Origin of the sequence: Moraxella osloensis (assembly GCF_001553955.1) — a bacterium.
Taxonomy (GTDB): Bacteria; Pseudomonadota; Gammaproteobacteria; order Pseudomonadales; family Moraxellaceae; genus Faucicola; species Faucicola osloensis.
In genome coordinates this window covers 1,093,730-1,151,400 of record NZ_CP014234.1, presented here as the reverse complement: position 1 = coordinate 1,151,400, position 57,671 = coordinate 1,093,730, and the positions used below count along the sequence as shown (strand labels likewise).

Genomic DNA, 57,671 nt, shown 5'->3' with positions numbered 1-57,671 from the left:
TAGGATTTTTTCACAAGGCACCATCACGCCTAAGTCGATGATGTCATAGCCATTACAGCCGAGCACCACGCCGACGATGTTTTTACCGATGTCATGCACATCGCCTTTCACCGTTGCCATGAGCACTTTGCCTTTGGTTTCGCCTGCAACTTTTTCTTTTTCAATATACGGATTAAGCCATGCTACCGCTTGCTTCATCACCCGAGCGGATTTTACCACTTGTGGTAGGAACATTTTGCCTGCCCCAAACAAGTCACCGACCACATTCATACCGTCCATCAAAGGTCCTTCGATGACGTCTAAGGGACGGGGGAATTTTAGCCGTGCTTCTTCAGTGTCTTCATTGATATAGGTGGTTATCCCTTTGACTAACGCATGTTCAATGCGTTTTTCTACAGGCAATTCACGCCATGACAAATCGACGGTGCTGTCTTTTTTCTTACCGCTTAAATAGTTTTCTGCCACTTGCATCAAGTGGTCGGTGGCGTCTTGACCTGACTCGCCTTGGTTACGGTTCAAAATCACGTCTTCAATGGCGTTTCTAACGTCTGGGTCGATATCGTCATACAGCTCTAGCATGGCGGGGTTGACAATCCCCATGGTCATGCCGTTTTTGATAGCATGGTACAAGAACACGGCGTGAATGGCTTCTCGAATGGGATTGCCACGAAATGAGAACGACACATTCGACACACCGCCTGAGACCATGGCGTTGGGCAAATTGTCGGTAATCCATCGGGTGGCATTAATAAAGTCTAAGCCGTAATTGTTATGCTCTTCAATGCCCGTGGCGACGGCAAAAATATTGGGGTCAAAGATGATGTCTTCACTCGGAAAACCGACTTCATCAACCAAAATATCGTAGGAGCGTTTGCAGATTTCGATTTTACGCTCAAAGCTGTCCGCCTGTCCGTCTTCATCAAACGCCATGACGATAATCGCCGCCCCATAACGCTGACATAGCTTGGCTTTTTGCACAAATTCTGTCTTGCCTTCTTTTAGCGATATCGAATTGACCACAGATTTGCCTTGCGTGCATTTAAGACCCGCTTCGATGATGTCCCATTTTGACGAATCAATCATCAGCGGTACACGGCTGATATCTGGCTCACTGGCAACCAAATTAACAAAGTGAATCATCGCCGCCTTGCTATCTAGCATGGCTTCATCCATGTTGATATCAACGATTTGGGCGCCGCCTTCGACTTGGTCACGAGCCACGTCTAATGCTTCGGTGTATTGTTCGTTTTTGATGAGACGCAAAAACTTCTTTGAGCCTGTGACATTGGTACGTTCACCGACATTGACAAACAGGCTGTCACGGGTGATGTTGAATGCTTCGAGTCCCGACAATCGGCAAGCTGGCTTGTAGTCTGGCAGCTGGCGCGGGGCAAAGGGTGACGTCATCTCGACAATTTTGGCGATATGTTTGGGGGTGGTACCACAGCAGCCGCCCACGATATTGACCAAGCCAGACTTGGCATAGTCGGCAACCATGGTGGCAGTTTGCTCAGGCGTTTCGTCATATTCGCCAAACTCGTTGGGCAAGCCTGCATTGGGGTGAGCGGAGACAAAAGTTTCGCACACATCCGACAAGGTTTTGATATGCGGCTTTAACGCATCTGCACCCAGTGCACAGTTAAACCCAATCGAAATCGGCTTGGCGTGGCGGATTGAATTATAAAACGCTTCGGCAGTTTGCCCCGACAGCGTACGTCCCGATGCATCGGTAATGGTGCCCGAAATCATAATCGGCAATTCAAACCCAATGGTCTCGAACACGCCTGTCACCGCAAAAATCGCTGCTTTGGCATTTAGGGTATCAAAAACGGTTTCTATCAAGATGATATCGGCACCGCCTTCAATCAAAGCATAAGTCGCCTCGGTGTAGTTATCAACCAGTTCATCAAAGGTGACGTTACGAAACGCTGGGTCATTGACATCGGGTGAAATCGAGCAAGTGCGAGAGGTGGGACCAATCACGCCTGCCACAAACCGAGGTTTGTCTGGGTTTGTCGCAGTGACTTCATCACACACTTGACGGGCAAGGGCGGCGGCAGATTTGTTAATCTCATAGGCGAGATTTTCCATGCCATAGTCCGCCATCGAAATTTGCGTGCCATTAAAACTGTTGGTTTCAATGATATCTGCGCCTGCCTCAAGATACGAGCGGTGAATATCACGGATAATATGCGGCTGGGTCAGTACCAATAAATCATTGTTGCCTTTGACATCACGTCCAAAATTGGCAAATCGCTCACCACGGTAGTCTGCCTCGATAAGTTTATAGTTTTGGATTTCTGTCCCCATCGCCCCGTCAAGAAACAAAATCCGCTGCTTTAACAGCTCAGCTAAACGGGCTTTATTGGTCGCTTGACGGTCTTGATACGGAAAATTGGCAGGGGGCGTTAATTTAAAATTGGTGGGGTCGTGGGGTTTGTGACTGGTAGGGGCGTTACTGGTGCTGATACTCATCGAAAGGTTTGTCCTGATTCAAATTGTCATAGGTATCTGTTAATAAGTCGATTATAACATTTTGTTGTCGCTCAATCGTTAGATTTGTGGAATAAACGGCTCAAGTGAAAGTTTACAAAAAATTTAACTTGAGCCAGACGGCCTATTGTGGAAGGATAAAGCAAACCCAAATTTAGTTATAGTCAATCCTAAATTATAGTAAGCACCGTTTGCCCTGAGCTTGTCTAAGGGTAACGGTCGTTATGGTTCGACAGGCCTACCACGAACGACCATGTTCGATATAATTCAGTTTTCACTATATTTATTAAACAGAATAAATAGATTAATAAAGCATAAATCAAGCGTGGGCTAGTCACCAGTCAAACACTCATTGATACTGGTAGATGCAGCAATCCATAATCAATAAGCGAACTAGGCCTAAAAATACAAAAACCAACGCTAGGGCAAATGTAAAACGGACAACGTATCATCGTTGTCCGCTTTGTGTTGGGCACTTTATCCTACAATGGCAGGTTTGAACGCGCTGTTGAGTTCAATGAGGGGATGCAACAGGTACAACAGGCAGTGGCAGAGGTTGCGGGCTGGGCTCAGTTATGCCAACTTTGGGTAGCTCGATATAAGGTAACACAGCGCCACGGCAAATTTCTTTACTGTCTTTAGTGCCAGCAAGCGGCTTTAAGCGCGCCAAATACTGAGTTTTTAACCCATTAAAGCTTTGTTTATCCACGCCTGATGTATTTAAGGCGGTTAACTCAGCCGTAGCGACCCAGCGATCAGCAGCACTATAATGTTCGCGAGAATGACGCCAACCAAACTCACAAAATTCTGCTTCTGCCCAAATCAGTTTGACTTCACTATCGGCTACCGTTTTGACCAGCGGGGTGAATGCAGGCGTTTGCTTAATGGTTAAAAGACTTGCCCAAAGATCGGGACGCTGTAAACCAGAGGTCGGCGGGATATCAGCTGTCAGTGGTAATTTATCCACTTGATTGGTTTTTAGCGCTTCAAGGATACTCAATGCTTCGTTCAGCGCATAATGACCGGCTTTAGTCAAGCTTGCTTCACTATCTTCATGTCCCACATAGCTTAGCCATGCATCGGCTTTATAAGCTTGAAAGCGAGTATTGATTGGCTGGTGCTCCGCTTGATAGGCTTGCAGCTGCTGACGCATACAAGAAATATCCGCAACAAAATTCTTGTGAGCCGTGCCTTTTGGTACAAATGCTTTCATATCGCTAGGGCAGTATTGTCCTGCGTGATATTTGACTGGCAAAACCTGACTTGCTAATGCCGCATTTGCGGTGTTAGCAGCCAAACCAGTCATCACTATCAGACTCAGTAATGACAAGCGTATTTTTGATAACTGAGTCGAAGCTGCTACGCTTGATTGAATAAAAATTACTTTCATTTGGTTGTGACCTCACCGTTTGGCATCATACGGCTATTGACGGTAGGGCGTTTTTTGTTAAATAAATCTTCGTCAAATTTGAAACGTAAGCGGATATACGCCCCTTGTTGGTTGTCGCTGCCACTGGCGATATCATCGTCATGATAGCCTTTGAAGTTGTAACCTGCAGAAACCCACAGATTTGCCATGGGTGTATAACCCACCTCTGCTCCGATTAAATAATTACGTGAGTCATTATCGCTCCACATGGTACCCGCTTGGATACCCGCATCCCAACGTTCGTTGATGTCATACATGGCGCGAGCGGATAATACTTGAGAGGTGCTATCACTGGTGACTCCATCCATAGTGAGTTCATTGTATTTACCCGCATAATGACCCGATAAAGTCAAGCGGCGTACAGGATGATAGTTGCTGTGTAAAGAAGCAATATAGGTTTCTTTTTTGTAAGGGCTATCTGCATCTAGACCGTTATTGTCATAGCGATATTCAATTTTTGCTAGATGGTCGCTGATGTTGTTATCGTAGTCACGATAAGCCACGCCCAATTGGAAACGATCTACAGTGCGGTCTTTATTTTGGGTGTTATCTTCTTGCAGCGAATAGATATTTTTGGCTAGCAAGGTGATGTCATCATTGATTTTGTTGGCATAACCAAAACTCGTCAGCAAGGTGTCGGTTTGTACGCCCCAACGTTTTTCAACACGCCCACTCACTTTATATTTGTCACTGGCTAAGTAGTCAATACCTACCGTTGCTGCTGTTGCTGTGTTGTCGCTCTCACCTTGCATAGATTCAAGGTGTTCAAATGATGTATTGACGTAGACGCCATCTTGCACTTTCCATTTATTGCGTAAGCCAATCGCCGCTTCAGATTCACGGGCAGAGATACCATCTTTAATACGGTATTCACTAAATACTTGACCGTCTTTCATGTAGTTAGCATCAACACCAATGATGGTTGATTGGTGCTCATCATTGCCATCTAAGCCATAATCACCGATTAAGGTTGATGCCAATTCGTGACGCGCATATAGGCGACCTTTATTCCATAGGCTGGTTTCACCACCCACACTCCACGCATTACGGCTAGCATCATCAATATCCTGCTCGTATTCGACAAACACTTTTGATTTATTCAATGTTGGTAAATTCGCAGTCAATTTACCACGAAGCGTCGTACCTTGATAATTGCTGTCATTATTGGTAACACTTGGACGCATGGATTGATTAAATGCATCTGTATTGACCACTTCTTGATAATTGGTGGAAGCCGCTTTGGCATCTTTTTCGTAGTAACGTACGCCCAATTCACCCGTTAAGATATCGGTAAGTTTACGCTCAATACTGACCGTCGCACCCTGACGTTGGCTGTCATTGGTGTGGTCTTTGGTTTGAATGGCTTCAGCTTTAAGCAAGGTTTTATCATTAATACGGCTATTGACCCTCAAGCCAGCCTCAGTACGCCCAGCAGTAATAGGTGAAGTTGCAGGCGTAAAGCCTTCATCGGCTTGGTTGTAATACAATTTGGCATCGCGTGCTTTGTCTTTATAAGTCAATTCAACGCGCGCCGCATCACCGGATGTCTCTGCATTTAAGCTTTGAACATTAATGGCTGATGCAAGCGAGTCATTGATTTTATCCGAATCATAATGGGCAACCTCAGCGATTAGTTTTAATTTATCGTTAAATTTGACAACGCTATTCACCCCTGAGAGTTTTTCGTTATTGGTGGGGTCGTCACTTTGGGCATAGCTTGCGCCAATATTCACTCGTTTGGTGAGCTGATAGTTACCAGCGGTACCGACAATGGTATAGTCTTCACCAACATCATCCGCTTCAACGGTCACGCGCAAATAAATGGGGTTGCCATCAATATCCGTGCTAGCAATCGGTGCGCGTAGATAAATAGCATGGCTAACACTATCAAAATCGTAGTCACTATAACGATTGAGCGCTTGACGAGAGATAATGGTACCTGGGTTATTGCGGTCACGAACAAGCACTTCCACAGTTTCGCTATTAAGTAATAAATCAGCGAAATCAACACCGGTAGGATAAGGACCTGAAATACCTAAACCACGCGTTTCTGTGACATGTTGGCGTGAGCTCGTTTGTGCCGCAAAGGCAGTGACTTTGGTTTTATCGGATTCGTAGTGCGCTTTTGCACCTGTTAGGGTACGGTCGTATTGACCGAGTGACAAGCCCTCTTCGTTGTCGATATGGGTTTTGATATCGCCATACATCACGAATGAGCGGCCTTTATCAAGGCGCACATAGAATTTTTCGCTAGACTGGGCATCAAAACCTTTGGCAGAGGCATCCCCATATACTGGGTAGTATTGATCGGGGTTAATATCACGAAATAGACGATCTTTTTTGTCTTTATCGGAATCATATGCCATGGTCAATAACATATTGCCGCGCACTTTACCTTTTAAGAAAAATGCGGCACGACCAGTTGTGGTGTTATCGCTATCATTGCCTGATAGACTGCGTAATTCTTGTTCAAAACCGTCATTGTTGCTAACAGATTCAATTTTTGAGCCAAGGTTGTTAAAGGAAATAGCGCCTTCAACAATACCTGCTGCGATCATTGGGCGTAATTGTGGGGTAAATTGTAGTGGGATAATTTTTTGTAAATTACCTGCTTTAACTACCAAATTACCTTTACCAGGATTGCTTGGTGCACGTATAGCGATCAGTGCTTCACCACCATTCACTAGCACTTGCACACCCGCTTGGTCTTTATCCATATCATTAGAAACAATCGTACCAATGTCACTATCTAAGGTGATAGTCGCAGAGCCTGCATATTGACCATGATCGGTATCAAGCAAACGTATTGCAATTTGATATTCACTAACGCCGTCAGCTTCAATGGCTTGTGAGTGTGTACGCGTGGTAATATCTGCGATTTGATTAGGCGCATATAGGTTAATAGATTTGCTAGAAACGACTTTGCCTGTACTATCTGTTGCACGGATAGTTAAAGTATTGTTGCCGTGTTCAAGAGGCACTGCATAATAGTCAAAACCTGAGATACCTTCTTTATCCCAAGCGACTTCTTTACCTATCAAGCTTGTATCAACCGGTTGGTTATTAACGAGTAGCTCAGTATTTGCGCCTTTGGGTGCTTTAATTTGAACGCGGATTTTTGTACTATCGACACGTTGGTTATGGGTCAAATTTAAAAAATCTGCATCGGCTGTCACGCCTTCAATACGCTTGTCATCGGCTGTCGATAGGGCTTTTTCAATATCAGGGGCTTTGACAGGAGCAATCGGATGAACTTCTAGCTGCCCGGTTTTTTTGACGGGCGCTGTATTGTCAGCAATCACGGATTCACAGTTGATTTGACCATCAGCGATATTGGGGTTTTTACAGCCAGAGGCTTCAATATTGCTAGTATTATCAATCGTATAAATAGGTTCTAGTTTAAGATCAGTCTTGATAGCCTGTTCAAGCGCATCATTTTTTAAGGCAATTTGTTTGGCGCGTTTTTGCAAATCGCTAATTAATGCAGCATGACCTTGGTTATCATTGCTGTCGATCCCATCGGTTATCGCAAAATCTGCACGATGCAATTCACCAAATTTTAAGTCAACAAAACGACTGCCTGGATCGCCTGCATTGCGATTGCTTTGCTCAACCAGTTCAACACCGCGCGGTAGGGTGGTACGGTCAAGTTTGATAACGTGGGTTTTGGCTTTCATGCCATACACGCTGTATTTACCTTCGCTATCTGTGACAACAAAGGTACCGTCTTCAAGGTATAAACGAACACCAGCGACACCCAGTTCATTTTGCGCTTTTTGCTGTATACCGTCACGGTTAAAGTCGGCATATACCTTACCAATAATAATACCATCGGTGTTTAATACGCCAGCTGTTACGTCAACATGCGCTTCACCTAAGGGCGATTGAACGACACTGCCAGTTAATGAGTCTTTACCTTCTGCAAATGCGATATTGGTGCCTGTACCTGAAGCAGCATTAGCCCCTAAAACAACACGATAGGTGACTTCTTTGGTTTCATTGGCTTTTAGGCTGTTTAAACCCAATGTCATGTACTTGCCAGATTGGACAAAATCTTGCGTGTATTTTTGACCACCCACTCTGACCGAGTTTTTGACATAGGTAAAACCTAAGGGTAAATCGTCTTTGACCACCACGTTTTCCGCATCGGTTTTACTTTCATTTTTGACTTTGATGGTGTAATCAACAAAATCCCCAATTTCAGCAGATTTGACATTCGCTTTTTTGGTAATGCTTAACGCGGTTTGAGTGTTATTAACATTGATTGATGTTAAGATTTTGTCTGAAATCACCCCAGTACTGCTACCATCGGCACTTTCACACTTATCGGCTTGGGCTGTTAACGTATCACCATCTAATGTCTGAATGACGGCATCGGCAATGGCATTGGCATTGAGCTCGGTAGGGGCTGAGATACGGTATTTACCCGTATTTACCCCTGTTTCAATGGCTTTTAGACGAATGGTATCGCCTGTTTTGCTAGAAGTAACATTGAGCCATACATTGTCAACCTGTGTTGGATCGGCATTACAGTAGGCAAGACCGACTTCAATATAGACAGGCTGTCCAGCAGAGGTTTGACTCAGGTTGTTTTGGTAAGTTGGGTCTTTATATGCAATGCTTGGCAAGATAGCCACTAAGCTATCCGTTGCGCTAGCTTGTACTGTGTTATCCTCTTGCACTACCGCGGTGATGGGTACATCGACTGTGTCGCCATCTTTAAGCTCGGTGCTGGTCAATGCTTTGACAATCAGATGAATTTGCTCGCCTGCCGCGATACTTATCGTAGGCTGTAGCTCGGTCTCATTGCTATCAATAATGCCATTGTTATTGGCATCAATATATACTTGGAAGTTTGAAAGCGTGTTGGGCGTGTTAAAGCTGACCGCAACATTGGCATCAAAAGTCCCTGTGTTTTCTAGGGTGTTTCGCCACTGCACTTCATTACCAGGTTTGATGGTGATAGTGAGTGGCTGGGTGAGAGTAATGTCGTATTTGGGCAAAGAAAAAGCTTGAACACGGGTCGTGTTTGATTTTATTGTATTAACAATGCCTTCATGGCTATCAACCACATAATTGGCATCTGCGGTATTATCGATTTGGATAATATTACGACCGTTTGCTGCCAGCGCAGGATTCATTTGGATAAGCAAGATACTGCTCGCAAGTAAGCCAAGCTTACCCAAGCTGTGATATCTAGTCGAATTATGACGATTATTTGTCATTAATAGTTTCTCACTTATCAAAATAAATTTATAAAAGTTGGGTGGGTTAGGGATTAATGAAATCCCTAAACCTTAAAATTTTAAATTTTCAAAAGAAATAACTATTATGGGTTAATTTTTACAATAAATTGTAAAGTACCCGTATTACCAGCAGCAATGGTTGGGAAATTAGCAACAACTGCGCCAGTATTAGGTGTACCTGATGGTGTACTTGTGATAGAGCCCGTAGCTTGGTTGGTACCTGTTAGAATGCTGCCAGATTGATAAGTACCCTTTTTAGATGACCACTTATCAGAATCATCATTAACAGTGACGTTAGTTAATGATTTGCTAGTAAAGGTATTAGTAGCAGCAATACGATATACAATACAGTCGCCAGGAATGGCATCAAGTGATTTCTCACTGCCACTGTAAGTTAATGAATTAACGTCACCTGTACAAAATTTTTGTATCGCTTGGGTTTTAAGAAGCGCTAGACCTTTGACATTTGTAGTATTCTGCACTGAAGGAACGATAGGCTTTGTTGTACCATCGACCCTAGCTGGTATTAATGTAATGGTATTAGTTTCACTTGTGCCAATCGTAGCGTCTGTTGTAACAACCGTATAGCTAATTGTACCTGATGCGCCCGCTGCTAAAGGAGTCGGAATGGTGTAATTACCACTAGCATCAGCTGTTAGTTCAGTTCTAGTACCATCTGGTGCGGTATAAACAACATTCGTTACATTGATATTGTTACCAGCTGCATCAGTGATGGCGACTTTCAAACCAGTTTCAGGATTGTTACCTGTGTTGGTAATGGTTTGGGTATAAGTCACGCCAGTAGATGTGCTGGTTGGTGGTAACTCAGTACTGGTACCACCTGTGAGTGTCAAACTACGATCACTAAATGTAATTGGCGTGCTAGTATCGGCGCCTGTACCTGTATCCATTGGATCGTCCGGTACTTTTGCATCAGTTGGGTTGCTAGTACCTGAGCTATCTTTAATATCAGCTGTTGGTGTATCACCAGGTGTTACAAGCGTATTGTCATAGTTGTCATAGACTTCAGCAGCATTGGTAACGCCCGCTTTATTGACCTTTGTAGGATCGATAGCTGCTTTAAAGGTGATTGTTATGGTTTCATTGACTTTCAAGTCAACGCCATTGATAGCAATCAGTTGACGACCGTCCGCTAATGTAGTCACAGTTGGTGCCGTACCATTACTCGTAGTGCTATTATCAGAAGTTACGGTAATAGCGCCTGATACCGTCAATCCAGTTGGTAGTTTATCTTGAATTAAGACGCCAATTGCATCTGCTGCATAAGTTGCAGTACCATCATTTTTCACAATGATAGTATAGTCAACGGCAGGTGAAGCAGCATTTAAGTCAATGTTAGTAGAGGCAGCCGTTTTGCTGATGGCAAATACTGGCAATTTAACAATAGCTTGGTTTTCATTGACAAGCGTTGCTGTTGCACCAGCTGTTGGAGTATTGGTGATATAGCTACTAGTTGCAGTTAAGGTACCAACCGCACTTTGACCGCCAATAACGGTCGTTGGGCTAGTGACATTATAAGTCAATGTAGCATATTGACCTGGTAATAACTTAATAGTGCCATTCGTACTAGCAACTGTACCAGTTTGGGCTTGACCTGAAGCTAATGTAGTTGCAACTGTACCGTCTGCATTATAGATAGCATAAGTAATAGTAGTAGGGTTGGTATAAGTGTAATCTTGGGGACCCGTTGTGATGTTAGGATCGTTATTAGTTGTAAGATTTAATGTATAAGTGTCGGTCACATTACCAGTATTGATTAATTTATTGGTAAAGGTAGTAGTGCCACCCGGAACAGCTGCTTGATTTTCGTTTTTGTCATCAGTGGGTGATGAACCTTGTGTAGCATACAAAGCAAAGCTACCAATTTCATTGATATTCACGATAACTGCATTAGAAGTAACAGTAGGCTGTGCTACACCGTCAACTGAATATTCAGCAGTCGCCGTATTCGAGATTTGAACGCCACCAGATGGGGAAGCCGGACCGGATGATGTACTTGCTGATACACCTGTTGCAATACCCAAGCCCAAGGCTAACGCCACGCCAGCTGTCAGTGCATTAGGGTTAAAATTAAATTTTTTCATGCATTACTCCGAAAAGCAAAAAATATTAGGGTTAAGATATAAACGTCTTATCTAGATAAAACGTTCTGTGTAACAGCTAAACATTTATAATTAAAATCACGCTTTACTGAACTTTGGTATTGATACTAACAGTGGCACTTTGCTGTGCAGGTAAAGTTTTGACTATCCAGCGTACGGCACGATACTGTGACGCGGGTACTTCAACCATTTTGCCATTGACCTTACGCATGATTGGCAAATTCTCAAACTTCTTACCATCTAGACTGGCTTGAATGGGCGCAGGTGAACTTGAGCTGACATATACCATGCTGGCAGGCACTGGAATGGTTAACGCAACATTCGTCATTGGTTTTTGAAGGTTATTACGGTAAGTTGCTTGATACTGAATGACATCACCACTTTTGGCACGGCTTACAGCTTTTAGAACCGGCTTACCATTTTCAGTAACAACCTGTTTTGCTTGTAAATTAACTGTCAATGCCTCTGCGGCATTAGCACCATTTGCCAAACTTATGCCTAATACAGTGGATAGGGCTAAAGTTTTGGCAATTTTTAAATTGTGTGATTTGTGTATCATGTAAATACCTCTTTTGTTATCTGACGTACATTATACCTTAATAAATTTCATTATTAGCATGTTGATACCGAAAGAAAGTCGAAAAAGCGATAAAATGCAAATTTCAAGTGATAAACCTTTTATCGACTAAAATTTCATAATGCGCTAATATTTAGAACTTTAGTTGAGGCATTCTATCAATTTACAATCTAATATAAATTAAGCTTTTATTTAACTTTTGTTTTTTTGATTAATAAAAGAAACATTTAACCAAATATTTGATTTTAAATGAATTATTAACTGTTTAGAAAAATTGAAAATTAGTTTCAATCATATAAATATTTTCATAGGCAGTATTAAAAATTAATTTTTAGTAATTTTCGACCGTTCATCGTGTAAATCTACCACTCATAAGCAACTGGCTTCTTAAAAATTGTAAATAAATGTAGCAATAAAAAAGACCACATTAATGGTCTTTTTAATTTTATAAAATTTAATTATTTTGAATTAGCGTCATACTTGGTGTTGAAATACAGTGAACGACTAGCGCCTTTGGCTAGTGACTGAACATCACTAACTACTGTACCATTTGCGCCAATTGCCACACTATTGGCAGTGTCAACTTTGAAGTTAGTTAACGTAGTATCTAAAGGATTGTCTAATAGTGAGTTAACTGTAGAGCCATTGACGCCTTTTTTCGGTAGCGCGTCAGTGATTTTAATATCAGTTAATCCATTGGTTAAATTGGTACGATTGTAAGCTGTGATTTTATAAGCAACACATTTGCGAGCATCGATACCTGACTGAGTGACAGCGTTATAAGTCAAGCCTAACATAGCGGTATTGGTGATATTACAATCATTGGTAGCTTGCTCTTTAACCAATACTAAGCCTGCGTTATTTTGGCTGACTTCACCAAAGTTGAGATTGGGATAGTTATAGGTCGTGGCAACATAGTTTATATTGAGCTGGTTGTTGGTGGTATCCACAGGGTATGTTGTTAAGTTACCACCTGGTTCTTGTTCAATCAGACAGACATTGGTTGCACCTGCCATTTCAGTTTGGGTCGCGGTAATGCTATAAGTACCATTTGTATTCACATCAACCGTTTTAATAGCTATAGGAGTTGTGGTATTACAGTTCTTTGCTAGTTGTACTTTTAGCCCTGTTTGATAAATTCCTGTTTCACCTGCGGTTGGATCATACACACCATTAAAGTATTGAGTATTGGTACCAGTGAGTTGACGTTCTGTTAAAGTTAAGCCACCGTTATCGTTAAATATGATGCCAGAGAAAATATAAGCATTGGGCGTATTGGTAATGGTACAGGTAATATCGTCTCCATAGGTCAAAGTCGGTAGATTAAAGCTAGTGGTTGAACCACTCGGCATGGTGGTCGCCGAAGATGAGTTAGCATTGGTACAGGCATAACTGGTGTTATAATTGGCTAAATTTCCTTTACCGTCCGTATTAGCGATGGTTTCAGCGATTGTGTAGGTCGCGGTAGTGGAAAGCCCTGGGGCGGTTACACTGTTGCTGCTTAAGCTGCTACCCGTGCCTGTGGTGGTAAAGCTACTAACAGGCGTTGTACCTGTGGTAGTGGCAATGGTAAATTGGTCATTTGTTTCGACACGGTTGCCTGTTAGAACTTTTCTAGTTGTCAGCTTGGGCGGGGTAACGCAGAAATAAAAGTCTGAGTAACCCACTGCATGAGGTGAATTAAGTTGTGTATATCGATTACTATGTGTGATACTGAAGATACTGTTTGCAGACTTAGCCCCCCAAGTCGCATCGATATTACAACCATTAAGGTCACAGTTTCGACTTCTGATAGCCGTGACAATATTATTACTCGCATTAATTGTATGGTAATAAGTATTATAAGTTAACTGTCCGCTAGTGCTAGAAACATCGACTTGCTCCTGATAAGCGACTTGACCGCTATTATTGGCAGCAGAATCCAAATCTTGAACGACAAAGCTTAATTTAGTAACGGCACGATTCACTGAAATAGTCATTGTATGATTATCTTTAATAGCGGGTGAATTATGCACTAAATTTAGGGCATTTTGCGTTGTATTATTAATATTGCCATAAAAGGGAGGATTTCCGCCATAATTCGAATTTAGGTCAACTAATAATGGAAAACTGACGGTCATGGTCGTACCTGTACCATCAGTGAAGTTAAAAGTTCTACTGGTACTGCCAGCCGTCCATGACAATGCTAAACGGGTAGACCCAGAGGGAGCATTTGCCCCGACATAATACATTTTATCACCGCTAGGACAAATCGGAGCAGCATAAGAAGTGGTGGTATTTAATATTGAAAATATTACACCTATCAGCATCAGCCAATAGACTTTGGGCTTAGCATATTGCATAGAGTTATCCTAATGTGACAATTATTTAATTATCTTAAAAATAAGTAAGCATTGGTACAATTTTAACGACAATTAAATTGAAATAAAACCAAAAACAACAAACTTATGTCAAAACGTTGTTTTTTTCCGATAAGCCTATTTTTTTAACATCCTCTATCATCATATCTTCATAATTTTGTCATATTATCAGCATTTTTAATGCTCATTAGAGAGTCTCAATATGCCAAATAATCAGCCCACTGCTAATAGTAGCCTTGTCATCAGCAATCATATCACCGATATGCTTGATGACTTACCCCAATCACAGTTTTTAAATGATGAAACCCTCAAAAATAATGATAGACTGCGCCAACAAATGCATGAAGACTTAATTGACAGCTATGATGAAGAGATTGAGTCCGAAATGGACGACTATATTCAAGATTTACGGTATGACGGTCAGCCGTTAACCGACAGCCAAAAAATCGCTCGCCATATTTATTTTAATGAATTGATTCGTCTGCAAAAAGAATTGATCAAATTGCAAGATTGGGTAGTAGCAACCGGTGAGCGTATCGTTGTCATCTTTGAAGGTCGCGACTCAGCGGGTAAAGGCGGTGCTATCAAACGTATCACCCAACGGCTCAATCCGCGTGTCTGCCGTGTAGCCGCCCTGCCTGCACCCAATGACCGCGAAAAGACCCAATGGTATTTTCAGCGCTATGTCGCGCACCTGCCAGCGGCGGGCGAGATTGTGCTATTTGACCGCAGTTGGTACAACCGTGCTGGGGTTGAGCGCGTGATGGGATTTTGTACTGACGCGCAGTATGAAGAGTTTTTTGAGTCGGTGCCAGAGTTTGAGCGAATGCTGGTGCGCTCGGGGATTCGCTTAATCAAATATTGGTTTTCTATTTCAGATGACGAGCAAGAGTCACGCTTTATGAGCCGTATTTATGACCCGCTCAAACAGTGGAAACTCTCACCGATGGATTTAGAATCGCGTCGCCGCTGGGAGGATTATACCAAAGCCAAGGAAGTGATGTTTGAACGCACCCATATCCCTGAAGCTCGTTGGTGGATTGTCGAAGGCGATGATAAGAAAAAAGCACGTCTCAACTGCATCAATCATCTCTTATCGCAAATTCCCTACCAAGAAATACAACGGGATGAAGTGGTATTGCCAGAACGAGAGCATCGCGACAATTACCAACGTGAGCCGATTCCGGAAGATATGTACGTACCAAATGTTTATTAATTCGCGTTTACTAATTGAGCAAAAAAAGGATACGTTTTAACCGTGTCCTTTTTAATATAAAAGATAAGGTGTTTTTAACGTTTAAACATACGCACTTGAAAACCACTAATTTTGCCATTTTTCATTATATTTTCCATAGCAATAGTGGCGTCATCTTCGATGAGTAAAATGCGGCAACATGCAGCGGTACGAGAACCCACAGACTATTGGCGCCATATTTTTCTAACGCTTTTTGAAAATCCGCTTGCGGGATTTGTTCGTTTTTTGGGTAGGCTTGGCAGTTGGCTTCGGCAAATGCGCTGCTGTCTGATAACATAGCGAGTGCCAATAATCCTGGGGTAATTAATGATTTTTTCATAATGCTATCCTAAGAGTTTGATAAAGTTGTTAAGGCACGGGATAGGGTGGATACTGAGGTATATCCGAGTGGCTAAGTGTATTAAAACAACCTAACCTTAACGAAAACTTAGCTGAAGAGGGCGCAATAAAAATTGAAGGGAAAAATTAAAACCACTTGCAAAAGCAAAATTTTTTGGTAAAATGGCACTCCTACTTACACAAGTAGATTGTTAGACCCTTTTAGGCATATAGCTCAGTTGGTTAGAGCACCACCTTGACATGGTGGGGGTCGTCTGTTCGAGTCAGATTATGCCTACCATATTCCAAAAGCCCCAGTCGATTGATTGGGGCTTTTTTATTGCAGTGATATCAAGGGCTTATGTGGTTTTTCGAGGATTGAAATTTTGACCACTTTTATGATTTTGGGCACAGAAAAATCGCTTAGAAATCTTGTGTGCCCATTTTGTGCCCAAATTGTGCCTTGGTTAATTTTTGGGCAAGTAGATTTTGACCCCCACCCGAATTTAAAAGAGATGAAACTGGATTTATTTCTTTCAACTTTAATCACTCATTTTAAAAAACCTTCATGCCCTAAAAAAAATCCTTTCAAAGTTATTCCCTCCAAATTAAAAACATGGCTATTAGAAACTTTAAGACATTGACACACTAGTTTAGTTAACCGTCTTGAGATTGGAAAAATAGATACAAAAGTTGTTATACGGACTATATAAAGTTTTGAGTTTTCACGGTACGACTCTAAATCCACATACTAATAAAATAATACATAAGCAAAAATTCAATATATTAAATTGCTTACCTTAACTTTAGATTAGGACTATCTCGTATAAAAATGAGAAATATTGACGAAAAAAATGCAAAGTAGATATATACTAGAAAAATTTAGTAGGGTGCATGAACAATATCAATCAAGCTCATGTTTCTAAACCATCTATGCGATGGCGAACTTTGCGGTAGTTCTGGCGTTTGAATGTCGACATTTCTAAACCATCTATGCGATGGCGAACTCGGGGTCGGTGATGCTGTAAAAGACGTTGGCTTTCTAAACCATCTATGCGATGGCGAACATGCGGTAAAAGACGTTGGCGGCAAGGTTGTCTTTCTAAACCATCTATGCGATGGCGAACTCGCATATTGTTGAAACAACTTTTCATATTCATTTCTAAACCATCTATGCGATGGCGAACAACAAGACGACCCAGAACACCCACCACCAGAATTTCTAAACCATCTATGCGATGGCGAACTTGCAAGTATCGGTTTTACCCTTGTTACTGCTTTTCTAAACCATCTATGCGATGGCGAACTTTTAGTTACTGCCGCTAACGGTCATGGAAAATTTCTAAACCATCTATGCGATGGCGAACTATAAATGCCTGCTCTTTTAGCCGCTGTTGCTTTTCTAAACCATCTATGCGATGGCGAACTTCATGATGGGTGTCCTGTTTTTGTTGGCATTTTTCTAAACCATCTATGCGATGGCGAACGGGCTAAAAGAAGTCAAAACCACGGACTTTATTTTTCTAAACCATCTATGCGATGGCGAACGATAGTTTTTGCAAACATCGCATGGGCATGGTTTTCTAAACCATCTATGCGATGGCGAACTTCCATTTGATGCTTGGCGATGATATCTAATTTTTCTAAACCATCTATGCGATGGCGAACGGATGGGTCAAACCCTTCATAGTCTTCTCTGCCTTTCTAAACCATCTATGCGATGGCGAACTCATTGGATTTAAATAGGTGCATTTTCATGATTTTCTAAACCATCTATGCGATGGCGAACATATTTATTGGTTTGATAAACAAGATGATCTTTTTCTAAACCATCTATGCGATGGCGAACATGTTAAGGAAACTGACCGCTTCCGTGCTGGTTTTCTAAACCATCTATGCGATGGCGAACTTCAACAGCCTTTTTCACCATCAGATAATAATTTTCTAAACCATCTATGCGATGGCGAACACACATATTTTTTAGCATTACGGATCGTTTGTTTTCTAAACCATCTATGCGATGGCGAACCATCGTGTAAATCCGCTTGAGGTGGCGGGGCAGTTTCTAAACCATCTATGCGATGGCGAACGATTACCCAGATATCGCTGAGCGCTATTTGGTTTTCTAAACCATCTATGCGATGGCGAACGAAACAAGATTGAGCGCATTTCATCCAAGGTTTTTCTAAACCATCTATGCGATGGCGAACTCGCATATTGTTGAAACAACTTTTCATATTCATTTCTAAACCATCTATGCGATGGCGAACAACAAGACGACCCAGAACACCCACCACCAGAATTTCTAAACCATCTATGCGATGGCGAACTTGCAAGTATCGGTTTTACCCTTGTTACTGCTTTTCTAAACCATCTATGCGATGGCGAACTTTTAGTTACTGCCGCTAACGGTCATGGAAAATTTCTAAACCATCTATGCGATGGCGAACTATAAATGCCTGCTCTTTTAGCCGCTGTTGCTTTTCTAAACCATCTATGCGATGGCGAACTTCATGATGGGTGTCCTGTTTTTGTTGGCATTTTTCTAAACCATCTATGCGATGGCGAACGGGCTAAAAGAAGTCAAAACCACGGACTTTATTTTTCTAAACCATCTATGCGATGGCGAACGATAGTTTTTGCAAACATCGCATGGGCATGGTTTTCTAAACCATCTATGCGATGGCGAACTTCCATTTGATGCTTGGCGATGATATCTAATTTTTCTAAACCATCTATGCGATGGCGAACGGATGGGTCAAACCCTTCATAGTCTTCTCTGCCTTTCTAAACCATCTATGCGATGGCGAACTCATTGGATTTAAATAGGTGCATTTTCATGATTTTCTAAACCATCTATGCGATGGCGAACATATTTATTGGTTTGATAAACAAGATGATCTTTTTCTAAACCATCTATGCGATGGCGAACATGGTTTGCCGTGTGTACCGTTGCGCCAACTTTTTCTAAACCATCTATGCGATGGCGAACCTGGCATTGATATAGCCATGTCAATGATTTTATTTCTAAACCATCTATGCGATGGCGAACATGCGATTTTAACGCGCTACAAGGCGGCTAAATTTCTAAACCATCTATGCGATGGCGAACCCATCGTATTTGCGTATTTTTGCCCCATTTTATTTCTAAACCATCTATGCGATGGCGAACGACGCAAGCGTGTGTTTGCTATCGTCGATTTTTTTCTAAACCATCTATGCGATGGCGAACCACTACAGACTGGCAAAATTCAGCGATTGATATTTCTAAACCATCTATGCGATGGCGAACTGAAATTCAATCGTTCAAATACTGCGCCTGTTTTTCTAAACCATCTATGCGATGGCGAACAACTTAGCGAAAATCCGAATGTCAATCTTTGCTTTCTAAACCATCTATGCGATGGCGAACTATTTGGTAAGTCGTGCCAATCGTCTGGCGCATTTCTAAACCATCTATGCGATGGCGAACATAAAATACTTTTGGCTTACCATCTTTGAATGTTTCTAAACCATCTATGCGATGGCGAACTTTCTCGGTGATATGGCAGGGATAGCGCATTTTTTCTAAACCATCTATGCGATGGCGAACGTCAAAATGGCACTGTATTAATCATGATTAGTTTTCTAAACCATCTATGCGATGGCGAACCAGGCGACCAAAAAGAACTAGCAAAAATGCTATTTCTAAACCATCTATGCGATGGCGAACCTGCGGCTCTAACTGTTGTGTTAACTGGTTTGTTTCTAAACCATCTATGCGATGGCGAACGCGTTCGACCAGAGCGAGCGTCTTTTCATCAATTTCTAAACCATCTATGCGATGGCGAACTTCTCATTGTAGCGAACAAAAACGGAGCGACTTTTCTAAACCATCTATGCGATGGCGAACTCGCAAAAGGTATCGTGGGCGGTGCAATCGCTTTTCTAAACCATCTATGCGATGGCGAACCGTTTGACCCTACTGATATAATTGATGCTATTTTTCTAAACCATCTATGCGATGGCGAACCAGCTTGCACATTAGCGAGATAATCTAAAACATTTCTAAACCATCTATGCGATGGCGAACAATACTCGAAAAATCTTACCTACTGCTTATGATTTCTAAACCATCTATGCGATGGCGAACACGTAGATAAAAAATCACAAAGCGGGGACATCTTTCTAAACCATCTATGCGATGGCGAACTGATAAATTGGCGTTATTAAAGCCACGTTTAATTTCTAAACCATCTATGCGATGGCGAACCGCCCCATCGTTAGGGACAGCAGGAACAGGGGTTTCTAAACCATCTATGCGATGGCGAACAATAACAAGTGGTTTCAAACTTTTTGGATTTGTTTCTAAACCATCTATGCGATGGCGAACCCACAGGAAGCAAGGACGCTTAGTTGTATGATTTTCTAAACCATCTATGCGATGGCGAACTAGTTAATCCACATTAGCCACTGTTGGTACAATTTCTAAACCATCTATGCGATGGCGAACCCGTTTAGAGCGTTCTCAAGAAATTCAAGACTTTTCTAAACCATCTATGCGATGGCGAACATTTAATTGACATGGGGTAAAGTTGGCTAGATTTTCTAAACCATCTATGCGATGGCGAACATGGTGGTGGCAAAGTTTTCGGCACCGTTGATTTTCTAAACCATCTATGCGATGGCGAACTTTTCCACCAGATTCTGATGGCGGTTTTGAGTTTTCTAAACCATCTATGCGATGGCGAACTAAAACGAAAAAGCATTTTCAGCCCTGGTATATTTCTAAACCATCTATGCGATGGCGAACTGTCTTGAACAAGATTCTGCAAATGCGCTTTATTTCTAAACCATCTATGCGATGGCGAACATAGTGTTGATAAAGTTGGCGATGCAGTTGTTTTTCTAAACCATCTATGCGATGGCGAACCATTTTTAACTGGTTTCATAGGTTCTTCTTCTTTTCTAAACCATCTATGCGATGGCGAACTCGGGGTTGGTGAAGCTGTAAAAGACGTTGGCTTTCTAAACCATCTATGCGATGGCGAACACCGCAGAAGAATTACGCCCAGATATCAACTGTTTCTAAACCATCTATGCGATGGCGAACGGGTGCGCGGTCTTGACGAGTTGTAACGCAATTTTCTAAACCATCTATGCGATGGCGAACTGTTAGCTTACTTCAAACTAGTCAAGTTGTTTTTTCTAAACCATCTATGCGATGGCGAACAGCCAGTAATAGCAAGCATATCAGCACTTGTTTTTCTAAACCATCTATGCGATGGCGAACTAAGGGTCAATGGGCTGTTCGTGAGATTTTGCTTTCTAAACCATCTATGCGATGGCGAACATAAAGTAACTGGCGTTGGTGCTGATGTTCGGTTTCTAAACCATCTATGCGATGGCGAACCTGGGCTTCAAAGGTTTGTGATTTTATAGATTTTTCTAAACCATCTATGCGATGGCGAACGGGTTAAAAGTCTTGAAAAGCATCGTCATGCTTTTCTAAACCATCTATGCGATGGCGAACAGAAGTTTACTGAGTTTATGGATTTGTCAGGCTTTCTAAACCATCTATGCGATGGCGAACCAACTCCTCGAAATCTGCGTCATTACCATCACTTTCTAAACCATCTATGCGATGGCGAACAATAACTGGCATTGCTTTAACTTCCCTTGATTTTTCTAAACCATCTATGCGATGGCGAACAAGCCGCCCGATTGCGTCTATTATGCTTGTGGTTTCTAAACCATCTATGCGATGGCGAACAGTGCAAGACGTTATCCGCTTTAATACGTGGGTTTCTAAACCATCTATGCGATGGCGAACAATTTATACCTATATGGTGATTTTACCTAATATTTCTAAACCATCTATGCGATGGCGAACCATGGAAACTTGCCAAGGTTTTCATGGTTATTTTTCTAAACCATCTATGCGATGGCGAACTGACGGCGCAGGCAAGCTAAAAGATGAGACAGTTTCTAAACCATCTATGCGATGGCGAACGCGTTTAACTTAACCGAGTCTGCCGCGGTACATTTCTAAACCATCTATGCGATGGCGAACTGGTTGCTGACCATGTGGCTATTGTTCGAGAATTTCTAAACCATCTATGCGATGGCGAACGCAAGCTCTTTAATGACCTGTAAATTTTGCACTTTCTAAACCATCTATGCGATGGCGAACTTTCAACTCCTCGAAATCTGCGTCATTACCATTTTCTAAACCATCTATGCGATGGCGAACAACGCCCGACATCGTGCGCTTTGGCGTTGTCGTTTCTAAACCATCTATGCGATGGCGAACTATTACTTTAATGATCTATCAGGCAATGGACTTTTCTAAACCATCTATGCGATGGCGAACTGTGGCGTTAGTAGTGGCATTAAACCTGTCTTTTTCTAAACCATCTATGCGATGGCGAACTTATGTTCATGGCGTACACGCTCATCGTGACTTTTCTAAACCATCTATGCGATGGCGAACTCGAAGTGGGCGCACAACATGACCAAAAAAAGTTTCTAAACCATCTATGCGATGGCGAACTGGGCGTACAAGATGCCGTAAAAGACGTTGGCTTTCTAAACCATCTATGCGATGGCGAACTGCCGCCGCTACCCATCACGCTTGACCAATTCTTTCTAAACCATCTATGCGATGGCGAACTTGGGCTAATAACGCCACGGTAAGTCCTGCAATTTCTAAACCATCTATGCGATGGCGAACCAGTTAACCCAAGATTTCATTAAATCTTCTTCTTTCTAAACCATCTATGCGATGGCGAACTAAAGCATTTCTCTAGCGTATTAATCAGTAAATTTCTAAACCATCTATGCGATGGCGAACTCAATATGCACGCGCCAGTGATGGGCGGGCAATTTCTAAACCATCTATGCGATGGCGAACCTGTAGTGCCTGCGTCTGCGGTATCTGCTATGTTTCTAAACCATCTATGCGATGGCGAACATACTGAACGGCTCGTGTCTGCTATCAATTATTTTCTAAACCATCTATGCGATGGCGAACGTAATTACGAAAGCGCAGTTATTGATGCTGACTTTCTAAACCATCTATGCGATGGCGAACAGAAGTTCAAAACATCGCTGCCATCTGTTAGCTTTCTAAACCATCTATGCGATGGCGAACTCGCACTTACCTTTCCTTATGTGATTTTGAATTTTCTAAACCATCTATGCGATGGCGAACCATGTTTTGCAGTGGGTTTTCTGCTGAGTCTATTTCTAAACCATCTATGCGATGGCGAACATTACCACGCTTGAGCAAGTTAGACCGCTCGGTTTCTAAACCATCTATGCGATGGCGAACGTAACTGTGTCAAGCCCGCCCCACTGCCGATATTTCTAAACCATCTATGCGATGGCGAACGTTCTGCTGCTGCTGGTTTCGGCTGTACTTGCTTTCTAAACCATCTATGCGATGGCGAACCTGACAGCCTTACATCGCTAGTTAGCGGTATGTTTCTAAACCATCTATGCGATGGCGAACTCATCACCAAATATGGCTGATGCGGTCATGATTTTCTAAACCATCTATGCGATGGCGAACTGTTAATGGCTATACCTACAATGTCACGTTAGTTTCTAAACCATCTATGCGATGGCGAACTTGATATGCACATTAGTATTTTGGCTAATAGCTTTCTAAACCATCTATGCGATGGCGAACAATGAGTTACGCAAAGACAAAAAGGCTATCAATTTCTAAACCATCTATGCGATGGCGAACCAATACTTCTATTTACAGGCGGTGTTTTGGTTTTTCTAAACCATCTATGCGATGGCGAACGTTAAACCCCCAATTTCGCCCTAAATCATTTGTTTCTAAACCATCTATGCGATGGCGAACAGATGAGATATTACTATCAATTCTTGCGCTGTTTTCTAAACCATCTATGCGATGGCGAACGTTAAACCCCCAATTTCGCCCTAAATCATTTGTTTCTAAACCATCTATGCGATGGCGAACTCGGCTTTGGTGCGCTTGACCTGTGGCTCTGTTTTCTAAACCATCTATGCGATGGCGAACATCTTCTTCATATCTTGCGCCTTGCAATATACTTTCTAAACCATCTATGCGATGGCGAACTGACCGCTATCTTTAGCTAGGTAATTGGGTGATTTTCTAAACCATCTATGCGATGGCGAACGAAATCCGCAACAAAGCAGCCGTGCGCTACATTTTCTAAACCATCTATGCGATGGCGAACGGGTATTGCTATGACGGCTCATGATTGGATTTTTTCTAAACCATCTATGCGATGGCGAACATCACCTGATTTTGCATTATTTAGTATTTGTTTTTCTAAACCATCTATGCGATGGCGAACTAACGGTTTACGCTGTTAGGCATTTTTTTTACTTTCTAAACCATCTATGCGATGGCGAACTTTTTAAATTTTTCTTTATGTAATTTTTTTTATTTCTAAACCATCTATGCGATGGCGAACTCAATCAAGCTATACAGCAAGCTATAGACAATTTTCTAAACCATCTATGCGATGGCGAACAATGAGTTACGCAAAGACAAAAAGGCTATCAATTTCTAAACCATCTATGCGATGGCGAACCAATACTTCTATTTACAGGCGGTGTTTTGGTTTTTCTAAACCATCTATGCGATGGCGAACGTTAAACCCCCAATTTCGCCCTAAATCATTTGTTTCTAAACCATCTATGCGATGGCGAACAGATGAGATATTACTATCAATTCTTGCGCTGTTTTCTAAACCATCTATGCGATGGCGAACGTTAAACCCCCAATTTCGCCCTAAATCATTTGTTTCTAAACCATCTATGCGATGGCGAACTCGGCTTTGGTGCGCTTGACCTGTGGCTCTGTTTTCTAAACCATCTATGCGATGGCGAACATCTTCTTCATATCTTGCGCCTTGCAATATACTTTCTAAACCATCTATGCGATGGCGAACTGACCGCTATCTTTAGCTAGGTAATTGGGTGATTTTCTAAACCATCTATGCGATGGCGAACGAAATCCGCAACAAAGCAGCCGTGCGCTACATTTTCTAAACCATCTATGCGATGGCGAACGGGTATTGCTATGACGGCTCATGATTGGATTTTTTCTAAACCATCTATGCGATGGCGAACATCACCTGATTTTGCATTATTTAGTATTTGTTTTTCTAAACCATCTATGCGATGGCGAACTAACGGTTTACGCTGTTAGGCATTTTTTTTACTTTCTAAACCATCTATGCGATGGCGAACTTTTTAAATTTTTCTTTATGTAATTTTTTTTATTTCTAAACCATCTATGCGATGGCGAACTCAATCAAGCTATACAGCAAGCTATAGACAATTTTCTAAACCATCTATGCGATGGCGAACCCAAACTAATCAAGTCGTTTTAGATAATGTAGTTTCTAAACCATCTATGCGATGGCGAACCCACAGATTCGAGGGATAGCCATTTTTGGTTATTTCTAAACCATCTATGCGATGGCGAACAATATGGCAATGATAGGCGTTAATCTGTTAATTTTCTAAACCATCTATGCGATGGCGAACGCCATGACAAGGCATGAACAAAACCTATTACTTTTCTAAACCATCTATGCGATGGCGAACACTCAGGTATGGATAGATGTCAGTAGCAAAGCTTTCTAAACCATCTATGCGATGGCGAACTTGATAATTCCCCATTATCCCATGATAAAAATTTTCTAAACCATCTATGCGATGGCGAACATTTTAGTTACTGCCGCTAACGGACATGGCAATTTCTAAACCATCTATGCGATGGCGAACCATTGCTGGTTATATTGTATCTGGTCTTGTTTTTTCTAAACCATCTATGCGATGGCGAACTTGGCGTTGGAGATAAAGTCGATGCTGTGGGTTTTCTAAACCATCTATGCGATGGCGAACGCAAAAAAACCTATCAAGAGTTTAATCTTGAGCTTTCTAAACCATCTATGCGATGGCGAACAAGCGGAAATAATAAATGCTTGTATTTTCAAATTTCTAAACCATCTATGCGATGGCGAACGCTTACCGAAAAAAATCTTGTCGCTGGGGATATTTCTAAACCATCTATGCGATGGCGAACTTCATCATACATAAAGATAGAGCCAACAGGCGTTTCTAAACCATCTATGCGATGGCGAACTCACTACAACTCGTTTTAACGTGATATCAAGCTTTCTAAACCATCTATGCGATGGCGAACGAGCCGCAACAAGGCTTCGTCCGAATTCAAGCTTTCTAAACCATCTATGCGATGGCGAACTTAATCTGGACGTGAAGCAATGCCGCGCTCTGTTTCTAAACCATCTATGCGATGGCGAACAAATCAAATAAAATTAATTTGGATAGAAATAATTTCTAAACCATCTATGCGATGGCGAACTGATTGATGATGTATCTATTTGTGGGTTTGTTTTTCTAAACCATCTATGCGATGGCGAACGCTTGCAATTTGATAGAAGCGTCATCTTTGACTTTCTAAACCATCTATGCGATGGCGAACAGTCAAGCAGTAATACGTTGGTTACAGAGCAATTTCTAAACCATCTATGCGATGGCGAACAGTGTCATGAACGGTAAAGGTTAACCAATCGATTTCTAAACCATCTATGCGATGGCGAACTCCTCCTGCGTCGTCGTCGTCGTTGTCGCTGTTTTCTAAACCATCTATGCGATGGCGAACTTCTATTTCAGTTATGATAAAGGGGTGATAAATTTCTAAACCATCTATGCGATGGCGAACATTATTAGTCATTTTCTTCACCTGTATAAATTTTTCTAAACCATCTATGCGATGGCGAACATATTGTTTGCACTCACCCAATGACATATCAATTTCTAAACCATCTATGCGATGGCGAACTGACAATAAAACTGTAGCCACTGGCGACCAAGTTTTCTAAACCATCTATGCGATGGCGAACTTGGCGTTGGTGATAAAGTCGATAACGTGGGCTTTCTAAACCATCTATGCGATGGCGAACAAGCGGAAATAATAAATGCTTGTATTTTCAAATTTCTAAACCATCTATGCGATGGCGAACGCTTACCGAAAAAAATCTTGTCGCTGGGGATATTTCTAAACCATCTATGCGATGGCGAACCGTCTTGGGGTAATCGTGGGGCTATTTCTTACTTTCTAAACCATCTATGCGATGGCGAACCACCAAACGACCACCCAGCAGCTTGAGCAGTTTTTCTAAACCATCTATGCGATGGCGAACTTGCCCAGTTGCTTTGTAAACTGTTTTTGCATTTTCTAAACCATCTATGCGATGGCGAACTTTTTATGTTGCCGATGTCGAAACAGGACAGTTTTCTAAACCATCTATGCGATGGCGAACTTACGTTCTGTCAAAATCGCCTTGAGCTCATCTTTCTAAACCATCTATGCGATGGCGAACAGCCAGCAATTGCATAGCCAGCACCAGCAGCATTTCTAAACCATCTATGCGATGGCGAACTCTGTCAAAACCAACAAACTACGTCAGAAGGCTTTCTAAACCATCTATGCGATGGCGAACTGGAGAATTTTCTGACAAAATCCCCAGATATCAATTATATACGTTTTAATTCAGTTAAGACACTTCGTTTTAAAGTGCTTTTTATAAGCATCTGATTTTATTTAATTTTTTGGCAAGTGTCTACAACGAAGCCAAACATATAATCCAACACATCTTGGTCTTGGCAAATCTCGATAAGTTGCATCCGAAACTCTTTTTGATTATGCCCCAGTTTTGCCGAAATAAATGCTTGTGGCATCACCATCGCATCTTTGACCAAATCTGCTACATCAAACACCAAACCACCACGGCGGGTTTTACCATGTAGCATCGGTAGAGCAAAGCTAATACCTAACCCATGTAATGCAACTGCCGCATAGCCATAAGCGATATAATTCCCGTGGTCAAGGTAGCTATTGGCGATATCGGCGATATCATCATTGGCATTTTTGCCTTCCTCGCGGGTAAATTTAAAGCCACAGCCTTCCGCCAAGCTTTTATATAATACCTTTGCCCAGCGACCTTCGGCAGTCAATAACTGCTCTTGGTTCATTGCCGATTCTATCGCTTGTGAAAAATTAACTACCGCCGATTCATCTAGGCGAATACCATATGATGTCAGTAGTGGATTTTTTTGCCAGTATTTTTTGACAATTTCAATACGTTCTTGTAATAGCACCTTTGCCATCAACAGCCGTGTCGTATCATCAAGCCATGCTTTCATCCAAATTTGCATATATTCGGTAGGACGATACTCACTTTGTGGGGCTAGAAAGGTCAAATCTAATGCACTAAATAATGGTGAACCGCCTGAACCACAAAAACCGACCATTACATTTGATTCTGCCAAACGTCTAGCGGCGGCATCGGTAATCGAACTACCTTTACCCAGTAATAAAAAAGCGGTATTTTTTTCGGGAATATTATAAAAATGTTCAATCGGTTGCATACTTTCGGTCAGATACACGATACGGTCATCTTTTAAAATGACTCGAACTCGCTCAAGATAAAACACACACGCCCGCTTGGACAACATCAGCGGACGGCTACGTTGCTTACGTAAATGACTATTATGAGTTTGGCTCATGTTTTTCTCTTTGATAAATGAAAAAGCAGTAAGCATAAAAGCCTACTGCTTTTTTAAATTAGAATATCGGCAAAGCAAACGGCTGACTGGCACGAGCCAAACCATAGCCATCTGGCATGCCGTCACCTGCATTTTCCATCGGTACAATATCGATGGTTAAGGTAAAAACTTGTCCTGTGCTTTTACTGGCAACTTTAAGATACGGCAAGTCTTTGGCAGTGGCTAGACGACGTTCTCGTAATGGCACATTATTGTCAGACAGTTGAGTACGTTCCATTTTTGCCGTAGGAATGCGAAAACGACGATAACTTTGCCAGCCTGTGATTTTGGCTGTTGGTACAGGCGTTGGCGTACCGACCACACTATAATCCCGCACTTTCCAATGTTGGCTAATACTATCTACCAATCGCTGTAATGCCTCGCTACTATCCGAAAACACCCGAAAAATATCAAAATCAAAACGGGGCGACTTGCCATATTTTTTTTCGAAATCCGCTTGCTTTGCTTTAAGCTTTGGGGAAGGGGCCAATGCTATGGCATATGGTGATTTATCCACCAATGCCAACGCTCGAAACGTGCCATGCAATACCGCATAAATCTGATTGCGAATGGTCGGTAGTGATAAATCGACCGTATCTGCCGATTCAATCACACGTACATCCACATAAAACTCAAATGACATCTTAATCTCCCTCAGAATATACGCCACCACGAATCAGACAGGCAATCAAAAACATCCCTTTTTCGCTGTTGGGGTCTAAGTCATCAATCTCTTTTAAAATATCAAACGCTGACATTTTTTCTTTACCCACACGATAAAAAAATTGATGCTCAAGATTTGCCCCATTTGGCTCTACCGCAATCGGTTTATGGTTGTATTCTTCGGCATTGGGATACCACGTATCAATGGTACGAATCGCATTACCGATTTTTTGGTCACGTAATGCCGCTTGCCCCAAAAATTGGTTGTTGTCTGCCCCACGTTGCGGGCGAACAGGGTTAAGTTGATACAGCGAACGAGAAAAGCCTTTGGGTTTATCTTCTAGATAATTTTGTGAAGGGAATACTTCCACACCACCCATGCCAAAATCAACTACCGCTTCGATATGTAGCCCTGCATTGGTTGCGTCGCCTTTTGCCCCTGTTAATAAAATCTCGGCTAATGCCTGCTCATCCGCACTAGGATTGTCAAAACTGTTTAAATTGTAGTCTAACGCCTTAAAGGTATAAGATTTTTCCGAATTTTGACTGGGTGTTACCGTAATTACAATGCTTTCTGCCACCAAGCGATTACGCCATAACCAGCGACCGTTCACAACATTACGCACATAACGACCGACCACCGTTTTTAGCCCATCGCTGTCTTTGGCACGAGCCACAAACCCTTGAAATGCCTTGCGAAATGCTTGTTCATCGCTTTTATCTGCCCCTGCTTTAGTCGCACTGGCAAACAAAATATCCGCCAAGTCAATCAAACGAAAATCCCACGTCACCAATAATTTGGCATTGGGTAATAATTTGGCAGATTCGGTTTGTTGAATATTACTGACTTCACGAGCGACTGATTCGCCCGATGCTGACCCTTTGCTTTTATTGCCTGCCACATTTTGTGTACCACGAATGCCATGATACATGACTTTTAATGATTCAGTTTTGCCATCTATCAGATGAAAAAATGCCCCGTCGCTGATAACAGTACCACGTTGTAGGGCTAGGCTTGCGGGTAATTTTTTGAAAGTTGCCATAATAAAACTCCTGTTTGTTTTTTAACATTGGTTAGGTAAAAGTTTAGTTTCAAAAGTAAGGTTAAATAGATTGTCGCAATAAAAACACATCGCCACCGTCATGGGTTTGCCATTGGTACTGCCAAAATAACTCTTGTGGGTTGTCAGATAATTGACGTAACGGCTCGGTAATCAGGTTTGGGGGCTGTTGCGGTTTTTGCTCTTCTTCATATAAATCCAAGTTATCAGAATTTTGAGCGTTAGCAACATTCAGCAGTTGCCGAATTGACACATATTGCACTAAGCCAATCAAGGGTTCGGCATAGGCGTGAGGTGTAGGTATTACAGCTTGTTCAAGGGTATACGCTTGTCGTACACCTGTTCTATCGGTTTTTGGGTCTTCAAGCAACGCATAACCTAGATTAGTCGCTGACAAAAAACTTAAGCCATGATGTTCACCAAAAGCATGATTTAAGCCGTCTTTGGTGAGTGCCAATAGCCGTGTAAAGGCTTGCAAACGATTGAGATTTTGCGATTGTTGGTACGCTAATAACACATCCTGACGGTCTAGCACCACAAAGCCTGTTTTGATGGTATTGCTTAACACATCTTTTAATGATTTCTCGCTGTCATCTGCCCATTCAACTTCGCCATAACGAGTGATTTGCCCCCCTGCAAAACGGCTATTCATCAGCAATTTTTGCAAATCTGCCAATCTTGGTCGCCGTCTGCCATCAAAGCGTATCACCAAACTAAGATGCAAATGACAGCTTGCCGTTGGTTGTAACGACAAGGCATTGGGATTTTTTGATGAATAATCATTTTTATTGATAAACGCAGAGCCACGGCGTTGGGCAGGATGAAAGAAAATTCTATTGTAATTATCCTTAAGAATTTCTCCCAAATCCTGTCTATCATGGTGAATATAAATCACGCCTGTGTCCTTCACGCCCAATTTGCGAGCCAACGCATGCGCAAACATGGTGGATGCCACCAAAGGTACGCCACCGAGCAAAATCCCGCTAGTCTGTAGATTTGCCCCTTGCACTCGAATATGCGGAATTACCGCTAAAAAACTCATGATGCCAACTCCTGTAAGTCATACAGCAAGCCACGAATTCGGCGAGCCAAGAATGGTATGGTGCTATCTTCGAGTACAAAGGCGACAGGGTTGCTTTGTCCTTCGACTTCATAGGATTGACGGACGATACTTTTTGCCAAATGCTCGGCAAACACAGTCATCCAACCTTCATCTCGTAGCTGTGTGTCAATCAGTCCTTGAATGGCTAAATCGATGCTTGGGTGTTGTAGTGGTGTTAAAGCGACCCTTTCTTTACTCACCAGTTCGCCTTGCTCATCATAATTTTCAGCATTTACCTTGGTGATATTGGGCAATCTATCAGCCACTTGTTCGAGGCTATTTTTAGCTTCTCGCCCTTGAGCCAAGACGATGCGTAAGATATGGGTCAAAAATTGTTGCTCGGCTTCACGGCTAGCCATATCGGTACTCGTTGCCCCAATCCCTTTGTCTTTCCAACCTTGCTCATTTGGGTCTTGTTGGGTTTTAGCAATGCCTTTGTTAATCAACTCTGCCCAAGCAAGTAATGCGGGCTGAACAAGTTTGTCTTTCGGCAATTTATTGGGGATATAGTAGTCTAAGCCTTTGTAATACAGGCTAAAGGCTTGACGTATCGTATCATCGGCAGTTGGGGCAGTTAGATAAATTGGGCGTTGCATTTCTTGAGCTAACATTCCAACATTTGCACTTTTAGTACCCCCAATTCCAAAAGTTGCGGTTTGAATATTTTTAAAGTTTGCCGAAAAATCTTTATCATTTTCACGATTACTTTTTATGAAATTGACTTCTTGATTTAACAAATAATTTACGCCACCTGCTGAAGTTGGACTAATGGAAACATACGAATCATTCAACGGTAATAGCAATTGCCTCATTCTAATATCGATATGTTCAAGCCCATTTTGATATGGCAAATCAAATAAGTTTTTTAAATCATTTTTAATTTGATTAATTACTTCTGAAAACTCATTATCTTTTTCAATTTCTGAATTTAGCTGTGCAGGTTTTATAGCTTTTGAAAAATATCCTATGTTTGAAGCATTGCCTTGATAATCAGTCAAAAGCGTAAGACCATCATTTAATAATGTTCTAGCACTAATATATGGTAGGTCTAAATTTTGCGACTTAGAAAGCCTAATGCCCCCTTTGGTAGCATTGGAATTAATGGTCTTGTTACTAAAATGCACCGACTCGGCAAGGGCTTTTTGATAGTCGGCAATGGGAATGGTATCATCAGACATAAATATCTCCTTTTTTATTTAATTCTATCTAGTTTTAACATAGTTTTGCTCAAATAATAAGCAGGCAAAAGTGGATAAACGACACACGATGTCGTATTGTTAATATTCATTATAGAATTTAGTTTTATATTAAGTGAAAATGATAAGCTTATAAAAACAGAAAAATTAATTTGGAAAAAATGAAATGCACGTCATTTTTATCTCTGCTTGCGAAAAAAAAGCCCTGAAAAAAACCCGAGCCGTACTTGACAGCTACGCCATCCGCACAGGACAAAGCACATGGCAAGCCCCCATGACCATGGAAGGTCTAACCGAAGTCCGTAACGCCCTTAAACAAAAGGGTATTACTCGCCAAACTGCCGTCGCCGCCTACATTAACTACGGTATGCGACGCATGAAACTGGCTTGGGTCGTGGGCGCAAAGCATCGTTTTAATAGCGAAGGGGCATACCCTGTCGCTTCAACTGGTAAGCCTTATACCAAGCGACAAATCGACGACTGGGTCAGAGCAGCAAGCCTATTGGCAGGGGCGGCAGGCGATATGCATGATATTGGCAAAGCATCGCAACATTTTCAAAACAAACTGTCACCTAATCAAGCAAATAAAATCATCGCTGATGATATCCGCCATGAATGGCTATCCGTCAAGCTATTGCAACAACTACGGCATAATAACTTTGATTGGCAAGACGCTTGGCAACAAGTCGCCAAAGATAATAACCGTAATATTTTTACCTTAGGTGATTTAAAAAAAGTCGATGATGGCGTGGCAAGCGACATTGAAGCGGTGGATTATTTGATTGTCACTCATCATGGATTATTGGGAGCAGATGACCCAACAGGCTATGCAAGCTATCCTAACGAAGACAAACACGTACGTGAACCATTACCTCGTACCCAACAACTCACTTGTGCAGGCGAGTTACCACAAAGTATTTTTGATAGTTATCAAAAACGCATGGCACGACTTGCCAAATTATTGCCTACCAACGCCAGTCCAACTTATTATAAAGCCCTCTGTTTACATGCTCGTAATGCCTTGATTCACGCTGACCATACCATTTCTGCGGTCAATTATCTGGACATGGTGCAACCTGCCACTCCAACTCCCACGCAACTGTTTGCTAATACCTGTTTTGTTGATAGTAAAAAACAACACAATCAACCGCTAGAATGGCATTTACGCCATGTGGGCGAACGAGCCAGTTTTATCGCTTGTAACATGATGACAGAATTAAATTTGTCTGGACTATGTGAGCAGACCGTCGAATATATCAAAACACCCACGCAAAACGCTCATTTTAAGTGGCAAAATGTTGCTGGCAATGCCTTGCAAAAATTCGCCGATAAATATCCCGATGTACCGACGCTTGTTTTTAATATCGCAGGTACAGGTAGCGGTAAAACTCGGATGAATCTACGCACCGCTTGCACCTTGCGACCCAATGACCCACGCATTTGTATCGCTCTCAATTTACGCTCTTTGACCTTGCAAACAGGTGATGCTCTCAAAAAATCCATGAATCTGTCCGATGACGAATTAGCCGTTGTCATCGGCGACAATATTACCCAAGAACTATTTGAAAAAGCCAAAAAAAACCAAGGGATTGACGAAGATGAAAATCCCCCAGAGCCGATATTTGATGCTAAAGGGGATGATTATGACATTCCTGCATGGCTTAACCCATTATTTGAGAAAACCACCAAAAAGGGCATTATAAGTGACAATGATGGCAAAACTTTATTGGCATCGCCTTTGCTCGTTTCCACCATTGATTATCTGATAGCAGCGGGCGAGCCACACAAGCAAGGACATCATGTCAAAGCCTTGCTACGATTAATAAGTAGTGATTTGATACTCGATGAAATCGATGGCTACGACCCCAAAGCCTTGATAGCAGTATTACGCTTGGTGCAGCTAGCTGCCATGTATGGTCGCCATGTGATTTGCTCATCGGCAACCCTCTCCAAGACATTAGCTATTAGCGTGCATCGTGCCTTTGAATCTGGTATAGCGATGCGACAAGCATTACTAAATGATGACAAACAAGCCTTTAATATCGCCATTATCGATAATGAAATTGACAGTAAAAATCCACCCAAAATTTGGCAACAAACGCTAACTCAAGATAGCGACACCCAAGCTGACGATAAAAACTTTAAAGACATTTATCAAACACATCTTGATGAATTACAGCTTGCTTTAGCCAAAAAGCCAAGTTTGCGTCTAGCCGAACTCAAACCCATGCCAAAGGAAACGATTAGCGATTGGCAACAAGCGGTACTAGAATCTGCCCAAACCTTGCATGATAGACACGCTTGGCAATGGCAAAATGGGGGAAAATGCCTATCCTTTGGCTTAATTCGGGTCGCAAATATTCACCATGCTATTAGCCTTGCTCATTATTTTGCCAATCATTGGCAACACGCCCATATCGCTTGCTATCATGCCAATGATTGGCGAATCAATCGTTTTTATAAAGAACAACGCTTAGACACTTTGCTAAGTCGTCATAAAGATGGCAAAAAACGCAAAACAGGTAATGAAACCATCGAGCAAGATAGCGAAATTATCGAACTCATGAAACACAGCCAACAAAAAAATGTACCCTTTGTCGTGATTGCCACGCCTGTCGAAGAAGTGGGGCGTGACCATGATTTTGATTGGGCAGTCATTGATGCATCAAGCGTTCAGTCCATCGTACAGACCGCTGGGCGAGTCAATCGTCATCGTCGAGAAACGATTCATGAGCCAAATATTATCATCCCCCAATTTAACTATCGGCATTGCAAAAACGTGCAACAACAAAAACCCAAACAACCTGCTTTTATCTATCCAGGTTATGAAAGTTATAGTCAAGATGAAAACTATCCAAACCATGATTTGGCAAAATTGTTACCTTGGCAAAATAATCAACTCATAATAGATGCTAGACTGCGTTTTGACAAAGATAACTGTCTATTTGCTAAACTTGATGATAGAGAGATACAAGGGTTTTGTGAGCGATACTTTTATGATGAAGGCGATGAGCTTTTTTCAAATGCCCAAGTGGATAGCTGTCTAATGACTGAGCAACTGTATCAAACATTCACCCCATTACGCGATAGACAGTATCAAGCCTTGTATCGAATAAATCCCAACTCTATCAAGGAAGGCGAGTTGGCCATAGAAAAATATGTGAATGCGTTTAATCCAGTATTTAAAAAGCAACAACAAGAATGGCAAGATTATAGCGGTGATTTTACCAAACCTATTTTACAACCCGCTAAGCCACAAGCGTGGCTGTATTTGTCGCCTAGTCAAATGGTGGAACAATGCGAATTTTATGATATTGATATTGAACAAGGCTGTCAAATTTCACTAAGTCTATATAATGATAAAAATGAGATACAGTGGCTATATGATGAAGGGTTTGGTGTAGTTAAAAAATAAGTAATTATGCTTGATATCGAATGTCTCATGTAAATTTGTTTTTATGATAGAAATTAAACTTTATCAAAATAATCTTATCACTCTAAATTTCATTAAACATTAGTATTAGTATTATCTATATTATTAAATTATAGAGGCTCTGTATTCCGCCATGGTAGCGGCTTTGCACGCAGATATGTGTACATATAGGTGAAGATAAATGTACAGATTGGTGAATCAAAATGGTCGGTTAGATGAATTTAGATGTACCGATAGGTGAAATATGTGTACAGATTGATGAAGTTGAAATATCAACATAGATTGAGAGTACTTATCGTAAGATAATCCAGAATAAAACCTAATTCATTGATATCCATAAATTTTTATTAACTTTTGTAACCGACATAGATTAACATAGATTACGATTTTACCCATCGTCAAGTGCACTTCTATAATTAGGCTCACATAAATCTGAGACAATGGATAGCAAGTCACCCTATGACGATGCAAAGTTTTTACAAGCCAGGTGCTGATAAAGTAATGATTATCAAACCCAATACCTTGGTCGAAGCAGGTTTTGACTTAACTGAAGCCGAGCATGACTTGATGACGCTTGCCATTAATAAACTGCATCGATTACAGTCAGGTGGCAAACGAGTATTAATTAGTGCCAAAGAATTCGCCGCCGCCAATCGAGTCAATGAAATCTATGCCTATCGAGCCTTAAAAGATACTGCCAAAATTCTAGGTGATAGAAAACTCAAATTTACCTTATATCTTGATAAAACCATCCAAGCAGAAAATGACGCTGACAAACTCACCGTTCTCAAACCTCATCATAACAATTTCACTATGCTTCGCTCAGAATATCATTGGCTGCAAGGCGTATCGTATCAAGATGAGCAAGGTTTCATTATTCTAGATTTTTCTGATCCTTTAACCTTTCTGATTGATAATACCAGTAAAGCCTACACTCGTTATGATTTTATCAAAACCGTTGAGTTTAAAGGCTGTAGCAGTAAACGTCTGTATGAGTTAATCAACAAGTGGAAAGGTACAGGCGGTGTACCAGAAATGACCGTCGAAGCATGGAAAGAATTTTTTGGGGTGGCTGATAAATATCCCAAAATTGCCGAATTCAAACGCCGAATCTTAGACCCTGCCATCAACCAGATTAATAAACAAGGCGATTTTAAACTCACTTTGAATGCGAGCAAATTTGGGCGAACCATTACCCATTTTTCTATCGTAATTAAAACCATCAAAAAGCCAGACCAACAAGTAGAACAAAAAACCGAATCCGACAAGAAATGGGCTAAATTATTGACGGCTAGCCAAGCTAATATTTTCGCCAAAAAACTTGCCAATGATAGCAGTTTTGGGGGTAAATACGCTCGAGTCGGAGAAACTACCGAAAGCTTTATCTCACGTCTGAATGAGGAGTTACAAAGGGATTTGTTGAAAATTACTGAGTATCTACCTTATCTGAAAAAATTTGGTTTTAAATCGTAAAAAAGCAAGCATTGAAAATCGCCCTTTTTATCACTATCAGATTTTTTGTATATCAGAGCCGATATAGATAACCTGACCAATCACAGCCAAAAAATCACGTTCTTTGAGCTGTTCTTGTGAAATATCAAATGCAGAATATTTTTGATTATCGCTGATAATTTTTAATCCTGTTGGTAATCGTTGTATGCGTCGTATAAAAAGTTCATTATTGATTAAAAGAGCATAGACCGCCCCATCAATGAGTTGATTTTGCTGTTTATTAACAATTACAACAGCATCATTTCCTATCAATGGTGACATGGTATCACCTTTATACAAATATCCCTGCAATTGCGAAGCATCAATAGATCGTTCATTAAGCCACCAATTAGGCAATGGATAAGACAAGTCAGTTGATTGATTATTCATGTCCAATAATGCCAACCAATGCACGTTTTGACTACTCTGTGATAACTGTTCACCCGTCATTAACGTCCATGGATGCACGCCATAGATTCTCGCCAAGTCAAACAAATACTCAAGTTTAGGTTCACGGCTACTCTCCTGCTGCTCCCAATCTTGCAGGGAGCTTCGAGAAAACCCTGATGTCTGAGAAGCCAGTTGCACTACTTCATCACGAGTTAGCTGTGCATTTTTTCTAGCCTGTTCCAAACGAAAAGAAAGATTATCCATTTTTTACCTTTAAATAGGTTAAATATTCATAATTAAAAACTTTTTGTAGGTACAAATTATTTCGATAAATCTATAAGCAAGTAAAATTAGAATAAAAATACCTAATTTTATTCAAAAATAGGTTGCTTTAATAACTATTAATAGGTATTATATGTTCATCGGCAGTTATTAGAGATGAATAATCTTTACTAATAACCCGATAACAAGTCTTTTTAAACTAAATCAACCTATTTCTACAAGAGGTCATTATGACATATACCTACCTAACAACGGAAGAACTATCTGAACGTATCAAATATGACAAAGCCACCATTCGCAGTTGTTTAAAAGATAGCGTGCTCATCGAAGGAGTGCATTATATTCGCCCGTTTGGCGGTCGCAAAATTCTCTATGTGTGGGAACAAATAGAAAAGGATATGCGCAACACAGTTTTAGCCGACATCAATGCCATGGCATTGCAGTAAGGAGAAATTTATGGCCAGCATTCGTACCCGTCAAGGAAGTAAATTTTTGATGATTGATTTTCGCTTTTTGAATAAACGCTGTCGAGAAACAACCAACCTAATCGACACGCCCGAAAATCGAAAAAAACTGGAAAAAATCATCCAAAAAATGGAAGCAGAAATCACCCTTGGACTATTTGATTATCTCAAATACTTCCCAAAAAGTGAGAAAGGCATTGAACTGATGGCAGTCAAAGAGCGTGTGCTAAGTTTTCAATCTGACACACCCATATTTAAAGACTTTGCTGAAACTTGGTTTGAAGAAAAGCAAATTGAATGGCGAGCAAGCTACATCGGCAAAATCAAAGATATTTTGGATAAGTATCTGGTGCCACATTTTGGCAAACGCAGTGTTATCGCTATCACAAGGGCAGATGTGTTAGCGTTCCGTACTTCTCTCGGCAAAGTGACCTACGGAACAGCTAACAAGCATCTGTCAGCAGCCAGAATTAATTCGATAATGACCACTTTGCGTATGATACTGCAAGAAGCGGCAAAACGCTATAAATTTGAAAATCCTTATGAGGATATCAAGGTTTTAAAACTTGATAAGCCTGATATTGAGCCATTCACCATTGAAGAGGTTTGGAAATTTATCAATGGCGTGCGTAAAGACTATAAAAACTATTACACCGTAAGGTTTTTCACCGGCATGCGAACCAGCGAAATTGATGGACTAACGTGGGAGCATGTGGATTTTGACCGCCGTGAAATCCGGGTTCGCCAAGCGTATGTTAAAGGCGTAATTGGTAAGCCCAAAACCCAAGAATCCAATCGAGATATTGCTATGTCACCTTGGGTTTATGAAGCGCTACAAGCACAGTATCAAGTCACCCATGGTCGCTCAAAATTCGTGTTTTGCAATCGAGAAGGAGAGCCATTCGATTATCACAATGTCAATCGTAAAGTGTGGCATCCCACGCTTCGACTGTTAGGGTTAAAAGCCCGTAATGCCTACCAAACCCGCCATACGGCAGCCACACTTTGGCTAGCCGCAGGGGAGGCACCTGAATGGATCGCAAGGCAGATGGGTCACGCCAATACTACCATGTTGTTTAAGGTTTATAGCCGCTATGTACCGAATATGACACGCCGTGATGGCAGTGCCTTTGAAGCTTTAATCGCAAGTAGTCAAAATAAAGAGCAAGGAGAATAGTCGTGTTGGTTATTGATTATGAAAAATTGCGTCAAACCATTAAACCGCATAATAATTTGAATTTTGTCAGCCAAACGGCCTGTGATTTGGCAAGAAAGTTGATTACTGAGTATGGTATTGCTAATGACGATAAGCTGTCTGAATGGCTCAATGAACAAAAATATAAATCACATAAAGCGCTAATGGTTTGGGTACAGCAACAGTTGCCATTAATTGATAGTGATGAAACGGATTTTGAAAGATATCGCCAGCTTCGTCGACTATTTTACGCCAATTTTTCAGAGTTTATAGAAGAGGTGCATTAAAATGCGTGTACGATTACTGACAAATAATATGCTAAATGGCTATTCATTGAAAATGTGCCTAGATTACTGGCATCCATTTAATCAACATCATCCCAATCGACTTGAGTGGCATATTAAACATATATGCCGGCATTATGATGTCACTTCTGAAGAGCTAAGGTACTCCCCAATGTCTAGACCAAATAATCACGAAATTAAGATAGAATTGGGTTGATAAAGCACAGGATTAACCGAACTATTGTTATCTAAATAAACCTGTGCAGGGGTATGGTAATCAAGCGACTGATGCAACCGCTCATAATTGTAAAACTCAAAATACTCTTTCAAACCAACTCTGGCTTGGCTAACGGTATCAAACTGGCGTAAATACACACACTCATATTTCACTGACCGCCAAAGCCTTTCTACTTGAGATTATCCAACGCCCTGCCACGACCGTCCATGCTCACAGCAATGCCCGAATCAATGAGTGGCGTGGTAAATCTTGGACTGGTAAACTGCGAGCCTTGATCCGTATTAAAAATCTCACAGCGTAACCCATTGTGCAGTAGTTTACCCACCGTATCAATGCAGAAATCTGCCTCAAGCGTGGTGGATAGCGACCAACCTAAAACATAACGGCTGTACCAATCAATCACCGCCATCAAATACACAAACCCTTTAGACAGGCGAATGTATGTGATATCGGTACTCCACACTTGGTTGCATCGTGTAATGGGTACATTCCTAAGCAAATACGGGTAAACTTGATGCTCAGGATTGGGTTTACTGGTGTTAGGATGCTGGTAGATGGCATCTAGCCCCATTTGCCTTAGCAGTCGCCTAACTCGTTTTTCTCCCACTTGATAGCCTAATTGTCTCACATACGCTGTCATGCGTTTAACCCCGTAAAATGGGGCTTTGGTATATTGCTCGTCGAGCAAGTTCATCAAGGTGATATCAAGCTTACTGATGGGCTTTGGCTGATAGTACAGGCTTGAGCGGTTAATACCGAGCAGTTCGCATTGTTTACGGGTACTGAAATCCTTATTGTCAGGTTCTAGCAGTTGTTTACGAGACTCTAAGTGAGCTGTGAGGACTTTTTTTTAAGCCAGTCCCTCTCGCTAATGACTTGCCCAAGCTGCCGATGCAGTTCATCAATAATAGCTTGCTGGGCTTGTTCGTTGTCGTGCTGTTTGGTGTTAAAGGCACTTGGTATAACAGCCAAGGCTTGCTTTTTCCAGTTGCTGATTTGGGTTGCATGAACACCGTATTCAGCAGTCAGCTCATTGATCGTTTTTTGCTCTTTAATTGCTTCAACAGCAACTTTGCTTTTAAATTCAGCATTATGACGTTTACGAACTTTTGTCATTAGATAGACCTCTTTTCTTAAGGGCTATTCTATCTTATTTGCTACAATTTTTTGGTCTAGTTTTCGGGGAGTATTATAAGCTTATTACGAGACTATCGATGGTAAAAGCCTACGATTCTTATATCCGCTGTGATACATGCGGGAAAATGTATGAGTTAAATAATCCTTGCAAATTGCCAAAGCAAGACGATTTTATGAGCTGGCAATGTGATGACTGCAAAATATTTAAGCAAAAAGGGGTGATTAATTTACACAGTTTTTTAGTAAATATAGAAGATGATGATTGTCCATTTTAAATATGATCTTCAAAAATACCGTCTAGTTTGGCGGTATTTTTTATATGTTTAAAGATTAGGGTACTGTTACAATTTTTTTAAGTGATCCAAAATAAGTATACTTTTTCAAGGAATGATTTTTATACCAACCCCATAAAATATAGTATTATAGCTATATGAAAGAATCAAACCCAAAACACAGCCTAGATGATTATGACTTTGGCGAACTGGCCAAAACTGAAAGTAACGCCAGAGCCAGAACACGCCTTTACATCCTTCACCAATATCGCATTGGCAAACACAGCTTTGAGATTGCAGAAAACCTCAACATCAACATTGAAACCGCACGACGTACTCGTAGACGCTACCAAGCATCAGGGCTTGATAGCCTCTATGACAAACCAAGAAGCGGCAGAAACAGCAAATTGGCTCCCGAGTACATAGAAAGCTTTAAACAACTGATTGTTGACAGCCAAGCAAAACGGGGCGGCGGCAGACTGACAGGACAAGACATCCAAAAGCTTGCTTACGATCATTACCAAGCAAGCTATAGCGTCAATGGCATTTATGAACTACTGGCTCGAATTGGTATGAGTTGGATAAGCGCCAGAAGTAAGCACCCGCAGGCTGACATTAACGCCCAAGAAGCCTTTAAAAAAACTTTATAGAGCAGGTAACTGCCATACTGCCCGAAGATACTAAACTAAGCGATGTTGACATCTGGTTTCAAGATGAAACCCGCATTGGTCAGCAAGGTTCAATCACCCGAATATGGCATTACCGTGGTAAAAGACCGCGTGTAGTCCGTCAACAGCAGTTTATCTCGACTTACCTTTATGGGGCAGTGTGTCCTACGACAGGACAATGTATAGGGCTCGTTATGCCTTATGCCAATGGTGAGTGTATGAAGCGACATTTACAAGCAATTAGCCAAGCTGTGCCCAAAGGTCGCCATGCGGTTGTGGTCATGGATGGGGCAGTATGGCATAAAGAGCGCTATAATTTACCAAACCTGACTATCTTGAAACTGCCACCTTATTCGCCCGAGTTAAACCCGATTGAACAGGTTTGGCAGTATATTAAGCAACACTGGCTATCAAATCGTTGTTTTGATAGTTATGAAGCTATTGTAGATGCCGCCTGTCAGGCTTGGTGTAATTTTGCTAAACAGGTGGCTACGGTTAAGTCGCTCACTGCTCGTCATTGGGCAGTGCTTTAATTATTGGGTTTGGTATTAGTTTATTATGCCACTACACCTGAGCATGGCTTTGATAGTTTAGACAATGCTCGGATATGGGTGAATGGCTTTGTGGGTTGGTATAACGCTGAGGTTTTAGTGGCTTAATCTTAAATTGGGTGACAAACACCGCAACTTTTGCTTTAACGGTCTAGATTGTTTTGTGCATTAAGGTGTACCTGCATGACCCACTGAGACTTTGGTTGAGATCATACGTCCGAGGTTTTCACTTTTACGATTTGCTTCATCCCAATCAGGTGCGACACACATAAACAGTGTTTTGCCATCATCACCCCCCAAAGCCACAGCAAACACTAGTTCTGGAGCGACGTCAACTGTTTCGAGTATCTCACCCCCTTCTGCCATTCTAACGGCTCTTTGATTCACTGTATCGGCAAACCAAACAGCGCCTTCAGCATCTAAAGCAAGCCCATCAGGCTTGATTATTGCTTTTTCCATACGTCTAGCTACACTTGGTTCGTCGCCTAAACTCCCAAAACTGGCAAAATCGTGTCTTTCCCCGAGTGTGCCATCGTCATTAATGGCAAATTTAGAGATACGATTGCCAAATAATTCATTAACAATCAGTGTTTTCTCATCGGGTGTTATCACCATACCATTAGGGAAGGATAAACCTTCGGCAACTTTTTGTGTTGAACCATCTGGTTTTACCAACACGATCCCTGTATCCTTATGGTCAGCACCTCCCATTAAATCATAACCAAAATTTCCCACATAGGCATTACCATTGGGTGCTACTACCATATCGTTGGCATGACCTTCGCATAAATCCCACAAATCAGCATGCTGCACTAATTCACCATTAGCTTCTAAACGTAAAACTTTTCTATCTTTCATGGAAACGACAAGCATACGCCCATTAGGGAGCCACCCAAGCCCTGATGGCTGCTCTTTTATTTTAACGACTTCATTGACTTTGCCATCGTTATCAAGGCTATAGACAGCCTTGGTATACAAATCTACAAACCATAATTTCCCATCATGCCATCTTGGTGCTTCAAGATAATGCAATCCATCTGTTACCACATTAAGTTGTCTTGTAGTCATTTTCTAATTCCTTTTAAAATTTATATTGATATCCTATGATATAAAAAACTATCGTTCGTGGATCAAAATACATCTTGATAAATTTTTTTAACATCGTCAACCGTCATATCAATGGGGTTTGAGACGATTAAACGAGCATAAGTATTTATCATTAGAGTTGCTAAGTCATCGATATCAGTCTGCTGTATGCCTAATTCACGTAATGACGTTTTTAAGCCACTCTCAGTTAAAAATTGCTTTAACTCATCGATAAACAAGGTGGCTGCTGCAGTGTCATCAAGTGATAAGGTTTGTTTTGGTAATACTGCCCGAGCGAGTTCAGCATAGTGTTGTTGAGCCGCGGACAAGTTAAACGTAAAAACCCCTGCCATTACCAAGGCATTGGCGTGCCCGTGGGGCACATGAAAACGAATACTCAGCGGATAGGATAAGCCATGCACCGCAGCTACCGAGGCATTAACAAATGCCATTCCTGCCAAACAGGATCCAAGTAACATCTCAGAGCGTGCCTCGATATTCTTGCCGTCAGTCATTACCTTACGATAATTTTGCCAAAGTAACTGCAAACCTTTGACCGCCAATGCATCGGATATCGGGTTTTTCTTGGTCCGGCTGGTATAGGCTTCAATGCAATGTACCATAGCATCTAACGCGGTTGCCGCTGTAATAAGCGGTGGTAATCCCAAGGTTAAATTGGCATCTAATATGGCTACATCAGGCAAAATTTTGCTGTGGAAAACCGCAAATTTATTCCCATCAGTTGCAGTAATTACTGACACAAAAGTTACCTCTGCTCCTGTACCCGCTGTGGTGGGAATTGCTACCAAAGGTAATTTATTAAATTTGGACAAATCTTGGTTAAATAAATTAGTGAGACCTTTGCACAAACCAGCGACCATCTCTCGACACCAATTTCAAACTCAACTAAAAACTGGAATTGGTGTTAAAGAAGCGAAAAAAGTCACCGAATTGGCATAAAAGTCTCCCAAATTGCAGTCAATTAACGTCTATTGGCTAGTTTTACCAACCAACAGACACAATAACCCTAAGGCAGTCCGTATTTTCGTTTCAAGCTTAGGGCGGTTTTTAAATTATGCACAATGCTAGCAAGCAAGGTACTGGTATGAAATTGCATTAAGCCAAGATGACGAGCCTTGCTCATCCCATAATGCAATTTAAAATGACCGAATACCCGTTCTACCGTATTTCTGGTTTGGCTCTTTTGGGTATTGGTACGTTTTTGTTGTTCGGTAAGTGGTGTATTACGCCATGCCCTATCATGGATATGATTGTTGATAGGTGGCTCATGCTCGGCAAGATAGTCGTCATGGGCTTGGCTTTTATACGCACTGTCGGCGTAAACGGCAGATTCATCACCTGTTAAAAGCGTGGTAAAACATTGTGAATCATGGACATTAGCAGGGGTGGTTTGAACTTTTTTGACAAAGCTGTCTTCATCACAGTTAAGATGGATTTTATAGCCGTAGGTGGTTTTTACTTTGCCTGTGCTGTCTTTTTTACTGACGTAGGCAGCTTCGTTATCTTGGGTATTGTCGGTATGTTTGCCTTTTTTAGCTCGTTTGTTTTTGGCTTCAACGATACTGGCATCAATGATGCTAACACTGCCTGCTTTGATGATGATATTTTGCTCGGCTAGTTGCTTATTGATTTGGTTGAATAAGGGTTCAATGAGTCCAAGTTCACCTAAGTGTTTGTGGTATCGCCAGATGGTGCTGTGGTCGGGTACGTTGTCAGTTAGTGATAAGCCAACGAATCGACGAAATAGTAAGTCTCGAGCCAGTTGTTTTTCCATGGCTGGGTCGGATAGGTTATAGAGTTTTTGTAGTAGTAAGATTTTAAACATGATGACAGGATGAAAGGCACTTTCGCCACGGTCACTGCTATGGACATGGCGTAGGGTGTGTTCGATAGCTTGCCAGTTGATGAGGTTGTGTAGTTCATCGAGTTCTTCAATGGCTTTGTGGTGATTGATTAGACTGTCTGCTAGGGACAGTTGCCCTGTTTGTTTCCATGCCATGTCGGTGTCTTTTGCTATGTGGTTGATTATAAAGCATTATATCATTTTAACCAACTTTTGTGTATCTGTTCGTGCAAAGGTTTCTACTATTGATTAGGCTAAGCTTTTGCTGTAAGTCTTTATTATTCGATTCAAATTCTTGATAATTCTGACTAGCTGTGTAAATTTCATAATTAGGGTCAGTGCTCATCGTCACTAAATCATCAGTGGCGTTTAGACTATGGAAATACAATAAGAATCGATTTACACCGCCATCAGTGATACTTGGCAAACTATTTTTACTTAATTGAGTGTAACTCTGAGGGGTAACTATCGATTTTAGCGAAGGTTGTTTAGTTATTAACTCGTTGGTAAAAAACTTAGCACTGTCTACTGCACGGTCTACACCTGAGCTGACTACTTGAATATGTTTTTGATTGGTAGCAGCTTGATTAAATAGTTCCGGTAACCGTTGTAATAATCTATCTGCGATACCTCGATGCTCTTTGATACCAATACGAGTTTCATTCCCATACCCTGGTTTGCTAATCCCTTCAACGCCATAGCCAAGTAGAATATTGGTTGTCATCATTTTTTGCAAATCAGGTCCTAACTGCTCACCCAAGCTAGTTAAGGCGCCCTCTTCTTTTGCTTTTAGCCATAAATTATATAAAGCTAAATCATATTTTAGGCTTGATAGTCCACGCGAGCCATGTCTTGCAACAGATTCTGTAAAAACCGCATTATACCCTGTGGGAGCTCTCTCGTAGCTAGTGATATCTTGTTGAGGCTGATACGGTGTTTTGGTTTGGTAAAATTTTTCTTCAACTTTAGGTATGGTTGGTGAAGATGGGTTTGATGGGGGATAATTAAAAGATGATGTATTTGAGTTATTATCATCATTACAGCCAACTAATAACATCGATAATGTTAAGCTTGATAATAAAAATTTAACAGAATTTTGCATAAGTTAATTCCATAATAAATATTCCGTATCCTAATCCATAAATATGACAAAATGATGTATGCTGAAAAAAACGGAGAAAACACTGGGTAGAGATTATCAAGCAGTCTTAGAACCTGTTCACGATTAAAAAATATGCTAGGATAAACTACATAATTGATTAATAACCGAATCATTCACCATGAGAAAAGCCTATCCAAGCGACATTAGCCGAAAACAATTTGAGCACATATTACCGATTTTAGAAAGTGCAAGGAAGAAGACTAAACCAAGAACGGTTGACCTTTATGGCGTATTTTGTGGCTTGCTATATGTATTAAGAACAGGTTGCCAATGGCGACAGCTGCCCCATGACTTTCCCAAATGGCGCACCGTCCACGCCTACTTTCAGAAATGGAGCGAGCTTGATGAAGAAGGCAACAGCATTCTTCATCAAGCCTTAAAAAAAATTGGTCAAAAAAGCGCGAAAGAAGGACAAACGCAAGGGTAAAACCAGTTTTATCATCATCGATGCTCAAAGCGTTAAGAATACAGATACCGCCAAACACAAAGGCTATGATGCCGGTAAAAAAGTATCAGGGATTAAGCGCCATATTGCGGTAGATAGCCAAGGTTTGCCGCATGCTATCTGTATTACCACTGCCAATATCACCGACCGTGAAGGTGCTAAAACGTTACTTCGTCAAAATGCTAAACGCTTAAGCCGCGTAAAAAATGTGATGGTTGATGGCGGTTATCGAGGTGAGCCATTTGCTAATAGTGTTAAATCTATTTTAGGCGAAACCGTTACCACAGAAGTTGCCAAAAGAGATAAACTGCACACGTTTAAAGTCATACCAAAGCGATGGGTTGTAGAACGTTCGTTTGCTTGGCTTGAGAAAAATAGACGTCTATGGAAAAACTGTGAGCGCCTTTTAAATTCGAGCCTTCAATTTACCAATCTCGCTTTCATCGCTTTATTGTTGAGAAGATTGTGAACAGGTTCTAATATCCATATCACTTACGATTTGCTTGAAGCCCGTTTGCGTGACGTTTTTTGTGCCATCACTTCATCAATCGTCTTAGGGTTATTCGCAAACAGGTTGGCAAATTCATTCACTAGCCCTAACGACATGGCATAGCGGATAACGTTATCGAGCGTTCCTCCTTCTCCTGACTCAATACGAGAAACGGTACTTAGTCCAATGCCAGCCCTTTGGGCAAGTTCAACCTGCGTCAGATTCTGGTACAAACGCTGTTGCTTGAGGCGTTTGCCCAAGATCTCAGTGATTTCAGTGGGTGTATAGAAGTCAAATCGCATACTAAATTATTATATCGTAATTATTCATTTTTGAATGTTTATAGGCTATTTTAACATCTAATCATTCAATTATGAATCATTAAATGATATTTTTCTGATTGTAAGGATGTTTTTTAATCCACATTCTCAAAACAATCCCCAAGCAGGCTTATGAGATTTTTATCCACAAGTGCAGTGGAAAAAGCGGAAACTTAATTGACAATCATTGTCAATCGATTTGCCAAACCAATGCTTCTAAAAGTCATTTTAGGAATAATCCAAGAATAGGTTGTATAAAAATTAACCTGCTGCTCATATGGCAAAGTAATGAAATTGATAAGAGTTTAATTTGATTTTATAAAGCTAAATCTGATATTTTTGAAATAATATAAATGATTATCACAATCTAGGGCGTGTCCCTAATTCGGAACAAAGTGTTTTTAATAGCCTAAAATGCCTAAATCTGGCAAAACTGCGTTAAATTGTTTGACAATATTCCAATATTATCTGCACAATTTGCCTTGTTTTGCTAGCGATTTAGTCTATTTTTAACCTCCTTATCCAAATAGGGACACACCCTAATGTCTACTTTATTATTTAAAGAACTGCACATTTTAATAAGACAATGGTTTTTAATATTAAATTATAATAATAATTTAAATTAAATTTAATTAATAAAAATAATATAAATTTGAGCTTTATCCATCAAAAACATCAGAAGAGTGGGGGTTAAAAACACGCAATATTGCGTGACCAAACTGCAAGATAATTTTCTTAATTGTCATTAAATCACATTAATGTTATTCTTGTAAGCTTAGTTAAACCCACTCGTATCAAAGCTTTGAGTATTAAAGTACATTAATATCAAATAGGGTAGATTGGTCTAGCGACTTTGACATGGTGGGGGTCGTCTGTTCGAGTCAGATTATGCCTACCATATTCCAAAAGCCCCAATCGATTGATTGGGGCTTTTTTATTGCAGTGATATCAAGTGTTTACGTGGTTTTTCGAGAATTGAAATTTTGACCACTTTTGTGATTTTGGGCACCTTTTTTACTACAGAAATTGAACGGTGACCAAAAGGTGACCATTTGGTGACCACGCATTTTTTTAAGACTTTTAATTTCACACCCACTTGTTTTTGGTCACTTTAGTAAAAATAAATAAACTTTACGGTTTTACTAATTAAGACTCAGTCGCCTATGCGGCGGTGAAGTGCCAGTAAATGAGGTTGGCAAAGACTCGTAATTTCTAAGCCGCCTGTGTGGCGGTGAATTGAGTTTAAAATTTTACGATATATTGCATATATTTCTAAGCCGCCTGTGTGGCGGTGAATAAAATCGGTATCAATCTCAACCATTTTTATAATTTCTAAGCCGCCTGTGTGGCGGTGAATTAACTTTACCGTCCTCATTGGGTTCATCAAAATTTCTAAGCCGCCTGTGTGGCGGTGAATATAGATTGATATAGAACCTTGAACAAGCCATGATTTCTAAGCCGCCTATGTGGCGGTGAATGAGTTGTGGTATCGCAAGACCGAGCGCGTTAATTTCTAAGCCGCCTATGTGGCGGTGAATAAGGCTCAGTGAGCATCGGTGTTTTGCGTGGTTTTCTAAGCCGCCTATGTGGCGGTGAATTGTGGCTCTACGGCTTTGGATAATTCAATCTCTTTCTAAGCCGCCTATGTGGCGGTGAATCTAAAGTGACTGCCTTGGCTGTTTTTGCTGTCTTTCTAAGCCGCCTATGTGGCGGTGAATAAGCAATGCCAGTTATTTGCGAGATAGCGAGCTTTCTAAGCCGCCTATGTGGCGGTGAATCGCTATCAGATTATATCCATCATTCACCCAACTTTCTAAGCCGCCTATGTGGCGGTGAATCATTTCGGCAAACGACACATGCGCTGGGGCAATTTCTAAGCCGCCTGTGTGGCGGTGAATCTTCAACCCATGCGTTACCATCCCAACGCTTATTTCTAAGCCGCCTGTGTGGCGGTGAATTTAGGTAAGACCACTCTAGCACTACAGATAATTTTCTAAGCCGCCTGTGTGGCGGTGAATATATGCAGATTGAGCAGATTGAGGAGTTTTTATTTCTAAGCCGCCTATGTGGCGGTGAATGTGACCGAGTACGACAACTTTGCAATAGGCGTTTTCTAAGCCGCCTATGTGGCGGTGAATAGTTATTTAATATAGATGACGATGATGTTGAATTTCTAAGCCGCCTATGTGGCGGTGAATATATAGTTAATGCGGATGGTAGCGTCACTATATTTCTAAGCCGCCTATGTGGCGGTGAATAACTCAAAGCGCAAGAAAAACCCCACAGTCTATTTCTAAGCCGCCTATGTGGCGGTGAATATTTTGCAATGATAGCCTAGCCTCAAAAACTATTTCTAAGCCGCCTATGTGGCGGTGAATGTTGGGCTCCTCTTGCTGTTTGCGAATTTAAGTTTCTAAGCCGCCTATGTGGCGGTGAATTATCAAATCGTTTGAAGGCGTGGATATTTGTTTTTCTAAGCCGCCTATGTGGCGGTGAATCAAACGTGATTTTTATTGGCGGCACAGGTACATTTCTAAGCCGCCTATGTGGCGGTGAATCGGTGTCGGATTTCGACAATTCATCAATGACTTTTCTAAGCCGCCTATGTGGCGGTGAATAAGAATTGGCACTACAAGCATTTAGACTTGGCTTTCTAAGCCGCCTATGTGGCGGTGAATTGCCGTCCACTGTCTGCACAAACAAAGTGCTATTTCTAAGCCGCCTATGTGGCGGTGAATTTTTGCACCACGTTCTGCGCGGTGTTTAATGCTTTCTAAGCCGCCTATGTGGCGGTGAATTTCGATACTGTGCATTATGAGAAACTCGCTAATTTCTAAGCCGCCTATGTGGCGGTGAATCCGCAAGTATCGAGCGTTTTGGTTTACGCTTTTTTCTAAGCCGCCTATGTGGCGGTGAATTAGGTAGCTCACCTTTGCTGTTTTTTGACGGTTTTCTAAGCCGCCTATGTGGCGGTGAATAAGTTGTAGGTATTAAAACTATCAAGCGCAATTTTCTAAGCCGCCTATGTGGCGGTGAATGGCAACTGCGGATGCTGCACCACAACTAAAGTTTTCTAAGCCGCCTATGTGGCGGTGAATTTGTATCAGGCGCACAGTGGGACGGTGATATTTTTCTAAGCCGCCTATGTGGCGGTGAATTGCACTTCACGACAACATAAAATGCGATGCTTTTTCTAAGCCGCCTATGTGGCGGTGAATAGCAGAAGGTTGATAGTAAGGTTGAGCAGACTTTTCTAAGCCGCCTATGTGGCGGTGAATTATAAGTGCGTTTAGACTGTCTGCGGTATCTTTTTCTAAGCCGCCTATGTGGCGGTGAATTGGCAGCGCGTACCATTCATCGACCAGCCTTTTTTCTAAGCCGCCTATGTGGCGGTGAATTTGTCAGTGGCGCACAGTGGGACGGTGATATCTTTCTAAGCCGCCTATGTGGCGGTGAATTTACAAAACTTATTAGGCAGCTATTTGTTATATTTCTAAGCCGCCTATGTGGCGGTGAATCTCTGCCATACTGTCAGCGTCATAACTTTGTCTTTCTAAGCCGCCTATGTGGCGGTGAATTTGTCAATTATCCAAGACCCTGCAACGCAAATTTTCTAAGCCGCCTATGTGGCGGTGAATTTGTCAGTGGCGCACAGTGGGACGGTGATATCTTTCTAAGCCGCCTATGTGGCGGTGAATTTACAAAACTTATTAGGCAGCTATTTGTTATATTTCTAAGCCGCCTATGTGGCGGTGAAGTAGATTTTATTCGTGTCCCCAAATCGGGGGAATTTCTAAGCCGCCTATGTGGCGGTGAAGAGCTGGAAATTATTGTGATTGTAAAGCCTGATTTTCTAAGCCGCCTATGTGGCGGTGAAGCGCTCAAGCACACGAATAACATACTTCATTGTTTTCTAAGCCGCCTATGTGGCGGTGAAGTATTATCGGGAAGATTTGTTTTCTCCCGAAACTTTCTAAGCCGCCTATGTGGCGGTGAAGTGAAAGCCAGTATTCATGCCTTCCCCCGATTTTTTCTAAGCCGCCTATGTGGCGGTGAAGAGTGGTACAGGCAAAGGTGACAGCCCTTTTATTTTCTAAGCCGCCTATGTGGCGGTGAAGGCGGATGAGAATAAAGCATTAAGTGGGCGCATTTTCTAAGCCGCCTATGTGGCGGTGAAGTGTTAGTTCACGCTAACAGGGTTTTTTATGCCTTTTCTAAGCCGCCTATGTGGCGGTGAAGAAAAAACATTTATCTATGAGCAAGGCGAAAAATTTCTAAGCCGCCTATGTGGCGGTGAAGCAAAATGTTTATGCTCAACGCGGTTTGACTGTTTTCTAAGCCGCCTATGTGGCGGTGAAGGTCAGTTACAAGCAGCTTCAATAAAACTTGATTTTCTAAGCCGCCTATGTGGCGGTGAAGTCAAGGAATGTGGCATCTGGTCTCGTCATGCTTTTCTAAGCCGCCTATGTGGCGGTGAAGGTGTGATGAATTAAACCACTCACCAAGCCTTTTTTCTAAGCCGCCTATGTGGCGGTGAAGAAAGACTGTCTAGCATAGCGCAGGTGCATGATTTTCTAAGCCGCCTATGTGGCGGTGAAGCGCCAACCACCTGCGTCAATCATGACCTTTTCTTTCTAAGCCGCCTATGTGGCGGTGAAGTGATATCTCTCGATAAGTCCAGCCCCAAACGTTTTCTAAGCCGCCTATGTGGCGGTGAAGTTACTTATGACTTACTGCCAACGACTCGTATCTTTCTAAGCCGCCTATGTGGCGGTGAAGCGGACTGTGCTTATCACGAACCCAGCCACTACTTTCTAAGCCGCCTATGTGGCGGTGAAGACACAAGACGTATTCAAAGGCGCACCCGATTGTTTCTAAGCCGCCTATGTGGCGGTGAAGAGTTTGGGAGTTTAGCAAAGACAAAGCGCACAATTTCTAAGCCGCCTATGTGGCGGTGAAGTTTCGATAAACAAGCCGTGGTATTCGCTTCGTTTTCTAAGCCGCCTATGTGGCGGTGAAGTGAGTATTGATGAGTATCGGTGAATATTGATGTTTCTAAGCCGCCTATGTGGCGGTGAATCTAGACTATGATTATAGGCTCATTGAAATGCATTTCTAAGCCGCCTATGTGGCGGTGAATTTTTAGCCCATAAAAAAACCGCCTGTGATGGCTTTCTAAGCCGCCTATGTGGCGGTGAATTGCACCGCTACGCTTTAACTGGGGTAAAGACTTTTCTAAGCCGCCTATGTGGCGGTGAATTGTTCAATCCTTAAATTTCAGACAACAAAAAATTTCTAAGCCGCCTATGTGGCGGTGAATTGGACAGCTTACCAGTGAGCAAACACCTAGCGTTTTCTAAGCCGCCTATGTGGCGGTGAATATATCGGATACAAAGCGGTAAGCTGTACCTGTTTTCTAAGCCGCCTATGTGGCGGTGAATGACAGAAAAAGTGGTGACGCCAGCACACTTGATTTCTAAGCCGCCTATGTGGCGGTGAATAACAGGCTAATTCTAAAGAGATTGCAGAAACATTTCTAAGCCGCCTATGTGGCGGTGAATGCATGATAACGCTCCTGTGTGTAGTTAGCTTATTTCTAAGCCGCCTATGTGGCGGTGAATAGTCACTCATGACCTTAACCGCAAATTAAAAGTTTCTAAGCCGCCTATGTGGCGGTGAATTTAGCACGGCATTGGAGTATAACGCTGTCAATTTTCTAAGCCGCCTATGTGGCGGTGAATCTGGCGCAGTATTGGGCGCAATCACTGTTTTATTTCTAAGCCGCCTATGTGGCGGTGAATCTTCGAACTACTTGGCTTGCAGTCTAAGCGATTTTCTAAGCCGCCTATGTGGCGGTGAATTAACAGCCGTTGGCGATGCGACAAAATATGCATTTCTAAGCCGCCTATGTGGCGGTGAATTATCAAGCTAACAGCCGATTTAAACCGCTACATTTCTAAGCCGCCTATGTGGCGGTGAATACAGCATGATTTTTGCGGTCGACAACACAAGTTTTCTAAGCCGCCTATGTGGCGGTGAATGTTGGTATATAAGACCTCGCGCTGTTTTTGCATTTCTAAGCCGCCTATGTGGCGGTGAATAATCACGTTTAGGGGTAATACCAAAAATCCTATTTCTAAGCCGCCTATGTGGCGGTGAATTGCTTTTATTTTTATGCTTTTTAATCTCTTAATTTCTAAGCCGCCTATGTGGCGGTGAATTCATCTTCATAGCTTGGGTCGCTGATGATACTTTTCTAAGCCGCCTATGTGGCGGTGAATTATCCGTGGGAACTGGCGTACCTTCGATATCATTTCTAAGCCGCCTATGTGGCGGTGAATATGACAAAACGCATTGTATAGCTGTAATTCGTTTTCTAAGCCGCCTATGTGGCGGTGAATCTGTTGAAGGTAACTATAAAACCGATTATTTATTTCTAAGCCGCCTATGTGGCGGTGAATTAGACGTTAGACGCATAAAGCCTGACGAAAATTTTCTAAGCCGCCTATGTGGCGGTGAATTAGACGGGATTATCACTCAAACTTTTGCTAACTTTCTAAGCCGCCTATGTGGCGGTGAATTATTCGCCGTCAGAGTAATCAAGACGGTACACTTTCTAAGCCGCCTATGTGGCGGTGAATCGGAATTTTATCCCAAAAAAAGCAGTTATAGCAAGGCTTACCAAGTAAAAATACCCTTTTTACCCTACATTTTCTGCCTGGATATAACTGATTGAAATTTATACCTATTTTTATTGAGTCAAAAATAAGGGTTATTCACCCTTATAGTCTGTCGGCAAGGTTGATTACCAGTGGGGAACGGTTACCGCATCTGATTGATTATTCATCCCATAGGTATTCAAGTTGCCACTTTTTTCATCCTTCGCCACTTCTTGCCAAATTGACAGTTTATAGTCATTTTGGGTGGTTTGACTTTTTAGGGTGATAAAAGGGTAGTGTTTGATAGCACGCTTATGGGCAAGACAATGCGCCAACGCTTCTTGGTCACTGATGCCCTTAAAGTTGGCAAACTCCGCCACCTTTTTGTCAAAATTCTTGTAGCGGTAACGCCTCACCACCACATGCCCATGCACTTCGGGTACAGGCTGGATACGTTTGATATGTACATAATCTATCAAACGCGCTAGCCATTTATCCAAATTCAGCGTTTGCAACGCCTGCTCACTTGGGGCAAAAATGCGTAGTTTGTAGCCCAAGCTAGCAAAGGTTTTTCCCTGTTTTTCGCTATATTGATAATTGGGAAAATTGACCCCAATGGTGTCAATACCGTGACTGTTTTTGACATCGGCAAGTGCGATGTGGAGCTGGGTGAAAATCTTACTCCATAGTTCAAAAAAAGGCATATCATCAGCGATTAGCGTGATTTCTTGATAGTACTTCATGAAATTTCCTTAGCGTAAACGAATATCGGATACATAAGCCAAGCCTTTTTTACCTAAATAAAAGCTAGAAACGCCTGCGTTATCAATCATCTGCTTTAATTCTTTGGCTTGCTCAATATTAATATCCAATGTGATTTCAAGTTGACCATTGGCTTTGGTTAAATTGTAAGGTGTGTGAGTTGTCTTTTTCCTATTGCCCATAAGTGGATTAAGAAAATCTCTTACACCATTAAAATTTCGTTTCGAAAATCCTTTAATAGTTCCACTTTTTGAAATATATTTTGAAATATCAACACCTTTTCTCTCAAACTCCTTTACCATGATATAAAGACTTGCTGAATACAATCTTATTGGATAAATTGAGTTATTTTTTTCGACATAGGATTCTTCAGGAAATAAGTCTTCAAGAATGCTGATACAAGTTTTCAATTTTTTCTCGAATTTGATAACATCTTTATCCCTTGCTGAATCTTCCAGTCTTGAAATTTCTTCATTTAAACTCTGAATTCTTTTCTCACTTGGCGTCTCTTTTGCATGTTCTTGAATTACTTTGTCTTTAACAAAATTAATTTTATCTTGAAAAAATAGTATACTATCCATTGGCTGAAGGTCAAATTGAACCCTATTTAAAATATGAGTAACAGATACCTCATTTTCAATTTTCTTAAATGATGGGTTAATAATAAAATCCATTAATTCTTCAAAATTCAAATCTAAAACTGACCAAAGAGTAGCAGAATAGTCAGAAAAAAATAAAAGTTCATCTTGATCTAATACCCCGATAAAGCTACTTTGGGGTGGTCTATTCTCAGATTTATTAATTAAGAACGCTTTCTCAATCCATTTTTCTGGATTTTTTGTTTCTGTAAAAGAAATATCCATATCTTTAAAATAAAATTTTTCACTATTTTTTGCTTGATATAGTTTTCTTTGGTCACCAATTAGCCTAGACAAGACACCTAATATTGTATTGTGAGAAATTGGCTTTACATCCTCCGCTTCTTTTGACTTAGAAGATGCTTTAAACTCTCTTTTTTTGACAGGTTCATCATTCGAACCTGTCAAAAATGAGTTTTGCCAAGAAGATTCATAATCAATGATAATTTTCATTATTACTCACCCTGTTGAAAATAAATAGCGTATGGCTCATTTTTTTGTGGATTAATCTCATTACTATTGTTCTTAATTCGGAACATATCTTTAGGCTGTTTAAAGTTATTATAATCAACCTCAATATCCTCAACATACATATAGCCCTTAGCCTGAGTAAAACCTAAGTTTTCTATCATATTGAGAATTTGTTTGACTAAAGTGTCTATAGCATATTCATTTAATAAAATACCTTTTTGACCTTCAGCAAAAATTGTCCCTTTACGAACATAGTTATTTTGATAAGTTGCTTTGATATCTCCATGAGCAAAATCTAAGGTTTTAATATAGCTTTCAATTTTTTCAGCTAATTCAACACCCTCTTTGTCAGTAGTAATTTGAATAGCCTCTTGACCAAAATCATTAGATAAAGCTATGAATTGTAATTGCTCAATATTGATTGAGCCATAAGCGATATATTCTGTGTCGCCAAAAGTGGTTTTAGAGAACAACGAATTGCTTTTATCTTTGCCAGATTTGGTTTCTTGCTTTTCTTTACTACCTGCTCTACCTAATTGCTCAAAATTACCTTTTTTCCCGATTTCTAAAAAATCTGTCAATAACAAAGGACTAGTACGTTTGTTTTCATTTTTTGGAATAACATAACCTCTTAATAATCCTGTCATTGAGCATAAAACTTTATCGACATTTTCATGAATTTTTGGATGTTGCCAGTTAATCACATCATCTTTGAATAAATGATATCGAACACAGTTTTGGCTGATATATAGTGGCGTATCATCAAAATTAACTTCATTTGCTTCTTTTAAGGTTTCAAATTTTTCACCTTTATCATTGGAAGCAAGTTTCTTGTTTGTATAGCCTCTTAGTTTTGGCATGTTATGATTGGTTACGGTTTTCCATGTACCATCAATTAAAGTTTTAAGCTCTGTTGAGCCGTTCC

Annotated in this window: 30 protein-coding genes, 1 tRNA gene, 2 pseudogenes and 2 CRISPR repeat arrays (2 of these 35 running past the window's edge); of the genes and pseudogenes, 11 read left to right on the top strand and 22 right to left on the bottom strand. The window is 41.3% G+C overall.

Annotated elements, in window-relative coordinates; translation table 11 throughout:
• From metH to AXE82_RS04990, 6 genes are all read right to left on the bottom strand, one after another.
• Positions 1-2,475 carry the 5' portion of a methionine synthase gene (metH, locus tag AXE82_RS05015; protein WP_082741414.1) on the bottom strand. Its footprint begins 1,293 nt before the window's first position, so the window shows 2,475 of its 3,768 coding nt (coding positions 1-2,475); its start codon is at positions 2,473-2,475; its stop codon lies beyond the left edge, outside the window.
• Between the two features lie 532 nt (positions 2,476-3,007).
• Positions 3,008-3,883, bottom strand: a complete 876-nt coding sequence (locus tag AXE82_RS05010) for a hypothetical protein (RefSeq protein ID WP_062332119.1) — start codon at positions 3,881-3,883, stop codon at positions 3,008-3,010.
• Entirely contained in the window at positions 3,880-9,147 is a 5,268-nt protein-coding gene (locus AXE82_RS05005) for a DUF11 domain-containing protein (protein WP_062332117.1), read from the bottom strand. Before AXE82_RS05005 ends, AXE82_RS05010 begins: the two co-directional genes overlap by 4 nt.
• A 104-nt stretch (positions 9,148-9,251) precedes the next feature.
• The gene (locus AXE82_RS05000; protein ID WP_062332114.1) at positions 9,252-11,273 is read right to left on the bottom strand and encodes a beta strand repeat-containing protein; all 2,022 of its coding nucleotides are present in this window, start codon (positions 11,271-11,273) and stop codon (positions 9,252-9,254) included.
• Positions 11,274-11,376: 103 nt separating this feature from the next.
• A complete protein-coding gene (locus tag AXE82_RS04995) occupies positions 11,377-11,850 on the bottom strand; it encodes a DUF11 domain-containing protein (protein ID WP_062332111.1) in 474 nt (157 codons plus the stop codon).
• Positions 11,851-12,326: 476 nt separating this feature from the next.
• Positions 12,327-14,210: a hypothetical protein gene (locus AXE82_RS04990; protein ID WP_062332108.1), complete on the bottom strand. Its 1,884-nt coding sequence runs from the start codon at positions 14,208-14,210 to the stop codon at positions 12,327-12,329.
• Between the two features lie 220 nt (positions 14,211-14,430).
• Here AXE82_RS04990 and ppk2 point away from each other — a divergent pair, with 220 nt between their 5' ends.
• Positions 14,431-15,444 carry a polyphosphate kinase 2 gene (ppk2, locus tag AXE82_RS04985; RefSeq protein WP_115304576.1) on the top strand — a complete coding sequence of 338 codons (1,014 nt, stop codon included), beginning with the start codon at positions 14,431-14,433 and terminating at the stop codon, positions 15,442-15,444.
• Between the two features lie 124 nt (positions 15,445-15,568).
• Here the strand turns inward: ppk2 and AXE82_RS12245 are convergent, their stop codons facing one another.
• Entirely contained in the window at positions 15,569-15,802 is a 234-nt protein-coding gene (locus AXE82_RS12245; RefSeq protein ID WP_062332105.1) for a hypothetical protein, read from the bottom strand.
• Positions 15,803-16,025: 223 nt separating this feature from the next.
• Here AXE82_RS12245 and AXE82_RS04975 point away from each other — a divergent pair.
• Positions 16,026-16,102: transfer RNA gene (locus AXE82_RS04975), tRNA-Val, on the top strand.
• An 85-nt stretch (positions 16,103-16,187) separates the two neighbouring features.
• Positions 16,188-16,445: a hypothetical protein gene (locus AXE82_RS04970; protein ID WP_062332102.1), complete on the top strand. Its 258-nt coding sequence runs from the start codon at positions 16,188-16,190 to the stop codon at positions 16,443-16,445.
• 275 nt (positions 16,446-16,720) lie between these two features.
• Positions 16,721-27,317: direct repeats of the CRISPR family, unit length 28 nt; unit sequence TTTCTAAACCATCTATGCGATGGCGAAC.
• Positions 27,318-27,414: 97 nt separating this feature from the next.
• On the opposite strand, the gene cas1f is transcribed toward AXE82_RS04970, so the two are convergent.
• From cas1f to AXE82_RS04945, 5 genes are all read right to left on the bottom strand, one after another.
• Positions 27,415-28,383 (bottom strand): type I-F CRISPR-associated endonuclease Cas1f, encoded by a 969-nt coding sequence (gene cas1f, locus AXE82_RS04965; protein ID WP_050324603.1) that lies wholly within the window; start codon positions 28,381-28,383, stop codon positions 27,415-27,417.
• 58 nt (positions 28,384-28,441) lie between these two features.
• Complete coding sequence (locus tag AXE82_RS04960) at positions 28,442-29,065, bottom strand: type I-F CRISPR-associated endoribonuclease Cas6/Csy4 (RefSeq protein WP_062332099.1); 624 nt, start codon at positions 29,063-29,065, stop codon at positions 28,442-28,444.
• 1 nt (position 29,066) lies between these two features.
• Positions 29,067-30,128, bottom strand: coding sequence for a type I-F CRISPR-associated protein Csy3 (csy3, locus tag AXE82_RS04955; RefSeq protein ID WP_007117097.1), 1,062 nt, complete (start codon positions 30,126-30,128; stop codon positions 29,067-29,069).
• A 61-nt stretch (positions 30,129-30,189) separates the two neighbouring features.
• Positions 30,190-31,188 (bottom strand): type I-F CRISPR-associated protein Csy2, encoded by a 999-nt coding sequence (csy2, locus tag AXE82_RS04950; protein WP_062332096.1) that lies wholly within the window; start codon positions 31,186-31,188, stop codon positions 30,190-30,192.
• Positions 31,185-32,426: a hypothetical protein gene (locus AXE82_RS04945; RefSeq protein ID WP_062332093.1), complete on the bottom strand. Its 1,242-nt coding sequence runs from the start codon at positions 32,424-32,426 to the stop codon at positions 31,185-31,187. Before AXE82_RS04945 ends, csy2 begins: the two co-directional genes overlap by 4 nt.
• Positions 32,427-32,610: 184 nt before the next feature.
• Between AXE82_RS04945 and cas3f the strand changes: the two genes are divergently transcribed.
• Positions 32,611-35,859: a type I-F CRISPR-associated helicase Cas3f gene (gene cas3f / locus AXE82_RS04940; protein WP_062332090.1), complete on the top strand. Its 3,249-nt coding sequence runs from the start codon at positions 32,611-32,613 to the stop codon at positions 35,857-35,859.
• Positions 35,860-36,336: 477 nt separating this feature from the next.
• Positions 36,337-37,350 (top strand): RepB family plasmid replication initiator protein, encoded by a 1,014-nt coding sequence (locus tag AXE82_RS04935; protein WP_062332087.1) that lies wholly within the window; start codon positions 36,337-36,339, stop codon positions 37,348-37,350.
• 36 nt (positions 37,351-37,386) lie between these two features.
• Here AXE82_RS04935 and AXE82_RS04930 read toward each other — a convergent pair whose 3' ends face one another.
• Positions 37,387-38,022 carry an XRE family transcriptional regulator gene (locus AXE82_RS04930; protein ID WP_062332084.1) on the bottom strand — a complete coding sequence of 212 codons (636 nt, stop codon included), beginning with the start codon at positions 38,020-38,022 and terminating at the stop codon, positions 37,387-37,389.
• A 248-nt stretch (positions 38,023-38,270) separates the two neighbouring features.
• On the opposite strand from AXE82_RS04930, the gene AXE82_RS04925 reads away from it, so the two are divergent.
• The 3 genes from AXE82_RS04925 to AXE82_RS04915 are packed head-to-tail and all read left to right on the top strand — an operon-like array spanning position 38,271 to position 39,986.
• The gene (locus tag AXE82_RS04925; protein ID WP_062332081.1) at positions 38,271-38,486 is read left to right on the top strand and encodes a hypothetical protein; all 216 of its coding nucleotides are present in this window, start codon (positions 38,271-38,273) and stop codon (positions 38,484-38,486) included.
• Positions 38,487-38,496: 10 nt separating this feature from the next.
• Complete coding sequence (locus tag AXE82_RS04920) at positions 38,497-39,681, top strand: Arm DNA-binding domain-containing protein (RefSeq protein WP_062332078.1); 1,185 nt, start codon at positions 38,497-38,499, stop codon at positions 39,679-39,681.
• A gap of 2 nt (positions 39,682-39,683) precedes the next feature.
• A complete protein-coding gene (locus tag AXE82_RS04915; protein WP_062332074.1) occupies positions 39,684-39,986 on the top strand; it encodes a hypothetical protein in 303 nt (100 codons plus the stop codon).
• 186 nt (positions 39,987-40,172) lie between these two features.
• Here the strand turns inward: AXE82_RS04915 and AXE82_RS04910 are convergent.
• A pseudogene (locus AXE82_RS04910) lies at positions 40,173-41,337 on the bottom strand (IS3 family transposase).
• Between the two features lie 451 nt (positions 41,338-41,788).
• Here AXE82_RS04910 and AXE82_RS04900 point away from each other — a divergent pair.
• Together AXE82_RS04900 and AXE82_RS04895 are read left to right on the top strand one after the other, a co-directional pair.
• Positions 41,789-42,280: a helix-turn-helix domain-containing protein gene (locus AXE82_RS04900; RefSeq protein WP_062331014.1), complete on the top strand. Its 492-nt coding sequence runs from the start codon at positions 41,789-41,791 to the stop codon at positions 42,278-42,280.
• Positions 42,277-42,831: an IS630 family transposase gene (locus AXE82_RS04895; RefSeq protein WP_082741392.1), complete on the top strand. Its 555-nt coding sequence runs from the start codon at positions 42,277-42,279 to the stop codon at positions 42,829-42,831. The genes AXE82_RS04900 and AXE82_RS04895 overlap by 4 nt, the downstream gene beginning before the upstream one ends.
• A gap of 186 nt (positions 42,832-43,017) precedes the next feature.
• Here AXE82_RS04895 and AXE82_RS04890 read toward each other — a convergent pair whose 3' ends face one another.
• From AXE82_RS04890 to AXE82_RS04875, 4 genes and pseudogenes are all read right to left on the bottom strand, one after another.
• A complete protein-coding gene (locus AXE82_RS04890) occupies positions 43,018-43,917 on the bottom strand; it encodes an SMP-30/gluconolactonase/LRE family protein (protein ID WP_062332068.1) in 900 nt (299 codons plus the stop codon).
• Positions 43,918-43,979: 62 nt separating this feature from the next.
• Positions 43,980-44,816, bottom strand: a complete 837-nt coding sequence (locus AXE82_RS04885) for an iron-containing alcohol dehydrogenase (protein WP_082741413.1) — start codon at positions 44,814-44,816, stop codon at positions 43,980-43,982.
• A gap of 146 nt (positions 44,817-44,962) precedes the next feature.
• On the bottom strand, positions 44,963-45,955 hold the full coding sequence (locus AXE82_RS04880; RefSeq protein ID WP_062331219.1) for an IS5 family transposase: 993 nt from the start codon (positions 45,953-45,955) through the stop codon (positions 44,963-44,965).
• Positions 45,956-46,040: 85 nt separating this feature from the next.
• Positions 46,041-46,901, bottom strand: a pseudogene (locus tag AXE82_RS04875) (histidine-type phosphatase); the annotation flags it as partial.
• A gap of 178 nt (positions 46,902-47,079) precedes the next feature.
• Between AXE82_RS04875 and AXE82_RS04865 the strand changes: the two are divergent.
• A protein-coding gene (locus AXE82_RS04865) for an IS5 family transposase (protein ID WP_115304577.1) occupies positions 47,080-47,875 on the top strand; the annotation gives its coding sequence in 2 pieces (ribosomal slippage) (positions 47,080-47,340 and positions 47,342-47,875; 795 coding nt in all).
• A 23-nt stretch (positions 47,876-47,898) separates the two neighbouring features.
• Here AXE82_RS04865 and AXE82_RS04860 read toward each other — a convergent pair.
• The 4 genes from AXE82_RS04860 to cas7fv all read right to left on the bottom strand — a co-directional run.
• On the bottom strand, positions 47,899-48,198 hold the full coding sequence (locus tag AXE82_RS04860) for a helix-turn-helix domain-containing protein (protein ID WP_062332060.1): 300 nt from the start codon (positions 48,196-48,198) through the stop codon (positions 47,899-47,901).
• 1,227 nt (positions 48,199-49,425) lie between these two features.
• Positions 49,426-54,857: direct repeats of the CRISPR family, unit length 28 nt; unit sequence TTTCTAAGCCGCCTATGTGGCGGTGAAT.
• A gap of 164 nt (positions 54,858-55,021) precedes the next feature.
• Complete coding sequence (cas6f, locus tag AXE82_RS04855) at positions 55,022-55,618, bottom strand: type I-F CRISPR-associated endoribonuclease Cas6/Csy4 (protein ID WP_062332057.1); 597 nt, start codon at positions 55,616-55,618, stop codon at positions 55,022-55,024.
• 9 nt (positions 55,619-55,627) lie between these two features.
• Positions 55,628-56,728: a type I-Fv CRISPR-associated protein Cas5fv gene (cas5fv, locus tag AXE82_RS04850; protein ID WP_062332054.1), complete on the bottom strand. Its 1,101-nt coding sequence runs from the start codon at positions 56,726-56,728 to the stop codon at positions 55,628-55,630.
• A 2-nt stretch (positions 56,729-56,730) separates the two neighbouring features.
• A protein-coding gene (gene cas7fv, locus AXE82_RS04845) for a type I-Fv CRISPR-associated protein Cas7fv (RefSeq protein WP_062332051.1) crosses the window boundary here: on the bottom strand, positions 56,731-57,671 show its 3' portion. The gene runs 70 nt beyond the window's last position; the window shows 941 of its 1,011 coding nt (coding positions 71-1,011); its start codon lies off the right edge, out of view; its stop codon occupies positions 56,731-56,733.

Excerpts from the sequence above, each read along its gene's own strand:
- AXE82_RS04945 (WP_062332093.1), bottom strand. The coding sequence starts at position 32,426 with ATGTCTGATGATACCATTCCCATTGCCGACTATCAAAAAGCCCTTGCC.
- AXE82_RS05000 (WP_062332114.1), bottom strand. The coding sequence starts at position 11,273 with ATGAAAAAATTTAATTTTAACCCTAATGCACTGACAGCTGGCGTGGCG.
- csy2 (WP_062332096.1), bottom strand. The coding sequence starts at position 31,188 with ATGAGTTTTTTAGCGGTAATTCCGCATATTCGAGTGCAAGGGGCAAAT.
- AXE82_RS04995 (WP_062332111.1), bottom strand. The coding sequence starts at position 11,850 with ATGATACACAAATCACACAATTTAAAAATTGCCAAAACTTTAGCCCTA.
- AXE82_RS04920 (WP_062332078.1), top strand. The coding sequence starts at position 38,497 with ATGGCCAGCATTCGTACCCGTCAAGGAAGTAAATTTTTGATGATTGAT.
- AXE82_RS04925 (WP_062332081.1), top strand. The coding sequence starts at position 38,271 with ATGACATATACCTACCTAACAACGGAAGAACTATCTGAACGTATCAAA.
- AXE82_RS04880 (WP_062331219.1), bottom strand. The coding sequence starts at position 45,955 with ATGGCATGGAAACAAACAGGGCAACTGTCCCTAGCAGACAGTCTAATC.
- AXE82_RS04890 (WP_062332068.1), bottom strand. The coding sequence starts at position 43,917 with ATGACTACAAGACAACTTAATGTGGTAACAGATGGATTGCATTATCTT.
- AXE82_RS05010 (WP_062332119.1), bottom strand. The coding sequence starts at position 3,883 with ATGAAAGTAATTTTTATTCAATCAAGCGTAGCAGCTTCGACTCAGTTA.
- AXE82_RS04960 (WP_062332099.1), bottom strand. The coding sequence starts at position 29,065 with ATGTCATTTGAGTTTTATGTGGATGTACGTGTGATTGAATCGGCAGAT.
- AXE82_RS04900 (WP_062331014.1), top strand. The coding sequence starts at position 41,789 with ATGAAAGAATCAAACCCAAAACACAGCCTAGATGATTATGACTTTGGC.
- cas3f (WP_062332090.1), top strand. The coding sequence starts at position 32,611 with ATGCACGTCATTTTTATCTCTGCTTGCGAAAAAAAAGCCCTGAAAAAA.
- ppk2 (WP_115304576.1), top strand. The coding sequence starts at position 14,431 with ATGCCAAATAATCAGCCCACTGCTAATAGTAGCCTTGTCATCAGCAAT.
- AXE82_RS04935 (WP_062332087.1), top strand. The coding sequence starts at position 36,337 with ATGACGATGCAAAGTTTTTACAAGCCAGGTGCTGATAAAGTAATGATT.
- cas1f (WP_050324603.1), bottom strand. The coding sequence starts at position 28,383 with ATGAGCCAAACTCATAATAGTCATTTACGTAAGCAACGTAGCCGTCCG.
- AXE82_RS04990 (WP_062332108.1), bottom strand. The coding sequence starts at position 14,210 with ATGCAATATGCTAAGCCCAAAGTCTATTGGCTGATGCTGATAGGTGTA.
- AXE82_RS04885 (WP_082741413.1), bottom strand. The coding sequence starts at position 44,816 with ATGGTCGCTGGTTTGTGCAAAGGTCTCACTAATTTATTTAACCAAGAT.
- AXE82_RS04930 (WP_062332084.1), bottom strand. The coding sequence starts at position 38,022 with ATGGATAATCTTTCTTTTCGTTTGGAACAGGCTAGAAAAAATGCACAG.
- cas6f (WP_062332057.1), bottom strand. The coding sequence starts at position 55,618 with ATGAAGTACTATCAAGAAATCACGCTAATCGCTGATGATATGCCTTTT.
- AXE82_RS12245 (WP_062332105.1), bottom strand. The coding sequence starts at position 15,802 with ATGAAAAAATCATTAATTACCCCAGGATTATTGGCACTCGCTATGTTA.
- AXE82_RS05005 (WP_062332117.1), bottom strand. The coding sequence starts at position 9,147 with ATGACAAATAATCGTCATAATTCGACTAGATATCACAGCTTGGGTAAG.
- csy3 (WP_007117097.1), bottom strand. The coding sequence starts at position 30,128 with ATGGCAACTTTCAAAAAATTACCCGCAAGCCTAGCCCTACAACGTGGT.
- cas5fv (WP_062332054.1), bottom strand. The coding sequence starts at position 56,728 with ATGAAAATTATCATTGATTATGAATCTTCTTGGCAAAACTCATTTTTG.
- AXE82_RS04860 (WP_062332060.1), bottom strand. The coding sequence starts at position 48,198 with ATGCGATTTGACTTCTATACACCCACTGAAATCACTGAGATCTTGGGC.